58 protein-coding genes, 13 tRNA genes, 3 rRNA genes and 1 pseudogene (2 of these 75 cut by a window edge) are annotated in these 57,671 nt (G+C 44.9%); 8 read left to right on the forward strand and 67 right to left on the reverse strand.

Features of this window, described 5'->3' with window-relative positions; all coding sequences use genetic code 11:
• From glmS to rocF, 7 genes are all read right to left on the reverse strand, one after another.
• Window positions 1-348 carry the 5' end (the start) of a glutamine--fructose-6-phosphate transaminase (isomerizing) gene (gene glmS / locus AAV35_RS12445; RefSeq protein ID WP_008591117.1) on the reverse strand. Its footprint begins 1,455 nt before the window's first position, so only the first 348 of its 1,803 coding nucleotides appear in the window; it begins with the start codon at window positions 346-348; its stop codon lies beyond the left edge, outside the window.
• Window positions 349-978: 630 nt separating this feature from the next.
• Window positions 979-2,322: a phosphoglucosamine mutase gene (gene glmM / locus AAV35_RS12450; protein WP_008591113.1), complete on the reverse strand. Its 1,344-nt coding sequence runs from the start codon at window positions 2,320-2,322 to the stop codon at window positions 979-981.
• An 18-nt stretch (window positions 2,323-2,340) separates the two neighbouring features.
• Entirely contained in the window at window positions 2,341-3,300 is a 960-nt protein-coding gene (locus AAV35_RS12455) for a CdaR family protein (protein WP_008591111.1), read from the reverse strand.
• Entirely contained in the window at window positions 3,293-4,111 is an 819-nt protein-coding gene (cdaA, locus tag AAV35_RS12460) for a diadenylate cyclase CdaA (RefSeq protein ID WP_008591109.1), read from the reverse strand. The genes AAV35_RS12455 and cdaA overlap by 8 nt, the downstream gene beginning before the upstream one ends.
• Window positions 4,112-4,202: 91 nt before the next feature.
• A complete protein-coding gene (locus AAV35_RS12465) occupies window positions 4,203-4,859 on the reverse strand; it encodes a zf-HC2 domain-containing protein (RefSeq protein WP_008591107.1) in 657 nt (218 codons plus the stop codon).
• 13 nt (window positions 4,860-4,872) lie between these two features.
• A complete protein-coding gene (gene sigW / locus AAV35_RS12470; protein WP_008591105.1) occupies window positions 4,873-5,436 on the reverse strand; it encodes an RNA polymerase sigma factor SigW in 564 nt (187 codons plus the stop codon).
• A gap of 151 nt (window positions 5,437-5,587) precedes the next feature.
• Window positions 5,588-6,499, reverse strand: coding sequence for an arginase (rocF, locus tag AAV35_RS12475; RefSeq protein WP_008591103.1), 912 nt, complete (start codon window positions 6,497-6,499; stop codon window positions 5,588-5,590).
• 256 nt (window positions 6,500-6,755) lie between these two features.
• Here rocF and AAV35_RS14640 point away from each other — a divergent pair, with 256 nt between their 5' ends.
• Window positions 6,756-6,884, forward strand: a complete 129-nt coding sequence (locus tag AAV35_RS14640) for a hypothetical protein (RefSeq protein ID WP_272947619.1) — start codon at window positions 6,756-6,758, stop codon at window positions 6,882-6,884.
• Window positions 6,885-6,905: 21 nt separating this feature from the next.
• Window positions 6,906-8,276 (forward strand): response regulator, encoded by a 1,371-nt coding sequence (locus AAV35_RS12480; protein WP_008591100.1) that lies wholly within the window; start codon window positions 6,906-6,908, stop codon window positions 8,274-8,276.
• 75 nt (window positions 8,277-8,351) lie between these two features.
• On the opposite strand, the gene AAV35_RS12485 is transcribed toward AAV35_RS12480, so the two are convergent.
• From AAV35_RS12485 to AAV35_RS12590, 21 genes are all read right to left on the reverse strand, one after another.
• Window positions 8,352-8,424 (reverse strand) — tRNA-Ala (locus AAV35_RS12485).
• A 2-nt stretch (window positions 8,425-8,426) separates the two neighbouring features.
• A tRNA-Gly gene (locus AAV35_RS12490) sits at window positions 8,427-8,501 on the reverse strand.
• A gap of 10 nt (window positions 8,502-8,511) precedes the next feature.
• Window positions 8,512-8,584: transfer RNA gene (locus AAV35_RS12495), tRNA-Lys, on the reverse strand.
• Between the two features lie 40 nt (window positions 8,585-8,624).
• A tRNA-Gln gene (locus AAV35_RS12500) sits at window positions 8,625-8,696 on the reverse strand.
• Between the two features lie 45 nt (window positions 8,697-8,741).
• Window positions 8,742-8,824: transfer RNA gene (locus AAV35_RS12505), tRNA-Tyr, on the reverse strand.
• 17 nt (window positions 8,825-8,841) lie between these two features.
• Window positions 8,842-8,917: transfer RNA gene (locus tag AAV35_RS12510), tRNA-Thr, on the reverse strand.
• Between the two features lie 6 nt (window positions 8,918-8,923).
• Window positions 8,924-8,999: transfer RNA gene (locus AAV35_RS12515), tRNA-Val, on the reverse strand.
• Window positions 9,000-9,009: 10 nt separating this feature from the next.
• Window positions 9,010-9,084: transfer RNA gene (locus AAV35_RS12520), tRNA-Glu, on the reverse strand.
• Window positions 9,085-9,100: 16 nt separating this feature from the next.
• Window positions 9,101-9,172: transfer RNA gene (locus AAV35_RS12525), tRNA-Thr, on the reverse strand.
• A 4-nt stretch (window positions 9,173-9,176) separates the two neighbouring features.
• Window positions 9,177-9,251 (reverse strand) — tRNA-Asn (locus AAV35_RS12530).
• A gap of 4 nt (window positions 9,252-9,255) precedes the next feature.
• Window positions 9,256-9,332 (reverse strand) — tRNA-Met (locus AAV35_RS12535).
• 16 nt (window positions 9,333-9,348) lie between these two features.
• Window positions 9,349-9,463, reverse strand: a 5S ribosomal RNA gene (gene rrf / locus AAV35_RS12540).
• Between the two features lie 51 nt (window positions 9,464-9,514).
• Window positions 9,515-12,426 (reverse strand): 23S ribosomal RNA (locus AAV35_RS12545).
• 134 nt (window positions 12,427-12,560) lie between these two features.
• A tRNA-Ala gene (locus tag AAV35_RS12550) sits at window positions 12,561-12,636 on the reverse strand.
• Between the two features lie 22 nt (window positions 12,637-12,658).
• Window positions 12,659-12,735: transfer RNA gene (locus AAV35_RS12555), tRNA-Ile, on the reverse strand.
• A 158-nt stretch (window positions 12,736-12,893) separates the two neighbouring features.
• Window positions 12,894-14,462: ribosomal RNA gene (locus tag AAV35_RS12560) — 16S ribosomal RNA — on the reverse strand.
• The 16S, 23S and 5S rRNA genes sit together here with 13 tRNA genes alongside, the layout of an rRNA operon.
• 318 nt (window positions 14,463-14,780) lie before the next feature.
• Window positions 14,781-15,377, reverse strand: a complete 597-nt coding sequence (locus AAV35_RS12570) for a KinB-signaling pathway activation protein (protein WP_008592766.1) — start codon at window positions 15,375-15,377, stop codon at window positions 14,781-14,783.
• 163 nt (window positions 15,378-15,540) lie between these two features.
• Complete coding sequence (locus AAV35_RS12575; protein ID WP_008592764.1) at window positions 15,541-16,596, reverse strand: Mrp/NBP35 family ATP-binding protein; 1,056 nt, start codon at window positions 16,594-16,596, stop codon at window positions 15,541-15,543.
• A gap of 100 nt (window positions 16,597-16,696) precedes the next feature.
• Window positions 16,697-17,839, reverse strand: coding sequence for an MFS transporter (locus tag AAV35_RS12580; RefSeq protein WP_008592762.1), 1,143 nt, complete (start codon window positions 17,837-17,839; stop codon window positions 16,697-16,699).
• Between the two features lie 16 nt (window positions 17,840-17,855).
• Window positions 17,856-19,253, reverse strand: a complete 1,398-nt coding sequence (locus AAV35_RS12585) for a hypothetical protein (RefSeq protein ID WP_008592760.1) — start codon at window positions 19,251-19,253, stop codon at window positions 17,856-17,858.
• Between the two features lie 75 nt (window positions 19,254-19,328).
• Window positions 19,329-20,162, reverse strand: a complete 834-nt coding sequence (locus tag AAV35_RS12590; protein WP_008592758.1) for a fumarylacetoacetate hydrolase family protein — start codon at window positions 20,160-20,162, stop codon at window positions 19,329-19,331.
• A 215-nt stretch (window positions 20,163-20,377) separates the two neighbouring features.
• On the opposite strand from AAV35_RS12590, the gene AAV35_RS12595 reads away from it, so the two are divergent.
• Together AAV35_RS12595 and AAV35_RS12600 are read left to right on the forward strand one after the other, a co-directional pair.
• The gene (locus tag AAV35_RS12595; protein WP_008592756.1) at window positions 20,378-21,982 is read left to right on the forward strand and encodes an S-layer homology domain-containing protein; all 1,605 of its coding nucleotides are present in this window, start codon (window positions 20,378-20,380) and stop codon (window positions 21,980-21,982) included.
• Window positions 21,983-21,993: 11 nt separating this feature from the next.
• Entirely contained in the window at window positions 21,994-22,239 is a 246-nt protein-coding gene (locus AAV35_RS12600; RefSeq protein ID WP_008592754.1) for a DUF3006 domain-containing protein, read from the forward strand.
• A gap of 161 nt (window positions 22,240-22,400) precedes the next feature.
• Here AAV35_RS12600 and AAV35_RS12605 read toward each other — a convergent pair whose 3' ends face one another.
• From AAV35_RS12605 to AAV35_RS12640, 8 genes are all read right to left on the reverse strand, one after another.
• Window positions 22,401-23,426: an alpha/beta hydrolase gene (locus AAV35_RS12605; protein WP_008592752.1), complete on the reverse strand. Its 1,026-nt coding sequence runs from the start codon at window positions 23,424-23,426 to the stop codon at window positions 22,401-22,403.
• 688 nt (window positions 23,427-24,114) lie between these two features.
• The gene (locus tag AAV35_RS12610) at window positions 24,115-27,207 is read right to left on the reverse strand and encodes a type I restriction endonuclease subunit R (protein WP_008592750.1); all 3,093 of its coding nucleotides are present in this window, start codon (window positions 27,205-27,207) and stop codon (window positions 24,115-24,117) included.
• Window positions 27,208-27,221: 14 nt separating this feature from the next.
• Entirely contained in the window at window positions 27,222-28,373 is a 1,152-nt protein-coding gene (locus AAV35_RS12615; RefSeq protein WP_008592747.1) for a restriction endonuclease subunit S, read from the reverse strand.
• Window positions 28,373-29,833 carry an N-6 DNA methylase gene (locus AAV35_RS12620; RefSeq protein ID WP_073991990.1) on the reverse strand — a complete coding sequence of 487 codons (1,461 nt, stop codon included), beginning with the start codon at window positions 29,831-29,833 and terminating at the stop codon, window positions 28,373-28,375. Before AAV35_RS12620 ends, AAV35_RS12615 begins: the two co-directional genes overlap by 1 nt.
• Window positions 29,785-30,084, reverse strand: coding sequence for a hypothetical protein (locus tag AAV35_RS12625; protein WP_052034773.1), 300 nt, complete (start codon window positions 30,082-30,084; stop codon window positions 29,785-29,787). The genes AAV35_RS12620 and AAV35_RS12625 overlap by 49 nt, the downstream gene beginning before the upstream one ends.
• On the reverse strand, window positions 30,072-30,569 hold the full coding sequence (locus AAV35_RS12630) for an ArdC family protein (RefSeq protein ID WP_008592745.1): 498 nt from the start codon (window positions 30,567-30,569) through the stop codon (window positions 30,072-30,074). The genes AAV35_RS12625 and AAV35_RS12630 overlap by 13 nt, the downstream gene beginning before the upstream one ends.
• A 182-nt stretch (window positions 30,570-30,751) precedes the next feature.
• Window positions 30,752-30,976: a hypothetical protein gene (locus tag AAV35_RS12635; protein ID WP_008592743.1), complete on the reverse strand. Its 225-nt coding sequence runs from the start codon at window positions 30,974-30,976 to the stop codon at window positions 30,752-30,754.
• Window positions 30,977-30,981: 5 nt separating this feature from the next.
• Window positions 30,982-31,983: a type IA DNA topoisomerase gene (locus AAV35_RS12640; RefSeq protein ID WP_082409560.1), complete on the reverse strand. Its 1,002-nt coding sequence runs from the start codon at window positions 31,981-31,983 to the stop codon at window positions 30,982-30,984.
• 474 nt (window positions 31,984-32,457) lie between these two features.
• On the opposite strand from AAV35_RS12640, the gene cidR reads away from it, so the two are divergent.
• The 3 genes from cidR to AAV35_RS12655 all read left to right on the forward strand — a co-directional run bounded on the left by cidR (window position 32,458) and on the right by AAV35_RS12655 (window position 34,563).
• Window positions 32,458-33,342 (forward strand): cidABC operon transcriptional activator CidR, encoded by an 885-nt coding sequence (cidR, locus tag AAV35_RS12645; RefSeq protein ID WP_008592738.1) that lies wholly within the window; start codon window positions 32,458-32,460, stop codon window positions 33,340-33,342.
• Window positions 33,343-33,496: 154 nt separating this feature from the next.
• Window positions 33,497-33,883, forward strand: coding sequence for a CidA/LrgA family protein (locus AAV35_RS12650; RefSeq protein ID WP_008592737.1), 387 nt, complete (start codon window positions 33,497-33,499; stop codon window positions 33,881-33,883).
• Entirely contained in the window at window positions 33,880-34,563 is a 684-nt protein-coding gene (locus tag AAV35_RS12655; protein WP_008592735.1) for an LrgB family protein, read from the forward strand. The genes AAV35_RS12650 and AAV35_RS12655 overlap by 4 nt, the downstream gene beginning before the upstream one ends.
• 181 nt (window positions 34,564-34,744) lie before the next feature.
• Here the strand turns inward: AAV35_RS12655 and AAV35_RS12660 are convergent, their stop codons facing one another.
• Window positions 34,745-35,791, reverse strand: coding sequence for an IS30 family transposase (locus tag AAV35_RS12660; RefSeq protein ID WP_008592732.1), 1,047 nt, complete (start codon window positions 35,789-35,791; stop codon window positions 34,745-34,747).
• 140 nt (window positions 35,792-35,931) lie between these two features.
• Here AAV35_RS12660 and AAV35_RS12665 point away from each other — a divergent pair, with 140 nt between their 5' ends.
• Window positions 35,932-36,222, forward strand: a complete 291-nt coding sequence (locus AAV35_RS12665; RefSeq protein WP_272947635.1) for a tyrosine-type recombinase/integrase — start codon at window positions 35,932-35,934, stop codon at window positions 36,220-36,222.
• Between the two features lie 362 nt (window positions 36,223-36,584).
• On the opposite strand, the gene AAV35_RS12670 is transcribed toward AAV35_RS12665, so the two are convergent.
• The 30 genes and pseudogenes from AAV35_RS12670 to AAV35_RS12810 form a co-directional block, all read right to left on the reverse strand.
• The gene (locus AAV35_RS12670) at window positions 36,585-37,634 is read right to left on the reverse strand and encodes a 2,3-butanediol dehydrogenase (protein WP_008592727.1); all 1,050 of its coding nucleotides are present in this window, start codon (window positions 37,632-37,634) and stop codon (window positions 36,585-36,587) included.
• Between the two features lie 436 nt (window positions 37,635-38,070).
• Window positions 38,071-38,523, reverse strand: coding sequence for a YhfM domain-containing protein (locus tag AAV35_RS12675; RefSeq protein WP_156330926.1), 453 nt, complete (start codon window positions 38,521-38,523; stop codon window positions 38,071-38,073).
• A 233-nt stretch (window positions 38,524-38,756) separates the two neighbouring features.
• A pseudogene (rpsI, locus tag AAV35_RS14415) lies at window positions 38,757-38,822 on the reverse strand (30S ribosomal protein S9); the annotation flags it as partial.
• A gap of 369 nt (window positions 38,823-39,191) precedes the next feature.
• Window positions 39,192-39,641, reverse strand: a complete 450-nt coding sequence (locus tag AAV35_RS12680; RefSeq protein WP_008592724.1) for a hypothetical protein — start codon at window positions 39,639-39,641, stop codon at window positions 39,192-39,194.
• Window positions 39,638-40,051 (reverse strand): BRcat domain-containing protein, encoded by a 414-nt coding sequence (locus AAV35_RS12685; RefSeq protein ID WP_008592721.1) that lies wholly within the window; start codon window positions 40,049-40,051, stop codon window positions 39,638-39,640. The genes AAV35_RS12680 and AAV35_RS12685 overlap by 4 nt, the downstream gene beginning before the upstream one ends.
• A 27-nt stretch (window positions 40,052-40,078) precedes the next feature.
• Window positions 40,079-41,155, reverse strand: coding sequence for a hypothetical protein (locus tag AAV35_RS12690; protein ID WP_008592719.1), 1,077 nt, complete (start codon window positions 41,153-41,155; stop codon window positions 40,079-40,081).
• A 119-nt stretch (window positions 41,156-41,274) separates the two neighbouring features.
• A complete protein-coding gene (locus AAV35_RS12695) occupies window positions 41,275-41,541 on the reverse strand; it encodes a hypothetical protein (protein WP_008592717.1) in 267 nt (88 codons plus the stop codon).
• A gap of 112 nt (window positions 41,542-41,653) precedes the next feature.
• On the reverse strand, window positions 41,654-41,794 hold the full coding sequence (locus tag AAV35_RS14715; RefSeq protein WP_008592714.1) for an S-layer homology domain-containing protein: 141 nt from the start codon (window positions 41,792-41,794) through the stop codon (window positions 41,654-41,656).
• Window positions 41,769-43,157, reverse strand: coding sequence for an N-acetylmuramoyl-L-alanine amidase (locus AAV35_RS12705; protein ID WP_008592713.1), 1,389 nt, complete (start codon window positions 43,155-43,157; stop codon window positions 41,769-41,771). Before AAV35_RS12705 ends, AAV35_RS14715 begins: the two co-directional genes overlap by 26 nt.
• Window positions 43,158-43,178: 21 nt before the next feature.
• Window positions 43,179-43,472: a holin gene (locus AAV35_RS12710; protein WP_040609949.1), complete on the reverse strand. Its 294-nt coding sequence runs from the start codon at window positions 43,470-43,472 to the stop codon at window positions 43,179-43,181.
• A gap of 18 nt (window positions 43,473-43,490) precedes the next feature.
• Window positions 43,491-43,787, reverse strand: a complete 297-nt coding sequence (locus AAV35_RS12715; RefSeq protein ID WP_008592709.1) for a hypothetical protein — start codon at window positions 43,785-43,787, stop codon at window positions 43,491-43,493.
• A gap of 193 nt (window positions 43,788-43,980) precedes the next feature.
• Window positions 43,981-44,982 carry an SUMF1/EgtB/PvdO family nonheme iron enzyme gene (locus tag AAV35_RS12720; protein WP_008592707.1) on the reverse strand — a complete coding sequence of 334 codons (1,002 nt, stop codon included), beginning with the start codon at window positions 44,980-44,982 and terminating at the stop codon, window positions 43,981-43,983.
• The gene (locus AAV35_RS12725) at window positions 44,982-45,359 is read right to left on the reverse strand and encodes a hypothetical protein (RefSeq protein WP_008592706.1); all 378 of its coding nucleotides are present in this window, start codon (window positions 45,357-45,359) and stop codon (window positions 44,982-44,984) included. Before AAV35_RS12725 ends, AAV35_RS12720 begins: the two co-directional genes overlap by 1 nt.
• 15 nt (window positions 45,360-45,374) lie before the next feature.
• A complete protein-coding gene (locus AAV35_RS12730; RefSeq protein WP_008592704.1) occupies window positions 45,375-45,881 on the reverse strand; it encodes a hypothetical protein in 507 nt (168 codons plus the stop codon).
• A gap of 3 nt (window positions 45,882-45,884) precedes the next feature.
• Window positions 45,885-46,181 carry a hypothetical protein gene (locus AAV35_RS12735; RefSeq protein WP_008592702.1) on the reverse strand — a complete coding sequence of 99 codons (297 nt, stop codon included), beginning with the start codon at window positions 46,179-46,181 and terminating at the stop codon, window positions 45,885-45,887.
• Window positions 46,182-46,183: 2 nt separating this feature from the next.
• Window positions 46,184-47,008: a hypothetical protein gene (locus AAV35_RS12740; protein ID WP_008592699.1), complete on the reverse strand. Its 825-nt coding sequence runs from the start codon at window positions 47,006-47,008 to the stop codon at window positions 46,184-46,186.
• Entirely contained in the window at window positions 47,005-48,171 is a 1,167-nt protein-coding gene (locus AAV35_RS12745; RefSeq protein ID WP_008592696.1) for a baseplate J/gp47 family protein, read from the reverse strand. The genes AAV35_RS12740 and AAV35_RS12745 overlap by 4 nt, the downstream gene beginning before the upstream one ends.
• On the reverse strand, window positions 48,164-48,517 hold the full coding sequence (locus AAV35_RS12750; protein ID WP_008592694.1) for a contractile injection system sheath initiator: 354 nt from the start codon (window positions 48,515-48,517) through the stop codon (window positions 48,164-48,166). The genes AAV35_RS12745 and AAV35_RS12750 overlap by 8 nt, the downstream gene beginning before the upstream one ends.
• Window positions 48,517-48,846 (reverse strand): Gp138 family membrane-puncturing spike protein, encoded by a 330-nt coding sequence (locus AAV35_RS12755; RefSeq protein WP_169819465.1) that lies wholly within the window; start codon window positions 48,844-48,846, stop codon window positions 48,517-48,519. The genes AAV35_RS12750 and AAV35_RS12755 overlap by 1 nt, the downstream gene beginning before the upstream one ends.
• 59 nt (window positions 48,847-48,905) lie before the next feature.
• A complete protein-coding gene (locus tag AAV35_RS12760; RefSeq protein ID WP_008592690.1) occupies window positions 48,906-49,688 on the reverse strand; it encodes a phage protein in 783 nt (260 codons plus the stop codon).
• Window positions 49,685-49,999, reverse strand: coding sequence for a phage baseplate plug family protein (locus AAV35_RS12765; RefSeq protein WP_008592688.1), 315 nt, complete (start codon window positions 49,997-49,999; stop codon window positions 49,685-49,687). Before AAV35_RS12765 ends, AAV35_RS12760 begins: the two co-directional genes overlap by 4 nt.
• A 10-nt stretch (window positions 50,000-50,009) precedes the next feature.
• Window positions 50,010-50,585, reverse strand: coding sequence for a LysM peptidoglycan-binding domain-containing protein (locus tag AAV35_RS12770; protein WP_008592686.1), 576 nt, complete (start codon window positions 50,583-50,585; stop codon window positions 50,010-50,012).
• Window positions 50,586-50,587: 2 nt separating this feature from the next.
• On the reverse strand, window positions 50,588-54,067 hold the full coding sequence (locus tag AAV35_RS12775) for a peptidoglycan DD-metalloendopeptidase family protein (protein ID WP_169819466.1): 3,480 nt from the start codon (window positions 54,065-54,067) through the stop codon (window positions 50,588-50,590).
• Between the two features lie 283 nt (window positions 54,068-54,350).
• The gene (locus tag AAV35_RS12780) at window positions 54,351-54,611 is read right to left on the reverse strand and encodes a hypothetical protein (protein ID WP_040609943.1); all 261 of its coding nucleotides are present in this window, start codon (window positions 54,609-54,611) and stop codon (window positions 54,351-54,353) included.
• A 94-nt stretch (window positions 54,612-54,705) separates the two neighbouring features.
• On the reverse strand, window positions 54,706-55,107 hold the full coding sequence (locus tag AAV35_RS12785) for a phage structural protein (RefSeq protein ID WP_008592680.1): 402 nt from the start codon (window positions 55,105-55,107) through the stop codon (window positions 54,706-54,708).
• A 33-nt stretch (window positions 55,108-55,140) separates the two neighbouring features.
• Window positions 55,141-56,160, reverse strand: coding sequence for a DUF3383 family protein (locus AAV35_RS12790; protein ID WP_008592679.1), 1,020 nt, complete (start codon window positions 56,158-56,160; stop codon window positions 55,141-55,143).
• Between the two features lie 18 nt (window positions 56,161-56,178).
• The gene (locus tag AAV35_RS12795; protein ID WP_008592676.1) at window positions 56,179-56,652 is read right to left on the reverse strand and encodes a phage neck terminator protein; all 474 of its coding nucleotides are present in this window, start codon (window positions 56,650-56,652) and stop codon (window positions 56,179-56,181) included.
• The gene (locus tag AAV35_RS12800) at window positions 56,649-57,017 is read right to left on the reverse strand and encodes a hypothetical protein (RefSeq protein WP_008592673.1); all 369 of its coding nucleotides are present in this window, start codon (window positions 57,015-57,017) and stop codon (window positions 56,649-56,651) included. Before AAV35_RS12800 ends, AAV35_RS12795 begins: the two co-directional genes overlap by 4 nt.
• On the reverse strand, window positions 57,014-57,490 hold the full coding sequence (locus AAV35_RS12805) for a hypothetical protein (protein WP_008592671.1): 477 nt from the start codon (window positions 57,488-57,490) through the stop codon (window positions 57,014-57,016). The genes AAV35_RS12800 and AAV35_RS12805 overlap by 4 nt, the downstream gene beginning before the upstream one ends.
• 1 nt (window position 57,491) lies before the next feature.
• Window positions 57,492-57,671: the 3' portion of a DUF4054 domain-containing protein gene (locus AAV35_RS12810; protein WP_008592669.1), read on the reverse strand. 159 nt of this gene lie beyond the right edge of the window; the window shows 180 of its 339 coding nt (coding positions 160-339); its start codon lies beyond the right edge, outside the window; it ends in the stop codon at window positions 57,492-57,494.

The following is a 57,671-nucleotide window of genomic DNA, read 5'->3' on the forward strand; positions in this document are numbered from 1 at the left end:
AACGTCTCCGAGGTACTCTTTACGGATCTGGTTATAGTTCTCAATCACACCATTATGAACGATAGTGAAGCGTCCGGAGTCGCTCTGGTGAGGGTGGGCATTCTCTTTGCTCGGCGCTCCGTGCGTCGCCCAGCGTGTGTGGCCTATACCGAGAGACGCTTTCACGTTCGGGTCCACTTCTTCACGCAAAGCGGCAATTCTGCCCTTTACTTTAAAAACGTGCAGCTCTTCACCCGATAACGTGGCGATACCTGCCGAGTCATACCCGCGATATTCCAATTTCTGAAGACCTTCGAGCAAAATGTCCTTCGTGTCATCCTTACCAATATATCCTACAATACCACACATTGTGATGTCCTCCTCTAATAAGGAGCAGTCACCACCACCAGGGGCGAGACTGCCCCTTTCCCTGTTATTTTTGAACATTTTGTCCCTGCGCGTTGGACGAAGAGTCGCCTCTACGGTTTAGCACAGAAACAGTCGGTTGAAATGTCGGCAACCGGGAGGTATCCGCCGAATGATCTCGATGAACCTCCACCTCGTCAACTGCAGATAAAAACGTCCTGATCTGCAGTCCTGGCGCTTTACATTAATTACCCCTCACTGCTCCTTTCTCTTCTATAATGAATAGGCACCTTGTTCATTTAACCATTTTTTCCTCAATTAAACATATAAGTGCAACACTCTTATTCTACTCGAGGATAAAATGAAACGTCAATCTTTTTTACGTAAAAGCGCAGAAGTTACGACTAGGGCGTTACGTGCCGGTGAGAAACGGATGAGGGCTCCGGAGGTAACGATTCTCCCGCAATCGTTACCCCGGACCGTCACTCTTGACGCCGGATATAAAGATGAAACAGTTATACTTCCCCCTCAGGCAAGCAAAAGCAGTGCGAAAGTAATGCAACCCGGCGTTCCAGCCTAAAAAAAGCAGCGCGGACGTTGTTTCCGTCCACGCTGCTTCTCTAAATACTATCCTTACATTCCGAGCTCCTCTTCGACTACTTCGACTACTCTCTTCACGTAGGCTTCACATTCCTCTTCCGCAGGAGCCTCAGCCATAATACGGACGAGCGGCTCGGTGCCGGAAGGACGGACGAGAACACGTCCACTGTCGCCCATTTCGTTTTCCACTTCCGCAATTTTTTCCTGGATCCGGTCGTTTGTAAAGACCGCTTTTTTATCTGTCACTCTAACGTTCTTAAGGACCTGAGGGAATTTCTTCATTTCCTGGGCCAGGACCGAAAGTGGCTTGCCGGTGTCCCGGACCACGTTTACCAGCTGCAGAGCGGAAAGGATGCCGTCCCCTGTAGTATTATGGTCGAGGAAAATAATATGGCCGGACTGCTCCCCGCCTAAATTATAGTCGCCTTTGCGCATCTCTTCCATAACGTAACGGTCGCCGACGGCCGTCTTGTCACTCTTGATCCCTACTTTTTCGAGTGCCTTGTAGAACCCGAGATTGCTCATTACGGTCGAAACGACGGTGGATTTGTTGAGCATCATCTGTTCATTCATGAATTTCGCACAAATATACATGATGCGGTCGCCATCCACGAGCTGCCCTTTCTCATCTACCGCAATCAGACGATCTCCGTCTCCGTCAAAGGCGAGTCCGATATCTGCTTTCTTCTCCTTCACCAGTTCCTGAAGTGCTTCCGGACTGGTAGACCCACAGCCTTCGTTGATGTTCAGCCCGTCCGGGGTGGAACCTATAGAGGAGATCTCCGCTTCCAGGTCCGCAAACAGATGGGAAGCGATGGAGGACGTGGCCCCGTTCGCACAGTCGATAGCGATGTGCAAGCCGTCAAAGTCGTGATCCACCGTCTTCTTCATATGCTGCATATACTTCTGGACCCCTTCGAAATAGTCATTGATCTGACCGAGGTCGCTGCCGGATGGACGTGGCAGTTCATCTTCCTCCGCATCAATCAATGCTTCAATCTCTTCTTCCTGTTTATCCGAAAGTTTAAAGCCGTCCGAACCGAAAAACTTGATGCCATTATCTTCCACCGGATTATGGGAAGCCGAAATCATGATTCCCGCTTCCGCCTGCATAGCTTTCGTCAAATAAGCGACCCCAGGTGTGGAGATGACTCCGAGACGCATAACTTCTGCTCCGATGGAGAGCAGACCGGCGGCAAGAGCTCCTTCGAACATCTCTCCGGATATCCGGGTATCTCTCCCGATCAGTACTTTCGGTTTCTCCTGCCCTTTCGTAAGCGCATAACCGCCAAACCTTCCCAATTTGAATGCAAATTCCGGGGTCAATTCCTTGTTTGCGACTCCTCGCACCCCGTCTGTGCCAAAATATTTGCCCATGACTCTGTCCCTCGCTTCCTACTCGTTTGTAATTTCGATTTTTACTTCCACTGTCTCGGGTTCGATGGAGACCACGCCGTTTGGAACTTCCAATTCCACATCCTTACTGGTGGTTTCATCGAGACCCTCTGTATCAACAATACTTCCACTTACCTGATTGATATCATCAAGAACCTCTTTCGGCCCGTAAATAGTCGCCTTCTCGACAGATGAGGTGATTTTATCCACCTTCACACCGTCTTTCACCTCTCCTTCAGCCCGAAAGGCTACAGGTACTTCTTTTTTACTGCGGGATACAGGAACGTCGACAGTCACCGAAGCCGGTTCCACAATCACATTCAGTTCGTTCCCTTCCTCATCATATACTTTAACGGGTGTCTCTCTCTTCTCTATCGAAGTGTCCACACCTGCCAGGTTAACGATCGATTTCACGACCGCCACCTCCGAGAGGACAGAAGCCGCTCCCGTCACTTCCACAGTGGAAGGGTTGATATCAGCTTCCCCTACTTCGAATTCACTTCCCATCTGGCTTTCATTTATAAAATCCGCACTTATATTATGTGTCTCGCTCATCCGGCGTTCTATCGTCACTTCGACGGTTTTGGGTTCCACGTTTACCTGCACCTGATTCGAAATTCCGGAGTGCTGGATACGCACCTCATGAACGCCTGCGCCGAGACCGTTCAATTCCACGTAAAGGGAAAAATTCTGCTGACGGGCAGCCGGAGCGACCTGACTCGTAGGACCTTCAAGCATAACGTCGGCGACCTGCGGTACGCCGGTCACTACAAGTTCCTCGTCCTCAAGCTTAATATCCACCGGCACGTTTTCCGCCATTTCTTTATCCGTAGAACTTCCGTTCAGAAAATTCGGGTCTGTCCCCTCCGTGCTCTCTTCACTCACGGAAGCCCACATGAGGATGGCGAGGAACAGGGAAAGAATTCTTATAAACCACGTGCTGCGTAACCATTTATCCATTCTTCTTCCCCCTCCAGTTCCACGATTTATTTGCAGGGGTCTTCGAGGTCACATCAAGAGCGGAGTGCAGTACTTTTCTAAGAGATTCCTCATCCAGATTCCGCTGCAGTTCTCCGTTGACCGTACAGGACATATTCCCGGTTTCTTCGGACACAATAATGGTCAGGGCATCGGTCACCTCGCTGATCCCCATCGCCGCACGGTGTCTGGTACCAAGTTCCTTGGAGATAAAGGGGCTTTCCGATAGCGGCAAATAACAGGCGGCCGCCACAATTTTATTGCTCTTCAGTATGACCGCCCCGTCATGAAGCGGAGTGTTCGGTATGAAGATATTTGTAAGCAGTTCGTTCGTCAGTTCTCCGTGCACCGGGATACCGGTTTCCACGTAATCTCCCATACCTGTTTCTCTTTCAATGGTAATCAGTGCCCCGATACGACGTTTTGCCATATAGTTGCATGACTTAAGTATTGCTTCGACGGAACGTTCTGTGTTTTCCTCCTCCGCCGAGCTTCTGCTGAAGAAACTTCCTCGTCCCAACTGTTCCAGCGCCCGCCTGAGTTCAGGTTGGAACAATATGATAATAGCAAGAAAACCCCAGGCGATCGCCTGCGACATAAGCTCCCGTAATGTCGTAAGTCCAAACAGGTTACTGAGCAGCCAAATTCCAAGGATGAGAAACACACCTTTTAACAGTTGAACAGCTTTCGTTCCTTGAATAAGCATAATCAGCTTATATATGATGAACCAGACCAGGGCTATGTCGATGGCGATTACGATATAATCGAATAACGTATGAGCCTCACCAAACATGCCGACACTTCCTTCTGTATGAATATCGATCTCAGAAACTTTTTTAATTATATCATATTTGCCATTTCAAAAGAAAAGAATCACCGGGGTGTTATTCCGGTGATTCCTCTCCCATGGAAAAAACTTCTTCTGCAAAGTTTCTTACGTGGTACCACATCCATTCGAATACCTGGTTCACGTAATTCAGCTCTCCACTCACGTAAGCCTGGAGTTCTTCGCCTTCCGTGGCTTCCCTGGAAGTGTCTCCTTCTATCAGCTGGCCGTTTATCAGTGTTACATCTCCGTCGACACGTCCCTGGACCTTCAGATCTCCGTTCCGTACCACCAGATCGCCTTCCACCGTAATATCTTCCGGAACGACTACCGTTCCTTCTTCGATGACCACACCTTCCTGCTTGGAAACCGTAACCTGATCTTCCTGGTTCCAGGCAGAAAAGATTCCGCTGGCCATAAGCAGCATAAAGACGGCTGCTGCCGAAACGAGAGGATGGTGGCGGAACCACTGGATCCACGTAGTACGCTTCCGGTTACGCGGCAGCTCACTCATCACCCTGTTCGTGAAGGATGAAGAGGCAGTGACTCCCGTCTTATCTGAAGCCAGCGTATCCGCTCTTTTCAGTTCATGAAAATGTTCCTGACATTCCTCACATCGCTGCAGATGGTTCCCGAGGATCCTCTGCTCCTCTTCTGTCAGCGACTCATCCAGATATTTATGCATCAAGTATATCATGTCGTTATCACACTTCATCTATTTTCACCCCTTACACATTCCGAAGCTTTTTACGTAAAATTTCTCTGCCGCGGTGAATTCTCGTTTTCACCGTTCCAACCGGCATATCAAGTACTTCAGCTATTTCCTGAAGGGATAATTCTTCGAGAAACCGTAAAACAATAACACTTCGGTATATCGGAGGGAGAGCGGTTATTTCTCTCTGTATATATCCCCGCAGCTCAAGGTTCTCCACCTGTTCCTCCGGCAAAGCCTCATCCGTCGCCAACTGGTCATGCATACTCAGACCGTCTGTCCCTTTTATATCAGCGTCGAGGTGATAATCGGGTTTTTTCTTTCTGATCCGGTCAATCGTCAAATTCGTCGCAATCCGGTACAGCCACGTAGAGAACTTTCGTTTTTCATCAAAGCTTTCGATGTTGGTGTAGGCCCGTATAAACGCTTCCTGAGCCAAATCCTCCGCTTCCTGGCTGTTGCCGATCATACGGAAGCATACGAAATACACTTTGTTTTGATAAAACGAGACAACGTCCTCAAACGCCTGTACGTTACCTTTTTTCACTTCTTTGATTCTTTCTGCTATGAAAGTTTCCATCTCACTATACCTCCGCTTTCACTGCGGTTCTTATATGTACGAATAACTCGTCCGGAAGGTTTCATCATATTATTTTTTAAACGGGGGCAGGTGCCGCTTATTCATTATAACAGCCTGCATCCTGGGGATGCAGGCTGTTGTATCAGAAACTTTATGTCAGCTTCTCACCGAGCAGGGAACCCATAAGCCCCACCGCCATGGAAGCCGTTTTATTTTTTTCATCGAGGATCGGGTTCACTTCCACGAATTCTGCCGAAGTGATTCTTTCCGAGTCATGCAGCATCTCCATCGCCAGATGACTTTCCCGGTAACTGAAGCCGCCCATGACCGGTGTTCCTACTCCAGGTGCTTCTTCCGGATCCAGGCTGTCGAGGTCGAGGCTCAAGTGTACGCCGTCCACTTTGCGGCTTTCCAGATAATCAAGAGCATCCTGCATCACCTGCGACATACCGAGACGGTCCACTTCATGCATGCTGAACACTTTAATGCCTTTCTCCCTGATCAATTCCCGTTCCCCTTCGTCCACGGAACGTGCACCGATAACAACGATGTTTTCAGGTTTCAGTTTAGGCTGATACCCGTGGATATCTGTAAGACTTTCATTGCCTATCCCTATACTTGCAGCCAGCGGCATCCCGTGAATATTACCGGAAGGAGAAGTTTCTCCGCTGTTCAAATCCGTATGGGCATCATACCAGATCACGCCGAGGTTCCCGTAATGTTTCGAGATACCGGCAAGTGTCCCCATGGCAATGCTGTGGTCGCCTCCGAGCACAAGAGGGAACCGTCCTTCCTGAACGACGTCATCCACCTTTTGCGCGAGCGCGACGTTGCCCTCTCTGACCTCTTTAAGATTACGGAGATTCTCTTTCTCACTTGTTTCCTCCGTTTCTTCGGAAGGTTTGGAAATGACCAGGTCTCCGAGGTCTTCTATATCATATTTCAACTGTTCCAGTCTTTCAATTACTCCCGCATAGCGGATGGCACTCGGGCCCATGTCCACACCCCGGCGATTTTGACCGAGATCCATAGGTACACCAATGATCGACAACTTCCTGTTCATAGTACAATTCCTCCTTCATAGGGCTGCTTTCTATTGTAGCTAAAATTCACACAATGACTCAACTGCACATTTTTGTGCATAAACATGCGTTTCCTTCCGGTTTCAAAATAACGTTCCGTCTATTATAATGGTAGGTATAACCAATAGAACGAACAGCTACTTGCAGGAAAGGTCGTGCCCTATGAAAACAGCCTCACAGTTACTATAGGAAGGGATTGAAAATAAGATAACAGACTGGCAGGCCCGCCCCTTTGTCGTGGAATACGACCTGGCCGACTTTCTGAAGCAGACGAGAGAGCAGCTTCAAGTCATGGAATTTACGGAGGCGGAACAGCTTACGGAGAAGTTTCTTCTCTTCCTTGACCGAACCGGCACGAAGAGATAGGAAAAATCAGAATGGAGACCGTTGCTGCGACAGATACAGACGGAATTCCCTCTGCTCACTTCACCACTCCGTACAACGGGGGACCGGTCTCCCGACACGAAGTTACCGCTGCTGCTTATCATTGACGATGATATAGAGTTCATCACTTTTATGAAAGATTTCCTGGAGCAGCATGGATACCAGGTTCTTGCATCGCTTACCGGAAAAAAAGGTCTCGAATTATTTTATGATTTTCACCCTGACCTTGTGCTGATTGATTACATACTGCCGGGTACAGACGGGGTGGCTCTGCTGAATCAAATCGTTGAGAAGGCCCATAATGAATCCACCCCTGTCATCATGGTCAGTGCGCACAATTCAAATGAACACAGGGCCCTCTCCTTTAATCTGGGGGCGACTGATTTCATCGGAAAGCCGGTCAGAACCGATGTATTGCTTCCATTTCTGAAAAATCGTCTTGCCTCGCGGGAACAGATTCTTGCCCATATTCTGCAGGACGAACTGACCGGCGCTTTCAATCGAAAGTTTTTAGAGAAAAAACTGAAGGAGCAGTCGGCTCTCTTCCATAAGGAAAACGGGTACACCTTTTCTGCGGCCATGGTGGATCTCGATCATTTTAAAAAAGTCAATGACACATACGGCCACCACACGGGGGATCAGGTTCTGGAGACGTTTGTGAAAGTATTTGAGCAGATGAAAACATCAGGAGAGACGATCAGCCGTTATGGAGGGGAAGAATTTGTTGTGATCTTCCCGGGTGCTTCTGCGCAGGAGGCGGATGCAAGAGTGGAAGAATGGAGAAATCGCTTTTCCTCCATTACATTCACTTCAGGGGACGAACAGTTTCACGTCCATTTTTCGGCAGGAATCGCGCAGTTTTCGGATGCCCCCGGAGGAGAAAGCATCCTCGAACGGGCAGATAAAGCTTTGTATTATGCCAAAAGGACCGGCAGAAACCGTACTGTTTCCCATACTCACATGCCGGTTTCTGCCTTTGATGCAGAGACGATCACACTACTCATCGTCGAAAATGATCCGAGCGTGCGACAGCAGCTGGAAGACTTTTTCTCCACTCGCTCTTTTATCAGCGATAAACCGGTACGGGTCATCACTTTCCATACCCGACAACAATTTCTCGAGGAAGACTGGTATCATCCGGAAGAGGATTATGTACTGCTGCTGGCAAGTTCTATCGGTATCGATACACTGCCTTTTCTCAAAACGAAATACGATTTCCGGAATGTAGCGGTTATGATTATGACCGGAGAAGAGGAAACGGAAAGAGTGGAAGAAGCACTGAGAGAGGAAGCCGAAGATTATCTGTTGAAACCTTTCCGACTGGAAGATCTCGGCGAATGGCTCGACGGAGTAGCCGATAGAATGTTCATATAGCTCATACAAAAAAGGAGTTTCTCCGCGAGAAACTCCTTTTATTTATCTATTCTTTTATAAAAAGTGAAAATGTAATGGAGCCTAGCGGGATCGAACCGCTGACCTCCTGCGTGCAAAGCAGGCGCTCTCCCAGCTGAGCTAAGGCCCCGATGGAGCGGGAGACGGGATTCGAACCCGCGACCCCCACCTTGGCAAGGTGGTGTTCTACCGCTGAACTACTCCCGCAATGAAGCAGTGAGCCATGGAGGGCTCGAACCTCCGACCCTCTGATTAAAAGTCAGATGCTCTACCAGCTGAGCTAATGGCTCGTAACAATAGAAAATTCGTTAATGAAAAAATAAAAAAAGGCTGGGCTAGCTGGATTCGAACCAGCGCATGACGGTACCAAAAACCGTTGCCTTACCGCTTGGCCATAGCCCAACAATTCTGTAATCATAAAGCTTCACAAATGGAAACATAAAAAAGTGGAGGGAGCAGGACTCGAACCTGCGAACCCGATGGGAGCGGATTTACAGTCCGCCGCGTTTGGCCAACTTCGCTATCCCTCCGTAATAAAGGACTCTGCTGGTGCCGGCCAGAGGACTTGAACCCCCAACCTACTGATTACAAATCAGTTGCTCTACCAATTGAGCTAGGCCGGCCGACTATGGTGGAGGATGCAGGGCTCGAACCTGCGACCCCTTGCTTGTAAGGCAAGTGCTCTCCCAGCTGAGCTAATCCTCCAGTGAAATAGTGGTGACCCGTACGGGATTCGAACCCGTGTTACCGCCGTGAAAGGGCGGTGTCTTAACCACTTGACCAACGGGCCTGGTTTCGTTTGCGAGAGCTTCCAGCCGGATTTGAACCGGCGACCCCTTCCTTACCATGGAAGTGCTCTACCACTGAGCTATGGAAGCAATTTGGCTCCACCGGTAGGATTCGAACCTACGACAAATCGGTTAACAGCCGATTGCTCTACCACTGAGCTACGGTGGAATATTGGTTGCGGGGGCAGGATTTGAACCTGCGACCTCCGGGTTATGAGCCCGACGAGCTGCCAGACTGCTCCACCCCGCGCTGATTAAAAAAAACGATGTGGCAGCGCCCTACTCTTGCGGGGGGTAACCCCGACTACCATCGGCGCGGAAGAACTTAACTTCTGTGTTCGGCATGGGAACAGGTGTGACCTCTTCGCTAGTGCCACCACATCTAGGAAGGAATGAACCTTCAAAACTGGATAAGAAACATACGACCAACGTATAGAGAAGATCTCGATGGATTAGTATCCGTCTGCTGCACGTGTCGCCACGCTTCCACACCGGACCTATCAACCTCTTCGTCTCAGAGGCATCTCTACAAAGGGAAATCTCATCTCAAGGGGGGCTTCATGCTTAGATGCTTTCAGCACTTATCCCGTCCACACGTAGCTACCCAGCAATGCTCCTGGCGGAACAACTGGTACACCAGCGGTGTGTCCATCCCGGTCCTCTCGTACTAAGGACAGCTCCTTTCAAATTTCCAACGCCCACGACGGATAGGGACCGAACTGTCTCACGACGTTCTGAACCCAGCTCGCGTACCGCTTTAATGGGCGAACAGCCCAACCCTTGGGACCGACTACAGCCCCAGGATGCGATGAGCCGACATCGAGGTGCCAAACCTCCCCGTCGATGTGGACTCTTGGGGGAGATAAGCCTGTTATCCCCGGGGTAGCTTTTATCCGTTGAGCGACGGCCCTTCCATGCGGTACCGCCGGATCACTAAGTCCGACTTTCGTCCCTGCTCGACTTGTAGGTCTCGCAGTCAAGCTCCCTTGTGCCTTTACACGCTGCGAATGATTTCCAACCATTCTGAGGGAACCTTTGAGCGCCTCCGTTACTTTTTGGGAGGCGACCGCCCCAGTCAAACTGCCCACCTGACACTGTCTCCGGACCGGATCACGGTCCTGGGTTAGAATGTCCGTACCGCCAGGGTGGTATCCCACGGGCGCCTCCACCGAAGCTTGCGCTCCGGTTTCGATGGCTCCCACCTATCCTGTACAAGCGATACCAACATTCAATATCAGGCTACAGTAAAGCTCCACGGGGTCTTTCCGTCCTGTCGCGGGTAATGCGCATCTTCACGCATCGTATAATTTCACCGGGTCTCTCGTTGAGACAGTGCCCAAGTCGTTGCACCTTTCGTGCGGGTCGGAACTTACCCGACAAGGAATTTCGCTACCTTAGGACCGTTATAGTTACGGCCGCCGTTTACTGGGGCTTCGGTTCAACGCTTCGCTTACGCTAACGCATCCCCTTAACCTTCCAGCACCGGGCAGGTGTCAGCCCCTATACTTCACCTTACGGTTTCGCAGAGACCTGTGTTTTTGGTAAACAGTCGCTTGGGCCTCTTCACTGCGGCTCCTCGGCAGAGGAGCACCCCTTCTCCCGAAGTTACGGGGTCATTTTGCCGAGTTCCTTAACGAGAGTTCTCCCGATCACCTTAGGATACTCTCCTCGCCTACCTGTGTTGGTTTGCGGTACGGGCACCCGCCATCCTCGCTAGAGGCTTTTCTTGGCAGTGTGAAATCAGGAGCTTCGATACTCATGTTCTCTCCCCATCACTGCTTGCACTTGCCGGACGGATTTGCCTATCCGACGCGCTCACAGCTTGGACGCACACATCCAATGGTGCGCTCTCCCTATCCTCCTGCGTCCCCCCGTTCGCTCGAACGGAGGCGGGTGGTACAGGAATCTCCACCTGTTGTCCATCGCCTACGCCTTTCGGCCTCGGCTTAGGTCCCGACTAACCCTGAGTGGACGAGCCTTCCTCAGGAACCCTTAGGCTTACGGTGAAAGAGATTCTCACTCTTTTTTCGCTACTTATACCGGCATTCTCACTTCCAGTCGCTCCACCAGTCCTCACGGTCTGACTTCACAGCTCCTGGAACGCTCTCCTACCACTTGCATCATCGATGCAAATCCGTAGCTTCGGTGGTGTGTTTAGCCCCGGTACATTTTCGGCGCAGCGTCACTCGACCAGTGAGCTATTACGCACTCTTTCAATGATAGCTGCTTCTAAGCTAACATCCTGGTTGTCTAAGCAACGCCACATCCTTTTCCACTTAACACACACTTAGGGACCTTAGCTGACGGTCTGGGCTGTTCCCCTCTTGACCATGAACCTTCTCACCCATGGTCTGACTCCTCGACGCGAGTCGCTGGCATTCGGAGTTTGACTGAACTCGGTAACCCGGTAGGGGCCCCTCATCCAATCAGTGCTCTACCTCCAGGACTCCTGGCCGAAGGCTAGCCCTAAAGCTATTTCGGAGAGAACCAGCTATCTCCGTGTTCGATTGGCATTTCACCCCTACCCACCCCTCATCCCCGTAATTTTCAACTTACGTGGGTTCGGGCCTCCAGTCAGTATTACCTGACCTTCACCCTGGAGATGGGTAGATCACACGGTTTCGGGTCTACGACCGTCTACTCGAGACGCCCTGTTCAGACTCGCTTTCGCTGCGGCTCCACACCTACGGTGCTTAACCTTGCAGCCGATCGTAACTCGCCGGTCCATTCTACAAAAGGTACGCCGTCACCCATTAACGGGCTCCGACTACTTGTAGGCACACGGTTTCAGGTTCTCTTTCACTCCCCTTCCGGGGTGCTTTTCACCTTTCCCTCACGGTACTGGTTCACTATCGGTTACCAGGGAGTATTTAGCCTTGGGAGATGGTCCTCCCGGATTCCGACGAAATTTCTCGTGTTTCGCCGTACTCAGGATCCACTCCGGAGGAGGGAGGATGTCGGCTACAGGGCTGTTACCTGCTATGGCTGGACGTTCCAGTCCGATTCGCCTATCCTCCCTCTTGGTAACTCCAAGGGAGTGTCCTACAACCCCAGAGAGCAAGCTCTCTGGTTTGGGCTGGTTCCGTTTCGCTCGCCGCTACTCGGGAAATCGCATTTGCTTTCCTCTCCTCCGGGTACTGAGATGTTTCAGTTCCCCGGGTCTACCTCCGATCACCTATGTATTCAGTGATCGGTACTGTCCCATAACGGACAGTGGGTTCCCCCATTCGGACATCTTCGGATCAACGCCTACTTACGGCTCCCCGAAGCATTTCGGTGTTTGTCCCGTCCTTCATCGGCTCCTGGTACCAAGGCATCCACCGTGCGCCCTTCATTTCTTCACTATACTAGTGAAAAGACGCTTCATTCTAAAATAAAGATCGATGTTGGTCTAGATAGAAATACCCTCGATTTAAACAATCGAAGTTAAATCATCTATTGTTTCTTATCCAGTTTTCAAGGTTCAATAGAAAATATTTGGTGGAGCCTAGCGGGATCGAACCGCTGACCTCCTGCGTGCAAAGCAGGCGCTCTCCCAGCTGAGCTAAGGCCCCGCATTGTGGGTTATATAAGGAATGGTGGGCCTGAGTGGACTTGAACCACCGACCTCACGCTTATCAGGCGTGCGCTCTGACCGACTGAGCTACAGGCCCATACCTTAGATTTTACAAAAAGAAAAAGATCATTTCAATAAGAAAGTATCAATCCTTCAAAACTGAACATGTTTTAGCCATACGCCGGAGCGCTCCCTGAGAGCGCCCGGTTCGTGCGGATCCTTCCCGTAAGGGGAAAGATCCGTTCCTATCCTTAGAAAGGAGGTGATCCAGCCGCACCTTCCGATACGGCTACCTTGTTACGACTTCACCCCAATCATTGGCCCCACCTTCGACGGCTGGCTCCTGTAAAGGTTACCTCACCGGCTTCGGGTGTTGCCAACTCTCGTGGTGTGACGGGCGGTGTGTACAAGGCCCGGGAACGTATTCACCGCAGCATGCTGATCTGCGATTACTAGCGATTCCGGCTTCATGCAGGCGAGTTGCAGCCTGCAATCCGAACTGAGAATGGGTTTCTCGGATTGGCTACCCCTCGCGGGTTCGCTTCCGTTTGTCCCATCCATTGTAGCACGTGTGTAGCCCAGGTCATAAGGGGCATGATGATTTGACGTCATCCCCGCCTTCCTCCGGTTTGTCACCGGCAGTCACCTTAGAGTGCCCAACTGAATGCTGGCAACTAAGATTAGGGGTTGCGCTCGTTGCGGGACTTAACCCAACATCTCACGACACGAGCTGACGACAACCATGCACCACCTGTCACTTGGTCCCCGAAGGGAACCTTCCATCTCTGGAAGTAGCCAAGGATGTCAAGACCTGGTAAGGTTCTTCGCGTTGCTTCGAATTAAACCACATGCTCCACCGCTTGTGCGGGCCCCCGTCAATTCCTTTGAGTTTCAGCCTTGCGGCCGTACTCCCCAGGCGGAGTGCTTAATGCGTTAACTTCAGCACTAAGGGGTGGAAGCCCCCTAACACCTAGCACTCAGCGTTTACGGCGTGGACTACCAGGGTATCTAATCCTGTTTGCTACCCACGCTTTCGCACCTCAGCGTCAGAAACCGACCAGAGAGTCGCCTTCGCCACTGGTGTTCCTCCACATATCTACGCATTTCACCGCTACACGTGGAATTCCACTCTCCTCTTCAGTTCTCAAGTTCCCCAGTTTCCAATGGCCATCCGTGGTTGAGCCACGGGCTTTCACATCAGACTTAAGGAACCGCCTGCGTGCCCTTTACGCCCAATAATTCCGGACAACGCTTGCCCCCTACGTATTACCGCGGCTGCTGGCACGTAGTTAGCCGGGGCTTCCTCGTGAGGTACCGTCAAGGGACCGTTCTGTTCGCACGGTCCTTGTTCTTCCCTCACAACAGAATTTTACGATCCGAAGACCTTCATCATTCACGCGGCGTTGCTCCGTCAGACTTTCGTCCATTGCGGAAGATTCCCTACTGCTGCCTCCCGTAGGAGTCTGGGCCGTGTCTCAGTCCCAGTGTGGCCGATCACCCTCTCAGGTCGGCTACGCATCGTCGCCTTGGTGAGCCGTTACCTCACCAACCAGCTAATGCGCCGCGGGCCCATCTGTAAGCGATAGCAAGAAGCCATCCTTTTACCATCGGTTCAGGAGAACCGTTGGGTTATCCGGCATTAGCCCCGGTTTCCCGGGGTTATTCCGGTCTTACAGGCAGGTTGCCCACGTGTTACTCACCCGTCCGCCGCTCGTTCCACGAGCGTCCGCCCCGAAGGGATTCAGCTCGCTTCCCGCGCTCGACTTGCATGTATTAGGCACGCCGCCAGCGTTCGTCCTGAGCCAGGATCAAACTCTCCATAAAAGAGATTGATTAGCTCAATCATAATTCGTTCAAAAAATTGACGTATGGCATAAAACATTGTTCAGTTTTCAAAGATCGATGTCTTTTTTGCGACAAAACCTAATATATCAGCCTGACTTGATGAAGTCAACACTTTTTTTAGATTCAGTCGTTTTTCTATTGTGTTGTCTTCTTCTTTCCCGACAACGTTTAATAATATAGCACAGTTCCATTTCAAAACGCAATACCTTTGTAATATTTTTTGTTGATTTCTTCTCACCAGCCTTCGATGGAAGGCTTCCCTCCCGGCAAGGATGAGAAAAAACCGCAAAAGAGACGTTACGCCTCTTTTGCGGTTCCGACCAAGCGATGCAGCAACAGAAGCTGATAAGAGTTACATATAAAAAGCCCGATAATCATCAGCCATGTATAGGCACTGTCATCAAGATAAAGTCCCGGCAGCCACTCCACCGTCGTAATGACTGTCATAAAAAACATTGCCGGAAGGAAAGCAGTTTTATTCGTTTCATATACTTTCCTTTTTGCTACCAGATAGGACGCCACGAGGAGGCCGATCGCCGTAGCGAGATATCCCCAGATACTCCCGTCATCCGAAGCCAGGTAACGAAAATATACAAGGTCGAACAGAGTGAAAATAATTAAAAATGCCTGCAGCGGCCGCCAGAACCCGCGAAACATACCGGTAGCAAACTGATTGATCATTAAGTATGCGAAAAAACCCATTTGACTGATTACACTGAATATCAGACCGTACCCGAGGAAAAAGATGAGCACACCGAACAGTTCCCCTATTTGAAGTGGATCCAGTGCTTCCATATAAGCATCCGCCCGAAAAAAGAAGCTGGCTATAAGGACTACTGTACCTCCGAGTGCCAGCGTTGTCATAAACATCCGAACCCATTTGCGAGAATTCACATTGCTGCCCCCTAAACTGTTGTTTCATACCTTCAAGTATTCTATCACGAAGCGGAAGATTTTTGGTTACTGGCACAAAATGTTCAAAATTACGATCCTTCCTTCATAAAAAGAAAGCGTAAAGCCGGGAATGTCTTCCGGCTTTACGCTTTGAACTGTATCTTTAATCTTCGTAGCTGTCTATAACTTTAGCAGCAATATTCCGGTAGATGAGCCCGGTCGGATGATCTTCCTGATAAACGGAAGGTGCAAAAACATCCTCTTCTTCGTACGGCTGCTGCAGCGGAATATGGCCGAGAACGCCTGTCTTAAGCTGCTCGGCAAGCTTCACGCCGCCGCCACGCCCAAAGACGAACTCTTTATTCCCGGTCTCTTTACTTTCGAAATAAGCCATATTTTCGATAATTCCCAGGATTTCATGCTCGGTCTGAATAGCCATCTGACCGGCACGGGCTGCGACGAAAGCAGCTGTCGGGTGAGGCGTCGTTACAATTATTTCTTTTGAAGTAGGCAGCATGGAGTGCACATCCAGTGCCACGTCTCCTGTTCCCGGCGGCAGGTCGAGAAGGAGATAGTCGAGATCGCCCCACTCCACTTCCTTGAAGAAACTTGTAAGCATTTTACCGAGCATCGGGCCACGCCAGATAATAGGAGAGTTATCTTCCACGAAGAAGCCCATGGATACGAGTTTCACATCAAAGCGTTCCACCGGAATGATCTTCTCTCCACGTACGACCGGGCGTTTTTCCACGCCCATCATGTCCGGTACACTGAAGCCATAGATGTCTGCATCGATGATACCGACTTTTTTACCGAGACGGGCCAGTGCAATCGCCAGGTTCACTGTTACCGTGGATTTACCTACGCCGCCTTTCCCGCTTGCGATCGTAAGAAACTTAGTCCCTGTCTGACCAAGAAGGTTCGCTTCCTTTTCCTGCTCTGCTGCAGGCTGGAACTTCTCAAGCGTCTCTTCCGGGAGCTGATCGAAACGAAGACCGACTGTCGCGGCTCCCTCACCCTTGATTTTATTGACGATACTTTGCTGCAGTTCCATCTGCTCAGCGGTATTCGTCTTGGCGATAAGAAGTTTTACACTGACGTGTTCCTTCTCTTCCTTCACCTTGATTTCCTGTATTCCTTCTGTTTCCTTGAACGTTTTATGTAAAAACGGATCCTCGATGGATTCCAGAATTTCTCTTATTCTTTCCTCTGTTACCAAGTCGTTCACCATCCTTTTATAATCACTAGTCGTAGTATAACATATGTGAAACGCTTTCTAAGTAATTTGCTTATATCTTCCGGGGCTTTCTTTCAAAAAATCAGAAAGAGCGGCGGGGAGCCTTCCCGCTGACTACCAGCGCCACTCCGACTGCAATCATGAAACTGCCGCTTATCAGAAATGGTACTCCGGTCCATTTCTCCAATATCCCTGCTCCGGAAGACCCCGCCACTACTCCGAGCGAGAAGAAGGCGTAAAAGATACCGTACGCTTTTCCTCTTTCCGAATCTTCGGAAGAACGGGCGATCATCTCGTTCATCGACGGAAAAAGAAAAGCGAAGCCGATACCGTACATAACCATCAGCACGACGGTCCAGACGGCACTGCGGGTAAACGAAAGAACGACCAGCGCCACTCCGATGATGCCGAGACCTCCCGCTGCCAGAAGAAGCGGGGAATATACCCGGTATACCCGGTTCAGAGGAGTTATAAAAATAACGAGAGCCGTAATTCCGAAAACACTTAAGAACACCCCGGCGAGAGAGGAAGGAAAACCGAAACTCTCCACTTGAAACGGAAGCGCAAAAGCGAGTGTCCCGTTACTTACCATAAGAGCGAAGGCGGCGCCTGACGCCTGCCATAACGTTTTATTTTTCAGAAGTGCTCCGAATCCTTCCCGGGCACTGCTTTCTTTTTTCTCTTCGGGCAGGGTTACGGGAACAAACTTCCAGCCGAGGAAAAAAGCGATCAGAAAAAGTGCCGCCACAAAAAGAAACACGTAGTAGATTTCCGAACGGGCTGCTACAATCCCTCCGATCGCCGGGCCTGCAATGGCGGCAATTCCGATAGCTGCCCCCGTGTAAGCCATCGAAGCCTCTCCGTTCCTCCGCCGGGTAAGGTCCCCCACTATGGCAAAAGATGCCGGGATGAGAATCCCTCCGAACAGGCCGTGGACGAAGCGAAGGGCAAGCAGCTGCCCGTCTGTCGTCACGAGCGGATAGCCGAGAAGAAGGAAGAACACGAAAAACATCGCAAACAGAAGTACCCTCTTCCGACCGAGGCGATCCACACCGTATCCTCCAATAATATTCCCGAACATGTTGGAGAAGGAGTAGATTCCTACAATTAGACCGGCCATTACTTCCCCGGCTCCAAGCTCCACAGCAAAAGGAGAGATGATCGGCAGCTGTACGAATGTATCCATGAATGTAACGATAATGATAAAATACAGGATTTTTGTCATGATGTTTCCTCCAGAACTATGTTACGAAATAGGCGGCACTCTGCACGTAAACTTGAGCCGCGGCATAAAAGACGAGAGAGAATTTCCAGTTGTATACGATACTGTTCCGGAATGAATTGATGCCGTTCGATCCGCTCAAAGCAATAGCCGGCAGGATGATTGGAGACAAGATAATGGAAATCACACTCCCTGTAGTGACAGAGAGCACAATCAGCTCAGGCGGATAAGGCAGGTCGATACTGGTCAGAATACCGGCTACCAGTACCATTACCGTCAAAGGGCCGAGCCCCGTAAACCCGAGGAACACTACAATGAACGGTAATAGACTCAGGAAGTTCATAACCGGCACCTGCCCCTCCACCACTTCAAGCAGAGCTACGGCATTTTCGGCAAAACCCGTCTGATTCAAAGAATAAATGAGGGTACCGACGCTGAGCATAATGCTGAGCTGATACCCTTTTCCGGGGGTATCCTCCACGACGAACCTTTTCACTTCCTGCCAGAGCTTTCCACTTTTTCGTTTCACTATATAATAAAGCAGACTCCATATTATGATGACCAGTGGGATGGTAACCATCAGATCGGTTGCGAATATAGCATGAAGAAGGAAAATCGGTCCAAAGAGAGAAGCGAAAAGAACAAGGAACTCGAAAGTCCTCTCCCTGCTTCCTTCCATCTTTTGATGAAGAACTTCGCTCAACTCCTCCTGCACCCCTGCTGTCATCGAAATTCCGGATTTCTTTTCTTCACGTTTCGAAAAGAGAAAGGCGATGCCGGTACCGACCATGGCAATAAAGAAACCCTGCAGCATCGCAAGCCATAAATTAGCCTCCATCGTCTCCACAGCAAAAATAAAGCTCGGAATGCTGATCACCCACAGGGTGGAAAGCCCGAAGCCGCGCAGCAGAGCGGTACTCTTAAACCGCTCCCAGCCCTCACCGCTTCTGTTTTTCAGGAAATCACTTACGAATTCATAAAGCATCGGGATGACGCCGAACAGGAGGAAATGGGCAATCACCTGTGTAAAAAACGTCAGACCGGTATACAGTTTCCCGGCGGAATCGATCATTCGCGGGACGGACTGGAGGATTGCGGATAAATAATCCTCTTCCCTGAGGACGATACTTATGAAAGGTATGATGATCAGGAGACCGATGATTCCGCGCATCGTCAGAAACCCCTCTTCCATGCTTTCCATGATCGTATGGTCGGAAGCGACAGTGATGACGAGCGAAGTGATGAACAGAAGCAGCGGGAGTTTGAAGCGCCCGATGCCGTACTGGAGGAATGCGAATAAAAACAGTCCGCCTCCCGTAACGGCTAATAGCGGCAGCAGGAAGGACTGCGGGTTAAAATAAGTATAAAAATGTAAAACAGCATATAAAATGACGGTAAGACGTAACCCCCAGGCCATCGCCCTCTCCTCCTTTCCTTTGATCCGGTTCATACATAACAAAAAGAAAAGCTGACGACTGTAGCACCCGTCAACTTATCCTCTCTTCATCGTATTTACCAGCGTGCCGAGTCCTTCGATCGATACTTCAACCTCATCCCCGTCCTCAAGCCATCGTTTATCATCCAGTTCCATAATGACTCCCTCAGGCGTACCGGTCAGAATAACATCCCCCGGCTGGAGCGTCATATAGGTGGAAATGTAGCTGATCAGCGTAGCACAGTCAAAAATGAGATCGGAAGTGTTCGAATCCTGACGAAGTTCCCCGTTCATCCGACACTGAATCTGAAGATGATCGGGATCTCCCGCTTCATCGGCGGTAGTGAGATATGGACCGATCGGGCAGAAGCCGTCCGGTGATTTACCGACAAGCCACTGCTTCGTCCGGAACTGCAGGTCACGGGCGGACAAGTCGTTCGCCGGGGCGTAGCCCGCTACGTAATCGAACGCCTCCTCTTTGCTGACGTGTTTCGCCTGCTTCCCGATAACGATAGCGAGTTCCGCTTCGTAATCCATTTCTTTTGCGTCGGCAGGAATCACCACAGAGGTGTGGGAACCTGTCAGGGCATTCGCGAACTTATTGAACAAAAGCGGATAGGCGGGTGCTTCCATCCCGGAGCGTTCCGCATGTCTCTCGTAGTTCAGCCCGCTGCAGATGATCTTCTCCGGACGGTCCACGCAGGGGCCCAGTGTCGTTTCGTTGATAAGAGGAGCCTCTGCAATATATGTATGTACGGCTTCTTTATCCCGGTCAAGCCAGATGAGAAGTTCGGGTACGGTACTCACTTTATCCGAGAAGTCACGTACTCCTTCATCGGTGTACACTCCCGGTGACCATGTATCTCTGTTCCAGAAAGTTACGATTTTCAACGGTTGCCCCTCCTTTTGCATTCTCCACCCTATCTTACCATAAAAGAGAAACATGGGCGGAACAGGACGCTCCCCGCTTTGCAAGTAGAAATTGATTTTTGACGTGTCATATACATCAGAAATTAAAAAATACGCAGTGAATTATATCTATTTCTAACAAATTTCTCCTATTTTATCTTATAATCGAGATAATCAAAAAGGAGGGTATTAAGCAAATGAAAAAAATCTCACCTGTGCTTTTTTTACTTGCTCTGCTATTTTCACTTAACGCCCCCGCCGTCAGCGCCGGTTCGTTCAGTGACATCGAAGAGGTCAGCTGGGCCAAAAAAGAAATCCAGTACCTTTCTGGGGAAGGGGTCATCAACGGCTATCCCGGAAACGTATTTAAACCGGGGGAAAAGATAACGAGAGCCGACGTCGCCGTCATGCTTGTACGCGAGCTTTATCCGGAGGCGACTCCCGAGTCCGATCCTCCCTTCACAGATTTAAACAACCATAGATACTATTACGATGAAGTGGCGATAGCTTACGAAAAGAACATTTTAGAAGGGTACAATAACAAAGTTCGCCCTGAGGACAACATAAGCAGGGCGGAAGCCTCCGTCATGGTCGATCGCGCTTACAGCATCGACAGGAATGGGAAAAGAGGCGGCATAAGCGACGCCAAAGAAGTCTCCTGGGCCACGGAGAGCATACTGGACTTGTACACCCAAAATATTATAAACGGGTTTCCGGACGGTACTTTTAAACCCCGTAGCGATATTACTCGGGCACAATTCGCGAAAGTTCTTTCCGCTACCATAAATCCTGACTTCCGTGCCCTTGATGATTTCCAAGCACATTTCATCGACGTGGGGCAGGGAGACAGTATCCTGCTGGAATCCCCCTCCGGGAAAAACATCTTAATTGACGGCGGGAGAAAATCAGCCGGCGAAGAAGTGGTGGATTACTTAGCTAAAAAAGACGTCGGCACCATAGACTTGCTTGTCGCTACACATCCGGACGCCGATCATATTGGCGGTCTGATCGACGTTCTGAAACAGGTGAACGTGAAGAAAGTTCTGGACAGCGGGAAGACCCACACGACAGATACGTACATGGAATATTTGAGTATTATCGACCGGAAAGACATACCGTTTCAGGAAGCGAAAGAAGGCGAAATACTGAATTTCGATGACGTACTCGATATTCAGGTACTGAATGCCAAAGACGGGTCTGGCGACAATAACGAATCTTCTATAGTCCTGAAAGTGTCCCACGGGAGTATCGATTATATGCTCACCGGGGATGCTTCCACGGAGATAGAACAGGAAATGATCGATCAATACGACGTAGAAGCAGAGATTTTAAAGCTCGGCCACCACGGGGCATCCACTTCCACGTCCCGGGCGTGGGCTCAGCAGGTTGATGCAGAGGTCGGCATTCTGTCATACGGCCCGAACCACTACGGCCATCCGGATGAAACCGTCGTGAATCGTATGCGTAATTTCGGAGCTGAACTTTACTCCACATGTGATACCGGAACGATTACAGTGACGACGGACGGTCAGAGTTTCGATGTGAACGGCTCCCCTTTCGACGGGACGGACAATTGTAGAACGGACGGAAACCAGAACGACGGTAGCACGGACACGGTCAACGTTAATACCGCCGATGCTGAAACACTTCAGTCGATTGACGGAGTCGGCCCTTCCATTGCCGGATATATCATCGACTACCGCAACGCCAACGGTCCTTTTCAAAGTATTGAGGAACTGGACAACGTAAAATATATAGGAGCGGCCACGCTTAATAAAATGAAGCCTTACATCACTTTATAGGAGCTGACATAATGAACAAGTACACCATCGACCGCTTCGAAGGAAACATAGCCGTCCTGTTGAAGAAAGGTAAGGAAACGTTGGAAAAAGATGTGCCCGTAAGCTCCTTCACCGGAGAAGTAAATGAGGGGGACATCGTTGAGGAAATTACCTCAGGAAACAAAAACACCTACCGGCCTTTGAGGGAAGAAACAAAAAGTCGCCGGCAGGAAGCAGAAGATTTATTGACCAGGATTAAAAATAAGAATGATCAATGAATAAAGGGGAAGCCCCTCTTTTCAAATCATTTTATATTCCGGATACACAATACCCCTTTTCCGACACTCTTCGGAAAAGGGGTATTGTTTGTTATACATCCTGGTTCTATTTGACATGAATCTCAGCCGGAGTTGTGTCTGTTCATTTAAAAAATCGTGAGTCAGGGACCATCATATTGTTCAAGCCACCCGGCAATCGTTTTGTGTGCAGCCTTTCTTGTCACAACACCAAAATGGGAAGTGTCCTCCAAGAGGCTCACCTTTGTTTCCGGTGAATACTCGTTGAATAACGGTTTGAATGCCTCCGGTTTAGACACATGATCATCGGTTCCAATCATGACAAAGGATGGTTTCTCCAAACTTGCAATATCTTTTCCGTAATCATTGCGGGCGTGCATAGAAATTTGCAAAGCATAGTTATAGCGTAACGTTTCCGTGCCATCCCTGACGGCCTCCGGCATATTGAATGAAATCACATCTTTGTGATTTAACACCGTAATTCCAAACGTGTTTAAGATGCTCAAGCCGATCATACGCGGCATATTAACGTTGCTCCACTCACTGTCGGAGCGATAGGTCGGTGCTGTGTGATGAATGAAAGGGGATAACATCAGATAGCCATCGACCGGCTCATTCTCACCTCCGGCATACCGGATGACTGTTCCTCCACCGCTTGAATGCCCACCTAATAGAAGCGGACCTTCCTGCTGGCTCCGGATATACTTTACGAAATCATTGATATCGTCTTCAAGCTGACCGATATAGTCTGCCTCCCCCCTGTTTTCCGTCTGTGGCCCGTGCCCACGGAAGTCGGGAGTATAGACGTTTGCAACATCGTTTTCGGATAAGTGACTGGCCAGTGGTTGAAGATAGCTGCTGTGGTAGGCGGATCCGTGCAAGAGAATCAATGTTTTATCGGCTTCTCCCTCATAATAACGGTAGGACAATTTTTCCCCGTCTCGTGCGGTGTGTTGATGCAGTGGTGGCAGTTTGCTCTCCTCCGTTTGAAGCGTATCAAAACTTAAACCACCGTCTTTTCCCTCCGGAGCTTCCGTCTCGCTGAACAGCACCATACTAAATACCACACCAAGGAAAACGACTGCCGAAATGCCGAAGGAAAAACCGATTCGTCTGAAAATTTTTTTGCGTTGGGACTTGGAGCCTTTCGATACAGGTTGCGAAGTCATTAGTATTCTCCTAATGTTCATTTTATCGTTCGTCGCTGACAACCTTGTCCAAAATATCGTTCCACAATCCGACACAATCGTTGACTAATGCCATTTACCTACAGTATACCAACCATAGCGTAAAATTGTTAGTGGCTCTCAGTTGGATCCCCGATCAAATGCCGATAACTATCTACATCGGCTTGATGTATGAAGCGAAGAGGAAAAACAGATGAAATGTCTCAGGAGCAGATAAATTTTCAGCGAAAGGTAACGTGTTATATATTTAAACGCAAAAAAGCCCTCCCAGCTCAATAAGAGCAAGAAGGGCAATTTTTGGTGTACAAAACTTATTCGCTTCGAGAACTGAGGGAGGTAGTAAAATCAAGGCTTGCAGGCACTTTTGTATGCTACTTGTATGTTACGTGGAATTATCCACTGGTTTTATAAAACGGTTAAATGGATAACTAATTATTGGATTCTCTCATTTATCATACATAACATCATTGGCCGGTGTCTTGTGTTGTTTTTTGTGCTTTTCTAAATTGCGAAATGGTGTTAATTCAATGGTGTTGTGGGTTCCTAATGGATTGTATATTTGTTAATTATTGTTACTTTCCTTAAATAGAATCTCTACATCTTCCTGAACCTCTCACCTAACCCTAGAGGGATAAAATACATATGCTTAACAAGCAGCTTAAATAAAAGTTTAAATTTTTTTATATTTCTTTTTCAATTTAGAAACAATTTCTGGTAATTCTTTCGATAAGGCTATGTTGTGTTCGAGTAAGTTACTAGTCTTAGGATCCTCAATCGATGCAAAGTCGATACTATTTGTTAAATCATCAATATACGGAATCTCATCTGGTTTTGCAACAGAATATGCCTCAACTGCTTTTTCCAGTATGACATCATTAATACCCCACTCAGATGAAACTTGATAAATCTCATTGTGCAATTGTTTCTTTTTCCAGTTTTCAAAAGCCTCATCAAAGTTAATATTACTGGGCACATTTCCTGGTTCTAATTCTTCTGAAACAAATCGTTTTAATAATTCAGCTTGTTCATAATCACCCAGATTACTCAATTCTTCAATGTTTTGATAGATTAAACGCAATGTTTCTGCATCTACTGTCTGTACCCCTTCAGTAGATGTTGCTTTTTCCCCCATTAATTGAATAATATAATATGCATCAATGGTTTGAGAGCCTGCTAGTTTTGCTTTTCCAAGCGGTAAAATAGGGATATCGTCTTCAGGATTATCTTTATCGTCTCGTGTTAAGTTACGATATGCCCCGACATACTGCATCCACTCATGTTCCGTAACACCAAACGCTTCATCCACCCAGCTAAACTCATAATATTGCTGGATTTTATTTAATTGGCCATTTGCTTTTTTAAATACTTTCTCAAATGCCTTTTTAGCTTCTTCATTGGTTTCAAGTGCTTGCCAGTCAGTTGGATCATTCAATATTTCCATTACTTCCCTGGAGTAATCAACGAATTCACTGACTGCCTCAGGGTACGGCTTCACAATTGCTTGACTACTTTCTCCGCCACTACCATACAAAATCAGTGCTTCATTAACGGTTTCTTCGGTAATTCGTGGGTACTGGAAATTCACAATGGAACCAAATTCCTTTTCCTTCCCGTAAATCCGGTTCGTTCGTGAATAAGCTTGAATTAATCCTTGTAATGCCAAAGAACGATCAACATATAACGTATTAATAAATTTAGAATCATACCCTGTGAGTAGCTGATCCGCAACAATCACAAGGTCAATATTTTTAGGGTTTCGCCCACTGCCACCACGAGTTGCTCTTTCCACAACATCGTCATAATAAGCATCTTCCCCTCGACGTTTATCGCCGTAAGCATATTCAATCCCTGTAAATGATGCATAATCTTTAAACATTGCTTGAATGATTTCTGGGTCTGTTGGATTTGTATCGGCATCTGTTCCAAAACTAAAGGTCATAGCTACATTAATTTCGATATCATCTCTTGTAGCTAACTGTTTTTGAAACTCTTCATAGTATTCTATTACACGATGTTTAAAAGCGACGGTTAAAATCGCATTGAATACCTTTTGTTGCGATTGCTCTTCCCAATTATTTAAGATTTCTTCAACTACTCTTGGGATGTGTGTTTCATCCTGATAAAAGAGCAATTTACTTTTCTTAGCTTCTTTTTCCACTTCTAAATCAGACATTTCCATGACTTGACGTTCGATTTTCCTTTTTGGTATATCAGGTTGTTCTTCTAATTTATAATCCGTAATGTTTTCTCTTAGTGCGTCATAGCTTTCAAATTCTCCTGTATTGATATAATCAACGTGGAAACCTAGGACGTTTTTATCTGCAATGGCTTCATCGATTGTGTATTGATGTAATAATGGCCCAAACAGTTTCTCCGTTGTGTTAATCAGTTCACTTTTTTCATTGACCATACCTGAGATATTATTCTCATCGAATAGCGGGGTTCCTGTAAAACCATAAAACAACCCATTTTTGCGGAAATAGTCTCTAATTATGACCATCATCTCACCCATTGTTGTCCGGTGTGCTTCATCGATAATAAAGACAAACTTCTTATCAGCTAAGCTATCGTCTTTCCCGTCTTTTAAATCTTTGACAAGGTTATTTAATTTGAAAGTGGTTGTCACAACAATATTAGACATGGCAGATGTTAATAATTTACGCAGCTGATAAGTATGTGCCGTATCATCGACTTCTACCGATTCATATTCTGCGTAGGCTTTGAAATTATCACTTGTCCTACTATCTAACTCTTTACGGTCAACTAAAAATACGACTTTATCAAAACCTGCTCTTGTTGATAGAAATAATGCCGTTTTAAAACTGGTAATGGTTTTCCCTGACCCTGTCGTATGCCAGACAAATCCTCCATGTGGAAATTTATCTTCATTATCCCAACCTAGTGCAGCTCCTTCAATCGCTTGAAGTGCATGCACTTGATAAGGACGCAAAAGCATGTGTTTCTGATTTTCTGCATCTTTTGCTTCCTCAATCACTAAGTAATCACCGACTATTTGATGTGCCATGGGAATCATTAAGAATTGTCCAATGACATCTTCCCAGTGATTAATCGGTTTATTATTTTTATTTGCCCAATGGAATACAAAACTCGGATTAAAAGCTTGAATCGACTTTGGCGTTGCAAAATAACGTGTTGCGACTTCAGATGTCATCACCATCATTTGTGAAAATGCCATAAAATTATTTACATACTCGCCATCTGCGTAATATCGTTTAAACTGATTAAACGCTTCTTCTAGCGATTTATCTGTGCGTTTTTGTTCAATATTAATCAGCGGTAAACCATTAATAAGCAAAACAAGATCAAAACGATTGCCATTGGCGGACACGACTTCACGTGCAACCTTATAACTTGAGTCTCCACCACGAACCTGTGCTTTTTTGAAAATCGTTAGCGTTATTTGTTCACGGGTGATATCTGTATGGCTATCTCGATAAATACCATCAATCTTTCCAGTGGACTGTTCCATTGCTAACAGCTTTGCAGCTTCATAGCTATTATCAATTTGCGAAACCTTTGCCATCACTTGAGCAAATTCATTATCTGTCAGTGGCACGCCTTCTAAGACATCCGCGTTCATACGATTGAGTTCTTCACGCCAATGTTGAACCAAACCTTGCACTGTCACCTTTTGTTTATTCCCATCTAAAAAGGTTGGTGCTTTCCATTTATACTTTTGTAGTTCTTTTACAAAATTGTCTTGGAACGTTTTCTCCGCTACACTTTTAGCATGATTACTCATGAGTATCCTCCTTCCTACACAAACATTTCTTCCAAATAAGCCTCTTTCATCTTTTGAAGCTTGTCTAATTTCTTTTCTTCCATTTCAATTTGGTCATCGATATTTTTGAAAAAAAGTGATAGCTTTTCTAATTCTTGCGTATCCTTTGGAATTAGTATTTCTATTCTTGCCATTACATTACTCATAAGCTTCGGGTTTCCAACCTTAGAGACGTGTTTCCAAGCTTCTAAGTTAAGTAACTCAGCTACAGCTTTACAGGCGTAACCATCATTTGAAACAAGCACTCCATTAACATTAGTACTATAAAATTTCCCTTCCCTATACTTAACAGTTCCAGCGTTAGCTCCATCAGTAGTCCAAGTGATAGCAGTATCATATAAAAAGTCTGAATAATATCCTAAGAGCCCATTATTACGAGTTTGTGATGAATAAACTGGATAACATGCTATTTTACTTCTTTTCTTCTTAATCTTTGTGGTAGAAAGTACATTTCCTCTTGTTATTCGGAATACCTCCCCAATCTCTTTTTTAATCCATTCCCCTTCAAACCCTTTAAATCGTCTTTTCGGGACAGTTTCGCCTTCTTGCGGAAATAGTTCGGTTAAATAAGCAGCTTTTAAGGCTTTGACTTTAGCAACCTTCCGTTCTTGATTGGCAATGCGTTCATCTAAAACCTTGAAAAACTCACCTATTTTTTGTTGTTCCTTTTCGCTAGGTAATGTTAATGCAACTTCTTTAATATCATTTGAATTAACTGAGTCAAATGTTGAACCTGTACTTAGCTTAGTCCAATATCCCTCCATCTTCATTTTTATTAAGTGTTGAAAAATAAATTCATTCCCTTTTAATCCAGCGACCCCACGTCCTAAAACAACATCATATTCTGTTTTCCCAATTTCACCCACTGGCGCTCTTACAGTCATAATCAAATCATTTTTATTAGCAGTTTTTGTTACTTGATTTGTCCAAACTCTAGGAATTACTCTATCTTTTTTCAGATCAGCGTTACCTTGAACGAGTATATAATCAGAAGGATTATTTGTATATGATGATGATTTGGGTGAGTGTCCCATAGTGACTTCTAATGTCTCTCCTAATTTAGAACTACTCCACTTGTCTTCAAACCCTTTGAACCTTCTTTTCGGCACTAACTTCTTTTCTTCCATCACTCTGTCACCACCAGTTCTGAAAGCATCTTTTCAAATTGCGCTTCGAGTGATTGACCTTCTTTTTCAATCGTTTCCAACGTAGCCGCATATCTTGCTTGTAACTCTTTCAAGGTGTCTAATTCATTTTTAAGTGGAATCTCTATAAGTTGTGTTATATTGTTCGTTAAATCACCAAACCATTTTTGATACATTAGTTGATCAATTTCGTCATCTGTTAAATTTTCGATTTTATCTTCTACTTGTTCGTTTAATGCTTTTTCTTTTGCCTTAATATCTTTGGTTAACACTGATTTCTCTTCAAGTAACTTTTTCACTTGATTCAACAGCTCATATTCACTTGATTCTATTGCAACATTTTTCATTTCTGCTTTAACTGCTGTAAGAGTGAAATCATCTTCTCTTGCATTTAAAGCATCACCTAATGTCGCCTCTTCATCGCTTTCTTCTACTTTTGCCGCTTCGACCAGTTCGTTGATTTCATCGGTAATAGATGTTAAAGATTCTTCCTTCCCTTCCACTTCCGCTAGTTCCTCCGCATAAAGTTCTTTTAAAATAAGTTCATTCGGTACAATCGCGCCAATCCACCCATCTTGTTCTGTCCGCTTTGTTTTACCCGAACCTTTTATCACCATATTGGCTTCACGTGTTCTACCTACGGTGTAAAAATCGCTGATAGCAATTTTCTCCGTATCTTCTGCAAGCATATCTTCCCATAACTCTGCAATAATCTGATACCCAGCATATGTGCTTACGTGTTTGAATTGTTTTAACAACTGTTTTATTTCCGTTAACATTTCATCTTTCAGTGGCTCGATGTCATTAACATCATGTACTGTTTTTAATTTCTCCCAGTACGTATTCATGTAAATGTGTAAAGCTTCTTTTAAGGCTTGCGTTTGTTTCTGCACTGTTTTATCAGCCAGAACATCTTCAGTCAAAGTATCTATGGAAGCTGTTAATTCTACATAACCTGGACGTACTTCCTGGAGAGCATCATAAAGCACATCTTTTGTCATATTATGCAACACCGTTAATTGTTCAATTTGGTGTAGAGGTATACCGCCATATAAATGAGCATCGACATCTTGTGCAATTTCTTCATCTATAGCCTCAATATAACGCGGAATATTTAAATTATATTCGTTTTCTTTAATTTCTTTTTGTGATGCCTTGTGACTGTAGCCTTTTTCATTCGTACGCTCGATATAGGTATCAACGATTTTAGCAATGTCTTTTTCTTGAAGCACATGTTGCTTTCCTTCTTTGACAAACGATTTTGAGGCATCAATCATCAAGACAGGTTCATTTAAGGCACGGTTTTTCTTTAAAATAATGACTGTGACAGGAATTCCTGTATTCGTGAATAGCTTATCAGGTAAACCAATCACCGCATCAATATGGTTTTTATCTAATAAACGTTTACGAATTTCACCTTCAGCACCACCACGGAATAACACCCCATGTGGAAGAACTCGAGTTCAAATGTACCTTCACGAATATCCTTTAACCATGTTTGATATAAGTGTTGCGGCAGAACGTAATAGCCAAGCACATTTTGAATCATTTTTATTAAACTATCGCCATAACTTTCATAAGCTTCTTCATAGGCTTGGACAACCTCTGCTTCCGTTCCTTTCGCACCACTCGTATTTACAAATGTCTCCAGTGTTTTATCGCTTAGGAATTTGTAGAACATTAATCCAAGCATGTAACCTCCAGCCATCTATTCGGAAAAATATCTGGAAGATCACTAGCTTTTGCATCAGTTTGCGAAACATCGAAAACGCTGCCCTTTCCAAAATACAACCCACTTCCCTTTTTCTCTAATTCCCCTTTGTTGATTAATTCTTTTTCCTGCTCTGTCGCCTTTTTGATACTTTTCCATCTGCCGCTTTCATCTTTAAATTTCGGCTGCGTCTTATTTGGCACTAAAATTTGAATGGCTTTTTCTCCTTTTTGCACTTGAAAGCCTTTTTCCTGCCAAAACTTATAACTTCCTACTGCTTGCGCTCCCTTAAATTGACTCTGAATTAAGGCTGTATTTCGTAATGAATATTGATAAAACTGCATCATGAAAGCTAGATGTTCGGCCATTTGTTCAGGTGTTTCAAAATAGGATTCAATGGACTGATTCATCGTTTCTGTTAATTGCTTCACTTCTTCCTGTTTTTGTTCGAATGTTTTTCTTTTCATGAAATATCATCCTCCCATAAAATAAAAGGAACTCCCATCAGGAAGTCCCTTAGATATATCAGCAATTTATTCTCCCAGCCTATTAATCTTTCATATACAAAATAAAAAAAGACCGCTACATCAGCGATCAACATCATTTTTTACATGTACTTTTCACGAAACGGCTTCCCCTTAGTCATATCTCAAGCTTGTTCACCACCCAAGATGACTGCTTCCTCCTTCACATCCAATGGAATTAACGCTTCTTCATCTGCTTGATTTATCACTACTATAACATCCTTGGTGACGGCATCTACTTCAACTTCTATTTCCCCTGCATCGACAATAAAAACAATAGTGGCTTCTTTAATTTCCTTTACGTACCCTAAATCAACCATCTTATATGCCCCATTTACATACATATCCATCACGATCATCCTTTCGGGAATTCAAATGTCATTTTTTGCTCGGTTTGATCATAGCGTAAATACGCATCAAACTTTTTTCCTTTTTTACTTGTAAATCCTTTGATTAAATTGGTTTTTTCACCGTTCAATAACTTTTTAATGTTTGTCTGACTTATGGGTTTGCCAAGGAATTTCTTCGGTAACGTAAATGTACACCCTTCCCGATAACGGCTGCATCCATAAAATTTCCCTTTATCTTGAATTTTTCCATCTTCATGATTACAACAAGAACAATCACCAATAAAAGATTTTTCATTCACCTGTTGTAATGCCTGTTCCATGTTACCAATTTTCCTAGGTGCTTCTTGCATTAAAGACTCAATCATTTGTTTGATTCTATCGAGAAACACTTCTTGCGATCCTTTATTTTCCCCAATTTTATTTAGATACGTTTCCCATTTCGCTGTCATCTCCGGACTAGCAAGTAACGTTCCTTCTACGGCCTGACAAAGTATTTTCCCTTTGTCTAATACAGTTACTTGATTCTTTCTAATCTCAATATACAATTGGTGTTTTAAAGTTTCTATGATACTTGCTCTCGTTGCCTCTGTTCCAATACCTTCACTTTCTTTTAATGTATGCTGCAATGCTTCACCATCTACTTCTTTCCCAGCATGTTTCATGACATTAATAAGTTGCCCCTCGGTATAATACTTGGGTGGTTTTGTCTGTCCTTCCGCTATTTCCACATTTACTTGACAGGCTTGACCTTTTTCCATTGCTGACAATACCGTTTCTTTTTTCTTAGTCTGTTGTTGATTTTTAAATAATAATTTCCAGCCTAATTGTTTCTCAACCTTTCCAGTCGCTTCAAAGTTAATCCCTTTCACATCAACCTCTACCTTCGTTTCCTCATATTCATAATCTGGAGCAAACATAGCCAAGGTAGTTGCAACCACTTCTTGATAAATATTCTTTTCTTTCTCGTTTAAGGCACCAAAATTTGGCGTTTGTTTCGTTGGAACAATGGCATAGTGTTCTTCTTATCAATACCTATATATTAAAAAGTATGAATTAGTCAATGTTATTTCATTGTATCCATGTATTCAATGAATAAATGTAGACCCCCCGTTTCTGCTTATTTAGGGCGATTGTAATTTCATCATATTACAATCGACTGTTTATGGAATTATGAGTATTACTTGGCAAACAAGTTACGTCCACAAATTATTTCATCAGTTGAAGCCAAAGTTGCCTCATAGATCATTTTGTTACGCTTATTCATCAAGGACTTCCCCAATAACATCGGTTGAATACTCTAATTGTAACCCAAGGCTTCACTAATCGCTAAATCACTATCGTATCACCAGAGTGTAAAATTGGAAGTCTCCTAGCGCCACTAATTTAGATGACCTAAATTATAGGGATTTACCATGCCATTCATAACCTGTTTACTTTATGATAATATCTTCATTAAGCATCTGAAACACAGGAGGAATAATATGGATATACAACACATGGTCTATTTTGTTGAAGTTGTAAAACAAGGAAGTATGACTAAAGCATCGGAAAAACTATTTATCGCCCAACCTACTATCAGTAAAACGATTAAAAACTTAGAGGATGAATTGCAATTAATTTTATTTGATCGAAGCAAAAAAAGTTTAAAACTAACAGATGCAGGTAAAATCTTTTTTGAACAATGTAATGAAATTGTAAATTTATACAAAGACTTACCAGTTATGATGGATAATTTACTTGGGGTTAAAACTGGACATCTCAAAATTGGTCTTTCTCCAATTATGAATGTTAAGAAACTCATAAAAATTTTAGCCGATTTTCATAATTGCTATCCCAATATCACTTATGAGCTTATCGAAAATGGTGGAAAAACAATAGAGCAAAGTATTCAAATTGATGAACTCGATGTTGGAATTACTGCTTTACCTGTTGATAATCGTCTTTTTCAATCCTTTCCATTTTACGAAGAAGAATTAAAACTTGTTGTAAATAAAAATCACCCTTTAGCAGATAAAGAAAAAGTGTCTTTAATACAACTAGAAAATGAAGGCTTTATATTATTTAACGAAAATTTTTATCTGAACGACATAATAACTGACTCTTGTAAACGCGCGGGCTTTATACCTCATATTGTTTCGAAAATTTCTCAGTGGAATTCTATTGAAGAAATGATTATTGCACAAATTGGTATTGGTATCCTTCCTAAAAGTATTATTGAAATGCTAAGTGACGATGTTCGAAGCGTTAGTATCGAGTCGCCATCTATTGTATGGCAACTTGGTGTGATATGGAAAAACAATAAATACATGAATTTTGTCACTAAAGAATGGCTTCACTTTATGCAAAAACAGCTGGATTCAAAATAGAAGATATCGCTTACATAGATAAACGTAATATCTATTATGACAAACCACTATTTTTGTAATAACATGTTCCGTCTTATAATGAGTATGTAAACAAAATGAGGGAGGAAGAATTAAGGATTTTTTAGAAGCAAAAGACAATAAGGAATGAAGCCGAATGTTATTTAAGTTTTTTAGAATTCTGTCACAGATTTCCATAATATTTTTAATCACCGCGTTAAGTAATAAGATACAAAGTGTGTTACACATACCAATTGCCGGAAGTATTGTAGGGTTAGCGACTTTCTTTTTATTACTTCAATTCAAAGTGATACCTGAAAGATGGGTTCAAGAAGGGGCTAATATATTATTAGGTACAATGGCTCTCTTTTTCATTCCCTCTATAGTTGGAGGTATGAACATCATTGAACAAATCAACCTTAATTACTTAATATTTATCGCTTTAATCATATTAGGTACATGTATTGTTGCGTTAGCATCTGGTTATTTGGCCGAAAAAATGGTGCAAAAATGGACACCTAACGAAAAGCATGATTCACCATGATTTTAACGGGCTTTATGATGGTTATTTTAACAATATGTATGTATGTCATTGCACGCTATATCCAGAACAAATTCAACTATTCCATACTGAACCCGGCACTGATTGCATCACTGGCAATCATCTTCATTTTAATTATATGCGGCCTTGATTATAAAGATTATATGATTGGCGGCCAATGGATTTCCAAATTTTTAGACTGTACCGTTGTATGTCTAGCTTACCCATTATATAAATATCGACATATGATAATGCGTAATCTTAAAGTCATAATGACCAGTGTGGTATTTGGTATTTTACTTAATTTTATCATTATCTATTTCGTTATGAATTTATTTGGATTTTCAAAACAAATGATTGTTACATTGCTGCCGCGTTCCATTACGACAGCAGTTGGAATTCAAGTATCCCACCAAATGGGAGGATTAGAAACACTTAGCATTATCTTTATTATAGCAACCGGATTAATAGGGAGCATATTAGGTTCTTCTTTAATAAAGATAGGTAACTTCCAAAGCTCAATTGCCAAAGGATTAACTTATGGTAATGCATCCCACGCCTTTGGTACCGCAAAAGCACTTGAACTGGATTTAGAGTCTGGTGCTTTTAGTTCAATTGGTATGATACTCACTGCCGTTTTAAGCTCAATATTTTTGCCTTTTATCATCACATTATTCTATTAATTCCTTGTTGAAGTAATTTTAAATAACGGTAGTGCACGTTAATCCCTTGATGCATAATTGAATACGCAAATTGGCACACTAAATCAAGAAAAATAAAGGAGTAAATGTATGTATGCCTAAAAAAATCAAAGCCTTGAATTGCAATAGTAAATGCAACAAAACTTCCTAGGGTACACATAGATTATGATAAAGCTTGTTTCTGTACTTCTTCCTGGAAGCGTTCCTCCGGCGTCTGATAGCCCAGGATTTTCCGGGGAAGGGTGTTACACCAGGTTTCCACGTGTTGGATCACCTCCCGGGGGATATCTTCCATGGACTGTCCCTTCGGGATGAAACGGCGGATGAGTCCATTGTGTCGTTCGTTGGTTCCTCGCTCACTGGAGGTATAGGGATAGGTGTAATAGACCTCCGTCTCTGAATTTTTCAGCGAGTTTGAGAGGTCGGCGAATTCCGAACCATTATCCGATGTGATGGTTTTGAAGATGGTGGAGAAGGTTTCTCCGAACGTTTCCTGAATCGAGGTGAGGGCCTGTCGGACTTCCGGAGCGTCTTTCCCTCCGATTTTATAAATGATTTCCCGGCGGGTCTGACGTTCAGTGAGGGTCAACAGGGCCGCCTCTTTCGCCCGTTTGCCGAGCACGGTATCGATTTCCCAGTGACCGAATTCTGTACGATCGTCCACCACGGACGGGCGTTCTTCGATGCTTTTTCCCAGGACTTTCCGGTGCTGACGATGACGTTTCGTCTTCGTCGATCGCTTTACTTTCAGAGGAAGATCGATGTTCCGTACAGAAAGCAGACCTATATCAATGTAGTGGTATAGGGTTCTTGTGCATATGAGGGCTTTATCGAACCAGCCCTTCTTCTTCGCGACACCCACAGCGACGTCCGGGGACCAGTGCCGATCTTCGATGCATGCGGTGGCGAATGCCAGAAACGGCTGGATCGACATGAATTTGTAGGTTACCCCGCAATGGGAACGGTTCGTATCGTAGATACGCTGCCCGGCATCCGGGAAGTACACCTCGTATTCGGTCCAATCGGTGTTCCGCTGCGTGACGGCACCTCGTTTCAACTCGCGGGAGACGGTGGATTTATGCACCCCGATGGCTCCGGCAATGTACTGCATGGTACGCCCTTCCTCCCGGAGCGCTCTGATCTGCCCTCGTTGGTCGAGAGTCAGGTGTGAAAAGATGGGTGTGCGTGTGTTAGAATTAGAATCAGCCATTGGTACATCCTCCCGTTATGTGTGGTTTTGGTCGACTCAATCATAACGGATGTACCATGGCTTTTTCTATACCCAAAATGGGGATAGATCGTTGTTGCATTTCATTTTACAATTAAGCTCATAAAAAAATCCATAAATTAATTGAAAATCGTATGGATCCTAATAATGAATATCTGATTACAAACTTTGAGGGTAGTAAGTTGAGTTATTATGTTTATTATCACGAGAAGTTTAAAAAGATTATGCAGCAACTAGAATTAAATCATAGACCACACGATTGCAGACATACCTTCGCAACCCTTATGGATAATGCTGATGCAAATAAACTATCAATCAAACGGATCATGGGTCACGCAGCTAAAGATATCACTGATAAAGTTTATACGCATAAAGATATCAAGCAGCTTCTTATGGCAATTGACAGGCTATAAGAAAGCTGCTTTTTGTAGCTTTGAAACAAAGTTTGATCAGAAAGGCATGACAAGCCTGGATAATACCCTAATCAAGACGAATCCATTTTGAAAAAAGGATTGTTCAAAATGGATTCTCTCTTTGTGAAATGATATACATTTTTTATAAAAAGGTTTGACCATTTTCCTCCTTTTGGTGTTAAACAAACGCGCCCGTTAATGGAATTATCCACTTCTACTATTAGCTGGTATTGCAGAATATCGTCAATATTCTTCTTAAAGAAGAGTTCAATATCACTTCGCTAATTTATCTACCTGGACCTAGCTGACAGTCATAACAAAACCCCAAGTAACAGCTGCTACTCAGGGTTAAATAATACATTTTATTTCTCACCACTTAATTCCACTAATATTTTTGCTTGTGATTTATCGTTTGTCAATGCTTCGAATCCATTTTCAACAATATCATCCAATTGAATTTGGTCTGTAATAATTCCCTGTGGTTTTAATTGTCCTGTTCCCATTAAATCTACAGTTTGTTGGAATGTAGTAGGTGTATATGCGATTGTTGATGTAACTTTTACACCTGTATTTGTAAGCTGTATTGGATTCCATTCAATCTCCCTAGCAAATATAGAAACAATAACCATTGTTCCACGTGCCCTTGTTGCATCAATTGCTTGTTTAAATGTTGGTGCTACTCCGGCAACTTCAAAGGAAACATCTACTCCATCTGGAACAATTTCCTTGATTGCTGTAACAGCATCTTGTTCGCTAGAGTTAACGACATGGGTTGCTCCTAATTCTTTTGCTTTTTCAATTCTAGTTTCCGACAAATCTAAAACAATAATCTTGCTGGCACCAGCAGCTTTAGCTGCAATAATTGTCACTAAACCAATTGGACCTGCACCAAATACAGCTACCGTATCACCAAACTGCAGTTTCCCTTCTTTTACAGCTTGTACGGCAACCGCAGTTGGTTCTACTAAAGCTCCATCCTGTAGTGTTAAAGATTCTGGAAGTAGATAAACGTTATCTTCTGGTACATTTGCATATTTAGTAAAACCACCGTCACCGTGAAGGCCGATAAAGCTGAAACCATCATAAGGATCAAGGTCTTCCGACTTATTTCCATAAGTGATTGTTGGATTAATTACTACTCTATCGCCAACTTTATATTTTGTCACCTTTGGACCTACTTCTTCAATAACACCCGCAAATTCATGCCCCATGGTTAGCGGAGCGATTTCTCCAGTTAACGGATCCTCTTTTTCATTTGGTACAAACACCGGTCCCTCTTCATACTCATGTAAATCACTGCCACAAATACCTGCCCAAGCTACCCTTACTTTAACATCGGTATCTTTCGTTTGTTTTAGTTCTATTTCCTCTACCCGTAAGTCTTTTTTTCCATACCAGACTGCAGCTTTCATTGGATATTACCTCCTGCTTAATTAGTAGAAAATAGTTATAAGAATACTATATTGAAGGAATAATCAATATTAATTCCTATGATTTTATTATACTATTGATTTTTCCAACTTTCTATTAAATAGACTTTAATTTCTAACCAAATACACATATCTCATTAACAGTTTTGCGATTGTTTATTTTAATTCGGTTGCATGGTTTATTCTCGGGTCTTTGTTCATATAATTTTACCATTCCTCGATATTTACCTTTTTACTTATCCAATTTATTCAGTGAACTTTTATTTAACCGTACAAATATTCATAAGAAGAATTCCCCCTCATCTGAATCTCTTTTTATTTTCATCGTATATGGATTATTTTATTCAATAAAATGACCCTTATATATGATGCTCACGCTAATCCTTATTCAAGAATGGCGCCCAATTGCGGTACACATTTAATGATTATTCAAGACACCCCTTAATCCCTTTGTACCTTCAGGTGATATGTCAAAACCATTGTTTTCGTGACCAACATACATTACTCTGCTTTTTTCTCCTGTATTCCCAAGTACAAGATGTAATCCGTGGGTTTCCCCATTTTCGTAACGAATTAAAATATCATAATCAGGCTTTTCAGTATCGACATCAACTTTCTGTTTCCTGCCCTCTGCATCTTTAAAAGCCTCTTCAAATCTTGATATGATTGTATCCTTATCGATTGTTGTAACAAAGTTTTCATTTATTCCACCATAGCCATCAGATTCAAAAATAGAAATCGATGAAATATCATCTAACATCGTCATTTGCTTGTCTTGAGATTGACAAGCAAATAAAAGTAAAGCGCAAAAAGACAAGTAAGTAATAAAATAATTTTCTTCAAAAATATCCCTCCCAATCAAATTTACCAAATAATTTTATGCGACAATCTGGCCCGTTTGTTGCACTATCCCAATCCATCTTATCAATGTAATTGTATCAAACCTAATTTCAAAACCACAGTTTCTTTTTCTCTAAATTATTTGTCTGCTACTTGTATGTTACGTGTATGCTACGTGTGAATTTCCCCCTGTTTTTAAAGCACCGCATATACAGTAAAATCCCCCAACCATAGGTGGTTGAGGGATTTGCAAGTGTTGATTTATTAACGCTTGGAGAACTGTGGAGCACGACGTGCTTTCTTAAGACCGTATTTCTTACGCTCTTTCATTGTGCACATATAATGGTAGATAACCGGATATATAAACCTTAAGCTCTCGGCATTTATCTCTGTTTTATACCGAACGAAAGCAAATGAGCAATAGTGAGAAATGAATCAAATGTGGTATCTATGTGGTACATTCCATAAAAAAGGGATGAAACGACGACCTCATGTCTGCCAGACACGAGACCCATTTAGGAACTAACCTGATTAAATCGGCTAAACACTGTTATGACAAGGTTTTTTGCATCTCTCTTTTGATTGAATCAGATTAAATATGGTGGTTGTTGTCCAATTCTGCCAACAACTCGCCAACAAGTTGGCAACAAAAAAGCGCCACACTAGGCGCTCTAATCTAAATTAATTTAAAGTTGTTATTTACCAGAATCCTAGGGTGGTACCGATAGTCATTACTGAAGCTACCTCACCTACCCCTTTTAAGATCCACGTTAAATATTTTTTCGCTTCTTGCTTATTATCTTTATTAAGCGAATCTTTGAATCGTTCGTAAAACTCTTCATTTTGTTCTTTTTCCATCTCATTCTGTGAATATCTATCTATATCCTCTTTCAAGGCAATCAAATTTTTTTCAGAAAGTTCATATTTTTCTAATACATCGCTTTGAATATTCACGTTATTCATAGCAGAGTTATTAAAACTATCATTAATCTCCCTTTTATTCATAACATTTTCCACCTTAAGTGTTTCACAAATAATTTGGTAAACTGGTGCTCCTGACTGTTGTTTTAAGGACTTTAACGCAGGAAATGACAACCCCATAAGCATTTGACTAGTTAATGCCATAGGCGTTCCAGTATCTGGTTTCACCTTAGAACCTCCGTCAGGTTTTTTAGCTTTTTTTTTTCATGTTCTTCCTGATGTTCAGCTAAGACGTAATCTTTATACTCTTGGTTAATAACAAAAACAGGGATGAAGTCTGTTGAGTCAAGCTCGAATTCAAATCCACACCTAGGACATTCCACTTCTCCTCCAGCGTGTTTTTCTTCGGATAAACTTATGGTTTTGATGCAGTCTAAGTTGGGGCACTGAAGTTCCCACATTAGACTCACTTCATTTCCTGGACCTGATTTCTGTTCTAATAAATAATTGAAAGCTTCCGAAGGAGTAACAGATGCATGCCTAGAGACGGCTGTGGGATAAAAGCGTGTCGCCTTGCTAAAGGCTAACAATTCGATATAATCGTCAATTTGTTTTCTCGCTTTAAAACCCAACGACATTGTACTTACCTCCCTTAAGCCTAATAGTTAAATAATAACATTCTCTCGAACATAGTCAATCAAACTTTCCGTTACATGAGAAACAAACACTACACTTTTCGTCGTCATACCTACTCTGATCGTGTACTCATCCTCCACGTTTCTCTCTCGAAAAGGGAACTTGATAAAACCATTCTGGTGGCTAAGGTAAGGGTCTAAGTAAGAGTATAAAGGAAGTGACCTGATTTCACTGTTACCCTGCATACCCACAGTTTCCATCCCAGATAATACCAAAGCTGCGAAAGGGACTATTCCATTTTTGTATCCAAATGAATCGCTGATTTGCTGAAGGCTCGTTTCTAAAACATCAGAGTCCTTCGTCTCGATATATCTATCCAAAGCTGAAAGAACATCAATAACTGATTGAGTTTCTTCATCAGTGTATTCTTCAAGGTAGTGTTGTGGTTTGGACTTTGCTTCAACCAATTCTCCAGATAAATTATCAGCAATATCTCCAATTTCTCGCTCAAACACATCAGTAACGGGTTCGAGGTTAACTGTCTGATTTAATAACCCTGCGACCTTGATCGCTATATCTCTGGCTTTACGAGTGTCTCCCCTTACTTCTATAATGCCCTTATTTTGATCATAATAAACTGTAGCAATTGAAGTCTTTGACACAGCTCGCACTGACGTCGCACTCGGCTCATACCTCACACTATCTTTATATATTAATCGTACTATTACATCTGTATCTTTATGACCTTGGCATAGACCTAATAGTTGTGGTTCAGTTGTCACTTCATCTTCAGCTATTTCTAATAATCCCGTGCTTGCATCAAATCCTGCGTTTTGATTAATTAGCCTTATGAAATCTTCCTGTGAAATACTGTCATCAATTCTGTACCAAGTAACTGATGTTTTAGTAGCGAACACTTTGCTCTCAAAACTCATCAAAGTTCCTTGAGGTATTTCTTGCTCACGAATTTCCTCAAAAACATCTAGAGCTAGTTCATTCTTATTTTTGGAACTATCTACATTTAACTCTGTAGCAATTTCACTCAAAACAGCCTTGGGTAACTTGAAGAAATCTTGCGGGAAAACTAAATCTTTAATTTGGTTCATTATACTCCCCTCCTTTCGTACCACTATACCAGCAATTGTACTAATTAATCAAAATATTCCATATAAAACGAGATTTCGATAATAACTTTAATGTAAAAAAGCGCCAAAGTGGGCGCTTCTCAGTCATCATATGTTCCATCTTCAATTAAGTGCTTGTGCCTGATGAAGAGATCTTGAATATCGAGGTCATCTGTATAGGGGATTTCCGAGTAGAGATAAGTGTAGGGGAGTTTTTCTGTGGTGGTGTGATCTACTACCGTTACTAGGCGATCTCCGTCAGGCATTAATAAACATGCGATAATTTCAAAGCGACTCTGGCCAGCTAATTCCAGGATGATTTTCTTGTTCTCCTTATCAATAAACTCTCGAACTTTTTCATTATCCATTCCATCACTCCTATTCAATTTTACATGCTTCTCCATTATATAACAAGATTGTGAATAATAGTTCATTTATTGCAAATAAAAAAAGCCCCACTCCTGAGAGTGAGGCTTGTGATTACTTCTTGGCCGCTTTATAGGCACGAGCCGCAAATGCTGCAGCTTCTGCTCTAGTTACAGGCTCGTCTGGTTCAAAATCACCGCTTGGCTCACCTTTGGCAATACCTGCTTTTTTAAACAACCTGAACGTAATTTTCATTGGAAGTAACGTAATACACTTCCCCGTTTGAATTTTTCGCTTTATACTGCTTTCCACCACCAACGTTTACTTTTTCAACAATTTCAGGGAATCCTTGTCCTTTAGTAAGGGAACCAACGTGGTGTTCATCTTCCCAAGAAGGGGCGTTATAGAATCTAACCCGTCCGTTATAGTGAGATTCTACCCTTCTTCCTACATAGGAAGGCGTGGTATCTGTTTCTTTCAGCGTTACAAATTTTTCTGCGGCGGTAATATAAAAATGATCTCCATTGGAATTTACTACTTCATACTGTCTTCCCCTACCTACTTTTACAAGGCGTTCAACTTTAGGGAAGCCAATTCCTGCGTCTACTGTTCCATACTTATCTTCATCTGACCAACTAGGGTTTCCGTAGAAACGTAGGTCATTAACTTTTGATTCCAAGCGGTAGTTATCGTTAAACGTTTTAAGCTGCTTCACTTCTTCACTATCGTCGGAACTATCGTTCTTAGCTTTCAAAACTTCTTTCATTTTCGCTTCTGTTTTCGGTCCAACCATGCCGTCTACAGCTAGTCCGTGTTTTTTCTGGAACGCTTTTACCGCTTCTACGGTTGCCGGACCAAAACTTCCATCAGCGCCATATCCGTCCATGTCATAGTCTAGTTTTAATAATAGGTTTTGCCGACGTTTTACCCCTGGACCGCGATCACCTTCTCCGTACACGCCAGTAATTTCCGGATCGGCTGAGGAGGAATAAGCGCCGTCTCCAAGTTTATTGGTGGATAATCCTAAGGACCGACAAGCGACGCGTGCATGGATATGACCGATCTTTTTAAGATCCTTCCCGTCTTGCAGATATTCGCGCAATTCTTTCGGGTTTGTGAAGAAAAAGTTTTCTGTCAGCAGTACCGGCATAGCTGTTTTTCTCACAACAAAAAAATTACTCCATCCATCATCAGGATTACATCCGTAAGTGCCATTGCTCCATAGAGGATAACCAGCGTCCTGCATTTCGTCTCTATAAATGTTGGCCATGCGTTTCCCTTCCCCGCTTGTGTAGTAATAAAAAGCGCACGCCCCATGAGCCGATCGTGCGGAAGACGCGTTCGAGTGGATAAATAGCACCATGTCAGCACCATTTCGATTACAGTAATCGACGCGGGCGCGCAAACTTCGATAATCAGCGCCGTTCTTTTGTGGGAACAGAACCCGAAGGCCGTCCACGTCGCTTAATTCTTCAACGGTATGGCGTGCGATGACAATATTACTATCGTATTCTTCATACTGGCCATCCGCTTCTGTGTCAGTGTAGATGCCTTTCGACCCTTCCTCATCAAATAAATCTTCATAGTGACCAGCGAAAACTACTAATGTTTTACTCATTGTTAAACAGCTCCTTTTGTTTTACTGATTGTTAAAAACGTCTTTATCTTTACTGTTATCTTTCGTACTGCCGTACCGCTTCTTCATCACTTCAAATAAACCGGTCGCGGATAGTCCCGCGCCTGCGCCTGCCCACAAACGTAACGCTAAGCCCATATCCGTAAATGGATAAGCAACAGCCCCTAGCGCAATACCTATGACAATTGCCGCGAGCGGAAGCGTGTTTTTCGGAACAGCCACCGTCTTTTTCAATGCCTCGAGTAACCCGGTAACAAACGGACCGATCACCGTCGCAAACAATAGCACCTGTGTCATTACTTCGTTTTCCATTATTTAACCCCCTTGAATCAGTTGTGTAATCGCATATATTAACCCTGTGACTATACTTCCGGCCCCCGTAAGGTTCAGGATGACCTGCCAAAACTTCGATATCCGCATCTTCTTCGTCGATAAGTGATGGTCGATAAGGTTGTTCAGGAGCTTTTCTTGTTTATCTCCCTGATCTTTGATCGTTTTCTCGACGCCGTCGACCTTGGACGAAAAAGTCGTGAATGTGTTTTCTAGTGTTGTTATTCGCCTCTCATGGTCTTGCCATATAGGCATCTCCTCCATCTCCTTTTCATCTAACATGTTCAACCCCCTTATTTCACGACTTCTTGGCGCCGCATGATAAAAACCCCCTGCCATGATGACAGGAGGAAAAATAGTAGCGTATCTTTTTTGTTCAGCATTCCATCTAATGTCGGCGTCACCCCCCTTATTAATCGAATACAAAAACAAGAGCCCGTTATCGCGGACTCTTACAGATCAACAGATTTACAGATTACAGAACAAACGCGGAACGGAAACCGATGTGGCTGTCCGAGCCCGAACGCTCATAGCGCAGGCTCAACGTAAAGACACCACGCTCGGAACCGTAAGCCCAATGGCCACCGCTCCGCGCAAGGCGCTCACCGTAGTTACGCACCGACACGTTATCTCCGCCGTGGTCCGCATCATAAGGAGCGATGCCCAAGTGCTTCAGCAGATCCGGAATCGTGAAACCTGTCGCCGCTGTCAAATTCTCCATCAGACGGTCTTTGTGTTCATCCGTCGTGTCGTCCATCGGATTGACGACAGAGCCATTGATAACGAGATTCCCGGATTCAACATCGAATGCCGCTCCCGTATCTACCCACTGATCGACGACACCTTCGCCGCCCGGTGTGTTGTAGTCGTTGTCGTTATGCACATAAATCTTTCCGTCGACGAGCTTCAAGCCGTCCGTCCACTCCCAAACGTTGCCGTTGAGATCATAGATACCATCTGTCGTGCCGTCATGACTCCAAGACGCCGGGCCGGTGCCGGTGAGAACACGGTCAGCTCCGGCCATCACGCCGCGCTCGTATGGCGCCGAATGATCTCTTCCGTAATCATTGTTCCCGCGTGGCATTGTCCCGTTTTTCTTCGACCACAGAGCAATAGCCGCCCATTCAGCATTCGTCATCAGGTGCCATCCTTGCCCTTTGGCAGCACTGTATTGCTTCGCCTGATCGAAATCGACATGCGTTTTCGGGTCCTGACCGGGAATCGAATACGCGCGACCATCATGAACAATATTCTGGAACTTACTGATCCATATCTCTGATTTCACGACTCCGTTCACAATAAAAGCCGGATGCGGTGTATCCGGTGCTCCGTCAATCACGTCGCTCAGATTAAAGCGAGGCACTCGCACCATGATGCTCGGATTCCCTTTGTCGTCGTACATGACAGTGTTTTTTCCTCCGCTTTTCGCTTCAACGGCCTGGCGATAGGCGTCTTTCGTAGATAAAATAAATGACATTATGCTTCAGCCCCTTCTTCAGTGGTTTTATTATGCTTCTCAAAGTAATTGGCAGGTAACGTCCAGAGTCGTAGCTCCACGTCACTCATGTTCAACGGTGCTTCTCGTTCTTTACAAATAGGATAACCTTCTTCATCCACTTCTCCGGAATCGTAAAGTTCTGTTCTTATAGCCGGAATCACAATAGTCGCTACGTACCAGGCGCCTACACCTTCCTGCATCGTTTCTAGTTTGTTGTCAAGACTGATATTGATGACTTGTTCCGTATCTCCCTGTCTTTTGTTAAGATCCACAGATATCTCTTTACCGATCATCACTGTCGTACCACGCAAAGCATAATCTGCTTTTTTACCTCTGTTTACATGGGTTACAATCATGGTAATTCCTCCTTTTTATACGTTTGGATTGAGTAACGTCCATAAAAAAGTGACCGACTCTGCGGAGCCCGTCGTCTTAACCTTAAAGCCGTTCTGTGTTTTTTCATAAGGGAGTAATTCACCGACCGCTCCTTCGTGCACCGCATTAACGACGGTCAGCTGTACATCATAGTCAGGAGCGTTTATCTGCGGGTATCCCTCTAACGCAATCTCCACAAATGGTTCACTGGTCCGGAAATAACCGTTGTTATTCTGGTCATTACTTATTGTCGCTTTCCCTTGTAGCAGACGCTGGTGTTGAGACTTTTTCAATTCCAAGTCTAATTGTCGGATCTGCTGCGCGTTGAAAGTAGCAAGCATACCGACATCCAGCTGCCCGATAAGAATTCCTGTTTCCATGTTATTCAGGTTTGTCTCATTGACCGGAGTACCTTCAACTAATACATTGCCATTTTCATCAAGGACTCTGTCGTCCCACTCGGTCGGGCGATATTCTTGTTTTCGCAAGTGTTCATTGGACATGTCTTACCCCTCCTCTACGGTATATTTAAATTCGAGCAAAAGTCCTTTGTTTTCTTCGTGGTACTGATGATCATGACGTTCGTCTAACACATTGCCTTCCACGTCTAACAAACGGACATTCGTGATAGACCCCACAGGGTCTTTCTGTGTGAGATACACCTGCTTACGAATAGTCGATCCAGTGACTATGGACCTCCGTATGGGCATTGTGTAACGAGTCCCATTGACGACAACATCCGCTCTCGATGCTTTTTCATCAATGTACTTCGCGATATCATTTTTAAAAAAGCTACTCAACATCGTTATCCCTCCTCTCCTGCCCGGAAGTCGCCGGAGAATTGATAAGGTTTACTCCCAGGATACTTGTAAGTGGCACGCCCTTCGTCGTGATCGACCCTCATATTCAATGACTCCTGACTACTACCTAATGTAGAATTTGTTATCGTTCCACTATGAGCAGGGAGTGTAGGGTATTTGTGTTCGCCTGTCGCATCCTTCGCATGAGCCACAATATTTTTATTGTGTATACTCCCTCTTGTATTACGGTCATAAACAGGGCCGGCGTATAATTGTCCGGCGTGGACGAATAGCGCCGATTCCCCTGTGTTTGGCGCGGTCGTTATCGGAATGTTCACGGCATCCATGATGATGTGCCAGTAGATAGTTACACCGCCTGCTGTCACCCTTCCAATAACGCCGGCCGGGAAAGGGTTTTGCACTCTGGTCGTAATGAGAATGCCTGCGGGTTCGGGAGGGATGATTGGGTCATCCAGTGACCACATTTCTGATACCCCTATAAACTTATCGCCCAGGAATGTCGTAAGCACATCGTTTATCGTTTCAACATCCCCCTTCGATATATTGGCGATAATCTTTGTTTTAATACGGAGACGATACTGTTCATCTGTCTGCCCGTTCCGAAATTCCTGTACAATTTCCCCGCCGAGCTTATCCAGCTGGACCCCTTGCGCCTGATCAATGTCGCGCCACTCTTCCATCGTCTCAAGTGTCTGTTTCATATCTTCCAGCTGACGGGAAACGACGTTGAAAAGTTTTGCTATATTGCTGTCATCATCTTTTTGAAAAAGGTCTGTCAGTTTGGAAATCATGTTTTTGTAAAAGTTCATGAAATCACGACCTTATCAAAAGATGTGACGGCGACTTGCCTAGTGGTAATCGGTATATTTTCCTCTTCAAAAAATTCACCGTTGGTGCTCAACCCGACTTCCACATCGTCCACTCCGTCCACAGCAAATGTTTTTGCTATGATTTTACTGTGCTTCACATCTTCATTCAGCTCTGTGCCGTCATACACTGTTCCGTCCTGATCAGCACCGCCGATATATTTCACAATGCTGGTCCGCACTCTCTCATGCCCATCGGATGGAAAATATTCGTTTGTTGTCAGCGTAACGTTCACATGCACGTCTATATGCAACGGTCGGGTGAAACCGATGAAGTGTTTCTTCCCTTGAGAGTCGATGACTGTATGAATTGTGTCGCCATAAGACTGGATGCCCCCTGGTTTAACGGAGAAAATCGCTTCCGCTACCTGATCGTCTGTGCCACCGAACACAAAAGGAATCAATGACTTGGGCGGCGCACCATCTGCTGTCGCGTCCATCATTGTGTTCTCCTCTACAATGGCACTTCTTACGGCCGGTATTTCGATGAGGGTGGATTCGATGCTTTCCGCCGAAGAAGATCCCGACTCTGTGAAAGCTTGAAACCTTGCGAGCAGACTGGCATCCGTTTCTCGGTCTCTACCTCCCGTTGTGGGTTCTGCATTTGACACGGCGGTGACGTGTTCGACAGGTTCTACGATTTCCGTTATTGCTCCGGCCTTTACGTTGCTTCTCGTACCTTTTTTCACCGCCCTTATTTCAGCGGTCGTCTTGCCGGTGTCGTCCAGCTGCACATCTTCCATCGTCACAAACGATATATCGGACGACGTAGACACCGGAAATCCTGCATCTACAAACGTTCCAGGTGTGCCTGTTATATCAATTACACCGAATGATTCTCGTTCCAGCATTCGTGACATTCCCTTGAATTTAACTAAACGATCCAAAGATGTGCCGGTAGAGGTCGAGGGGAAAGAACTGTGATACACCTTCTCTATCATTTCCCACAGGACAATGATCGTCGAGGAAAAGATACGGAGAATAATACCAATGACACTCTTCTGTCCGGTGTTCACCTGCTCCCCATACTGACTTTTCGCATCACTCTCTATTTCGTCCCATATCTCACTGCCCGTTTTACGTCGAAATCCTTTCTCATTAAGCAATAGATAACCTCCTTTCTTCCAGTACCTCACCTTCTATGGTGCGCACCTTAAAGGATACATAAACCTTCCTATCTTTCGGGTCTGTGTCAATGGATAACGATTCAATCGTCGCTACTCTTGTTTCTCGCCCTATTGATTCAATGACGGCGGATCGGACCTGTGGCTCTGTTACTTTACCGAGCAGCTTGGACCTTTCGACACCTAACTCCTCGTCCTGATACCATTCACCTTTAAACGTAGCCAGGGCGATGTAAAGTGATTGTGCGATTTCTTGAGTCCCCTCAATCAGTGTGATGTCTCCATCCTTCATGACGAGATCTCCGCTTTCGATTTCCATCGTTTTCATTATGCAATCACCCCCATGATGACCGCTCCGTTCAATGGAAAGAGACGGTTCGGACTCGGATATACCGCTTGACCGCTTAACACGTTATCTAATTCCCTCTGCGAAAAGGACAAAAGAACAACGTCTCCCGCCTTGACTACAGGGATGTACTCTTTTTCTATGCCGTCTACTTCGTAACGCTGAAAGAGAACCGGCACACCTTCCAATACAGGCAGAACCACAGGGTCTCTATCAACTTCCTTTTTCTTATACAACGGTTGAACTTTCGCTTCCCGTTCTGTTTTATCGTAACTAATCACTCTTGCTGGCATGGAGGTATTGACCGACAACAGAGTATCCCTTTTTAGATTGCGATAAAACCTCATGTCTTCGCTGATACGATCACATCCTAATAAATCAAATCGAGCTCCGTGACGAATTCGTCACCGCTCCACTTATGTTTTCCTTGATACACGTAAAACTTTCCGCTTCCTTGCCGTGATTCCATTCGTATTGCGCTCGAAGTGGCCAGTCGATATTGCAGCAATGAGGTAACAGAGAACCCTGTTAATTTCCCGTCCTCAAAAGGAGCAGGCGTTCCAATCAGACCGCCCTCCTCATTCAACGTGAACCTATTCTTCTGCCCACTGTGAACACCGCTGACATAGGCCTTACCTTTACTCACAAAGAACGTGACGCCACACTCTTTAGCCAACCCGGCGAGTTCTTCGACAATCTCTCCGTCTACCGTGTATCCTTTCGCATACGTATGATCCCAATAAAGATCTACGTAAGCGTCCAGTTTCAACCGAGACAGTAAGTCATCGACAATTTGTGATGCTTTGATATTCTTTTTGTAGGTCTTGGTCAACGTTTTTTCCACATCCAGAGGTTGAGAGTCCAGAACATGAATCGTGGTTATTTTATCTACATCTGCTCTCACTGTTTTCACTTTGGAAATATAGCCGGACAGGATGACGCCAACATCACCTTTATACCCTGCATTTACAACTAGATTTTTATTATTCTTAAACCGATGAATGGTATCGTCAGTAAGATTGTACATCTTGATTTCAGATTCGTTTGGTGTAGTGTCGCTATCAAAAGGCACCGTAAATTCAATATCCAGGTCATCACTGGTAATCTTCATCCCTGCGCAGTGCACCTCGGTATATCTATCGAAGAGTTTCATTGGTTATCGACCACCAGGAACACAGAGTCACCGAGATTGTCATACGTTACGGTGTTTTCTTCCCCTGATTCGTCGAGTGGCACGATGGTCGGAGCAGGAAAGGCTTGGGTGTACATATCAGCAAACAGCGGTACACCGTAAACAAGCTTTTCTCCAAGCACCAACGCTTCCTCCTCTCGATAAAGCGACACAGAGAAAAAGTCCCCTACGTCGTTATAAAGGACTTCGATTCTAAAAAGTTCCACCCCGATCTGGATAGAGAATTCATAAGGACATAACTCTTTGTCGATAGGGATATATTCATTCTTCACGTCATCCCTCCTAACGGATACGCATCTTCACGCCTATAGGAATCACTCGCGGGGGCCACGGATTCAGTTCTTTCAATCGCTTTACCGTTGTGCCATATTTCCTGGCCGAGTCCCAGTACGTGTCACCCTTCTTCACGTGATGATACACCTTGCCTTCATTCTGATTCTCCGTCTGTTTCTGACCGGAGTTCGTCACCGGTTTTGTTTCCGGAGCGTACTGAACCTCTGCAAATCGCACTTGTTTCAACGTCATACTGAAATTAAAACCGTTCGCTATTTTCTTGTTCGCCGTATAATTGAACTTCTCAATCAGGACGTTCGGGATAATCTGACGGCCTTCGTATTGCAACTTCACCCCGTTATCTTTCCAGCTTAACAACTTATCTATCAATGTCTGGACCCGCTCCTCGGTAGGGCGGGTCAGCACGCCGGAAATCGAAACGACTTGCGCTTCACTGCTTGCGTGATCAGTGAGTGACAACCCGGCTTCCGTTTTATGACTGGTCACAGAGCCACCGTGATTATAATCTTCATCTGCTACGTGTAGCTGATAGCCTTGCAACATAGCTTTTCCATTCAGTTCCATGCTTATCCCTCCCTAGCGAAAGAAGCGCGCCTGTTCCAACTGGCGAACATATCCTGCATTTTTTCTTCGACAGTTTCTGCTACTCTGTTTGCAGTATCTTCGCCTGCGTTACCTTCTACTGTAACGTTGATCTCAGGGCTAAAATTGGTAGTGCCTTTTCCGGACGCGGAAGTAGCACCAGACACTTTCGAGGCCATCGACTTGCTCTCTCTGTTACTGAACACTTCTGCTCCTCGATTGAGCCTCATAAGCTCCGGTCCGCTCTCTCCGACCACAGCCCACTCTGGTTGTTTCAGAGGGCCGTTTGTGCCGTTTTCATAACCAGCAATCGGTGGAATGGCTACGCCGTTTTTGCGAACCTCATAGTGCAAGTGCGGACCAGTGGAGTTACCAGTCGTACCTAATCGACCGACGATGTCTCCACGTTTGACAGACTGACCTGTCCGGACGCCGATGCTGTTGAGGTGAGCGTATAAATGCTCATAGATACCACTCGCCACTTTAACGAGATTACCGAAACCTCCGGCCCATCCCGCATAGCTGACGCGACCGCTTGTCTGAGCGGGGATTGGCGTACCCATCGGGCCACCGTAGTCATCCCCACCGTGGAGCTTCCAGCGTTTATCGATCGGATGAAAACGTCTGCCGAAGCTGCTTGTTTTGACCAGTCCGGCATTCATGCTTCCGCTTCCAGCGGCATTGCCGTGGTCTTCCGTTTTTCCTCCGACAAAGGAAGCCAGTTTATCTTTTACAAAGTTGAAAGAGCCGCGTACAAGACCTCCGAATAGGTCATCGCCCGTCGGTAAGTCTATGCCGAGACCCTCCATCACTTTACTGACAATCGCCTTGCCGCCTTTAGCGACCCAGTCAAACACTTTGCTGCCCTGGTCCTTAATCCAACCGGCCCCATCTTTAATGTTGCCCCAAGCTGAACTTAATGCACTTCCTATTCCATTTTCATAGTGAGGGAAGGCTTTCATCATTTCTTTCGTATCCGGTCCGGACATCACCTGCGAGCCTTTCGGCAAGTCTATAAGGGTATCTGTCGCCGGAGAAAGAAAGGAGTCTCCACGTGGTGTCTGAACAAATTCCTGCATGCCACCATCGCCGACGACAGCAGGTCCTCCTGGGTGGCTACCCGTACCTGTGGCGTACTTCGGTATCTCGGAAATTCTTACTTCACCGATCAGACTACCGTCGCCTATACCGAGCTTCCCGAGCAGTCCATTTAAACCGCCGATCACGGTATTGATACCCTTTTCTAAAGCTCCACCGATTTTGTTGACCAATCCAACCGCACCATTAATCGCGTATTTACCCATTTTCTTCAGACCGTCACCGATGCGCCCTGGTAGATTTTTGGCCATTTCGACTACATCGTCGAACTTCTCGGAGATCGTGTCCTTAATATTTGAAAAAATGTCGCTCGTTTTTGAACTCACTGTGTTCCAGGTGTCCTTGATCCAGTTCCAGACGCTTTTTACGGAATTGGAAATATTAGTAACTATATTATCCCACGTCTCCCGTAAAAAATCGCGGACGGCGCGGAATGACTGGCGTGTGAACATTTTAATTCTCACGAAATTTGTCTGGATATTCGCCCAGAGATTTGCTATCACACCGACAATGGAATTATAGATTTTCGACCAGATCGACTTGAGAAATTCCCATATACCGGAAAATATTGCGCTTGTTTTAGAACTTACCGAATTCCAAGTGTCGCCGATCCACGTACGTAATTTTTCTACAAATCCAGAGACACTGGTGACAATGGAGCTCCAAATATTTTGGAGAAAATCACGGATTGCGCGAAACGATTGTCTCGTGAACATTTCGATCCGCTTAAACCGAATTTTGATTCCTGTCCACAAATCAGTGACAAATCCCATCACGAAGCCGTAGACTTTGGACCAAATCGACTTCAAGAAATTAGAAATTCCTGTAAAAATTCCAGTCGTTGCCGAAGAAATGGCGGACCAGGCTGATTTCACTGCCGATACTAAGCCGGAGACACTGCCAGTGAAGAGCGATTTCAACCCCGACCACAAGGCAGCGAATGCGCTCTTGAAAGAAAGAATAAATGCCTTCGCGCCTTTCAGTATCTTTCCGTAGAATGTGAGCTGGATAAAGTTCCAAATGAATTTTACTGCTCCGGAAAACATCTGTTTTATCCCTTCCCACATTTTGGAAAAATCTCCGGTGAAAAGACCTGAAAATGTCTTGACCAGCCCCATAATAATATCTAGGGCCCCGGAGATTACACCTTCTATATTTTTCCATACCATCTTTATAATGCCGAGCACTAACGGCATCACAAATTCTATGGTGGACTGGATAAACGAGAAAGCGTTCTTTACGGCCTGCATTATCTGAGTGCCGTTTTCATCCCAAAATTTCTGGATGACACCGAGTTTTTCCTGGATGAAAGGCACGGCTTTGTTAAGTACTTCTTGAATAATGGTCCATGCTGCGTTAAAAACCGTCATCACAGTTCCTCGGATAGAACCGAAAATCTCCTGTGCATTCGTCATGATCGATTGGCCGTTTTCCTGCCAGAAGGATTGGATTTTCGACCAGGATTCCTGTAGGAAAGAGACTACCTGACCGAACCTCGTCTGGATCGTCTGCCAGATACCAGACATCGTTTCTTCGTTGCTGGACTTCCACTCACGAAAACGGGAAATTAAGGACTGCACCCATTGTGTTACCGTGCTGAAAGCGCCACCGATGACATCAAAAGACTTTTGAACAATTGCCTGAATCTGCGGCATTTTTTCTATAAACCAGTCCATCAACAATTGAACGGCCGGCATCAATGAAACACCCAATGTCGTAGCGGCACTACTGAATGTGTTCTTGAGTTTATTCCAACTGTCCTTGAATGTAGCCGCTTTACTCAAGTTATCCTCGCTTATGACATTGGCATTGCCTTTCATCTTTTTCAGCTCTTCATTCGACATGTTCAACACCGGGGCAAGTTCTTCGCCAGTCGTTCCCAGCATTGCTGTTGCGATAGCGTTTCTTTTCGTGGTATCTTCCATGCCCTGCAGCGCCGTTATCGTTTCGCCGAACAATTGCTCCTGTGATTTCAAACCACCGCTAGCCTTATTGACTTCGATGCCTAACATTTTAAACTGCTCGGCACCTTCACCAGTTCCTGCCGCAGCATCCATCGCTCTCTCGGATAGCATGGCCATGTCGCCTGCTGCAGCTTCCATGCTGAATCCGAAGTTTTGAGCCACGTAATCCCATTCCTGAAACGATTTCGTACTCATTCCCGTGACTTGCGAATACTTATTGATTTCATTGGCAGCACTACTGGCCTTCGAGACAAGACCGCCCAGGGCCGTGGCTCCTGCCGCTGCTCCGGATGCAAGTCCTGCCGCTCCGACAGCTGCACCTTTGGCCATTTTGCTGAACTTCCTCGTTTTGCTTTCCATGTTGCGCATTTCTTTGTTAGCGCCGCTTGTCTTGCCAGTCATCGTGTCCATCTGCTTATTGAGTTCACGTAACTGTGAGGTATCGGTAGCAACGGAAATAGCTAAGTCGCGCAAAGACATAATCTCCCTCCTTTCTTTTACGAATCGTTACTTATTCGCATCATCCTCGCGTTGGATCTGTTCATCAATAGCGGCATTGACTTCCAAAAGCTGATGATCACTTAATTCAATCGCTTCGGAGTACGACAATACACGCTCGGTAATCGGTCGCCAGAAGTGCCAATCCCGCCTGACTCTTATCCGGTAAGAGGTTGAATCCTCTCCGTTATTTTCCAGACCTAAGAAACGACATCGCTTCTGTGATTACCTCTTCATACCCATCGTGTTCATCGAAATAATCAAAGTCCACTTTCGGTTCCACGATTACATGTTTGAACAATTCTTCGGACATACGTTCACTGGACATCTTTCCGCCCTCTACTTGTATGCGGTCCTGGATTTGCGCAAACGCCCGCGTTCCTGGATGTTGAAATGTATACGTAACTCCTTCTACCTCTACTTCTTTTTTAGCACCTAGTTTAGCCATTCGATCTACCTCCGATTTTTGTTTTAAGTAAGAAAGAGCAGCCTTATTCGACTGCTCTGTGGATTTGCTATGCTTTTTCTTATTCGCCATATGATCACTCTTCCGAGTAGTCAAATATAACGATGCTGAATTCGCGGTTCTGCGCTTCTTTCCCATAACTCTTGTTCGATGGACGCTGAATGCGGGCCATCGTGCCGCCGACCTTTTCCTTTGGTTCGTTATTATTCATGCAATAGACCGGCACCATACGCTTTTCTTTCGCGATGTTATCCAGAAATTTCACGTAAGGGCTCGTCTGTTGTAGGATGATAGTCGCTGTACGTGTTTCGTCATTCGTTTCGGAAACTACCACGTCTCCTGGATTCGCCCCTACGGCATGAGTAAATCCGTCCTCTGCAGCTTCAAACGAAATGAAGGTGTCTGCCGCGAGACCTGTGATGTGTGTATCATCAACGGTCAAATTAACTTTACTAGAATCATATACTCCTACTGTCATTGATAATTTCCTCCTTTATTACTGATTGATGGATTAATAACTGATAGATCCTTGAATCTCTGCCGAATGGATAGCGCCTGCCAGTTCAAAACTGAAGCTTCCTCCATTATATCGACGCAATGCTCTGTCCTCTTTCGACGTTTCCGCACGACTCAGGAAAGATGTGCTAGAGATAGGATTGCCACCTTCATCACTGGCGATAATTCCTTGGTTAAACCCAGTTTTCAGCACAGCAAGAACCCCTGTTTCCAATGTAGAAATTCCTCCGTCGGTGTACGGGATCTTCCCTGCCTGATTCTTGATTTTTTGAACACGTTGTTCAATGTTTGCCTCGATCCAGTCCTTCCCGTGCATTACATCAATATACTCACCGGAGAGCACCTTTCCTTCGGACGTCACAGGTTCGCCTGCTTTCTTCACGTAAGCGTACGCATTCGCATCTTCAATCTGAGCAAGGTCGTTCGCTTTCAGCTTCTGCGGTGTAATACCAGTAAGTTGCAGCCCTTGCCATGTAATGGAACCGACTTCTTGAGCTCCTCCTTCACCGACGATAGCCGCATCAATATGCTCGTCCGCTGGATGTACTGCTACAAACGTACGGTCTAATGACCCGATGCTCGTTGCATCTGTTGCTGTTGTTACTTGTGCAGAGTACAGTTTCGGTGGTTTGTTTGTATCCGCTGTTTCAATCGCATTTGCAACATCTGTGATATCGAGAGGGTCTGTAACTGTCGTGACGAGGAAGTACCAGTCCTCGGAAATAAGACTGTCTACCAGGTCTGCCGCTGTCGTAGGAGCGTCCGGTTCTACAGATGCGGAATCAAAAGCAGCTACAGCCACACGTGCTGGTCTATGCTCCTGACTAAAGATTGCTTTCGCTTTGGCGTGAATGTCTGTCGTATCGTCAAAGTCCTTCGTGAGTGCCTCTAAGCTTACATATTCGGTATAAGGATGAGCCCCTGTCTTTTCACCGACAATCAACGGCTTCCCGAACCCGACAGTGCCGCCTGGATTGTTTACATTAATGTTTACGGTCACATCTTTTAATGGCATGTGTTTGTCCCTCCTGTTTTATAAATTAAATTCATCTATCGTTTCTACCGTGTGCTCGGAGCGGTCTACGTAGCGGAGTCGCACATCAAACCCGTGCCGCCGCTCGTAGTAATCTCCCAACATGATGCTTCGATTCTGTGTAGGCATTACCTCAATAACAGCAATACCTTCCCTTGAAAGTGTTTCTACACCTACACGCTCGAAAAACTCAATCAATCGGTAACACATTTCTAAAGCTTCATCTCTACTATCCGAGTGAGCGTTAAAGGAGTAAGATACCTCCTTCTGATTGGTGTACGTCTTAGTGAAACTGTCAGACGCTTCCGCGTAGGAAATCGTGTCACTTCCGTTCTTGACATTGTCGGTCGTAACCGAGTACACCACGTAAGGACTCGGGGGTACCCCAGTATCCTCGTCATCCGGAATGATAGGGATTTGGAGATAATCGTACAGCGCTTTGACTAAACGATTACGTACATCAAGCGTGATCATGCACTCTCACCTCCCGCATCCGACCGTTTGAGCAGATACACGTTAAATCCTCCGTATTGTTGCCACGCTTTATCCCCTGTGACATGGAAGTCGTCACCGTCCACCCTCACCAGATCATCTTTATCCAGTGTCTCCGGTTCCTGTAAAAACAGCTTCCGGTCTTCCACGGTGTAGGTGCCGGACGTATCAAACGTCAGGTCGTCATTGCCTAGGGGCATGATGATGCCCTGCGATTCTATCGGAGGATTCTCCCCACCTTCGACCCATTGACCGCCGTTGCCGTAATCACGGTAGCCCTCCGCAAAAGTGATGCGCTGGAAAGGACGGTTATACGTGGCGAACACGCCGCTGAAATCAAACTTCATCCTATCGCCCTCACTTTCCAGGTGATTCTGCTTAACAGACCGCCTGCTGCGCCTTTATCAATCAGTGGGTTCGAAGACCCTTTCTGTTTGATTGTGCTTGCGGCGTTCGGTGGAGAGTCAATGGCTCTGATTTTATCCTGGATATCGCTTACGATTTTTGCGCCCAGCTGTTCATACATCTGTTCAACACTCATCTTGAATGCAAAGACACGATTCATACGATCTTCCATGAACTTCACCCACTCTGACTCTTTCTCGTCAAAGGTAGAGCGCATGAATGACCGTTCCGGAATATTCAATCGTTTGAACCCAAACTCATGAACGTTTGCAATCATTACGTAAGAATCTCCTCCGCTATCATCCTCACCGAAAATACCGACATGTAGCTCATACTTGCTCATATCCTCGATTGCTCGTTGTAACTTTGGGAAGTTATCCTGGACGATGCTGACTTGCATGTTCTTTTGCGCCATATCACAACACCGTCAGATTCAGGGAAGGTCGAGCTTTGAACTTACTAAGAATACGCTTATACTCTTCACCGTAGGGAGTGGCGCTTATCCCGCCGCCTGCTGCACCGGAAAACGTCTGTGATACTTCTCCTACCTTTTGAGTAGACGCCTGCCTTACGTTCAAAGACGCCATGTGAGCCGC

This window comes from Salimicrobium jeotgali (assembly GCF_001685435.2).
GTDB lineage: Bacteria > Bacillota > Bacilli > Bacillales > Halobacillaceae > Salimicrobium > Salimicrobium album.

Excerpts from the sequence above, each read along its gene's own strand:
- glmM (WP_008591113.1), bottom strand. The coding sequence starts at position 2,322 with ATGGGCAAATATTTTGGCACAGACGGGGTGCGAGGAGTCGCAAACAAG.
- AAV35_RS12455 (WP_008591111.1), bottom strand. The coding sequence starts at position 3,300 with ATGGATAAATGGTTACGCAGCACGTGGTTTATAAGAATTCTTTCCCTG.
- cdaA (WP_008591109.1), bottom strand. The coding sequence starts at position 4,111 with ATGTTTGGTGAGGCTCATACGTTATTCGATTATATCGTAATCGCCATC.
- AAV35_RS12465 (WP_008591107.1), bottom strand. The coding sequence starts at position 4,859 with ATGAAGTGTGATAACGACATGATATACTTGATGCATAAATATCTGGAT.
- sigW (WP_008591105.1), bottom strand. The coding sequence starts at position 5,436 with ATGGAAACTTTCATAGCAGAAAGAATCAAAGAAGTGAAAAAAGGTAAC.
- rocF (WP_008591103.1), bottom strand. The coding sequence starts at position 6,499 with ATGAACAGGAAGTTGTCGATCATTGGTGTACCTATGGATCTCGGTCAA.
- AAV35_RS12580 (WP_008592762.1), bottom strand. The coding sequence starts at position 17,839 with ATGACAAAAATCCTGTATTTTATCATTATCGTTACATTCATGGATACA.
- AAV35_RS12585 (WP_008592760.1), bottom strand. The coding sequence starts at position 19,253 with ATGGCCTGGGGGTTACGTCTTACCGTCATTTTATATGCTGTTTTACAT.
- AAV35_RS12595 (WP_008592756.1), top strand. The coding sequence starts at position 20,378 with ATGAAAAAAATCTCACCTGTGCTTTTTTTACTTGCTCTGCTATTTTCA.
- AAV35_RS12600 (WP_008592754.1), top strand. The coding sequence starts at position 21,994 with ATGAACAAGTACACCATCGACCGCTTCGAAGGAAACATAGCCGTCCTG.
- AAV35_RS12605 (WP_008592752.1), bottom strand. The coding sequence starts at position 23,426 with ATGACTTCGCAACCTGTATCGAAAGGCTCCAAGTCCCAACGCAAAAAA.
- AAV35_RS12610 (WP_008592750.1), bottom strand. The coding sequence starts at position 27,207 with ATGAGTAATCATGCTAAAAGTGTAGCGGAGAAAACGTTCCAAGACAAT.
- AAV35_RS12615 (WP_008592747.1), bottom strand. The coding sequence starts at position 28,373 with ATGGAAGAAAAGAAGTTAGTGCCGAAAAGAAGGTTCAAAGGGTTTGAA.
- AAV35_RS12625 (WP_052034773.1), bottom strand. The coding sequence starts at position 30,084 with ATGCTTGGATTAATGTTCTACAAATTCCTAAGCGATAAAACACTGGAG.
- AAV35_RS12630 (WP_008592745.1), bottom strand. The coding sequence starts at position 30,569 with ATGAAAAGAAAAACATTCGAACAAAAACAGGAAGAAGTGAAGCAATTA.
- AAV35_RS12635 (WP_008592743.1), bottom strand. The coding sequence starts at position 30,976 with ATGGATATGTATGTAAATGGGGCATATAAGATGGTTGATTTAGGGTAC.
- cidR (WP_008592738.1), top strand. The coding sequence starts at position 32,458 with ATGGATATACAACACATGGTCTATTTTGTTGAAGTTGTAAAACAAGGA.
- AAV35_RS12650 (WP_008592737.1), top strand. The coding sequence starts at position 33,497 with ATGTTATTTAAGTTTTTTAGAATTCTGTCACAGATTTCCATAATATTT.
- AAV35_RS12655 (WP_008592735.1), top strand. The coding sequence starts at position 33,880 with ATGATTTTAACGGGCTTTATGATGGTTATTTTAACAATATGTATGTAT.
- AAV35_RS12660 (WP_008592732.1), bottom strand. The coding sequence starts at position 35,791 with ATGGCTGATTCTAATTCTAACACACGCACACCCATCTTTTCACACCTG.
- AAV35_RS12670 (WP_008592727.1), bottom strand. The coding sequence starts at position 37,634 with ATGAAAGCTGCAGTCTGGTATGGAAAAAAAGACTTACGGGTAGAGGAA.
- AAV35_RS12685 (WP_008592721.1), bottom strand. The coding sequence starts at position 40,051 with ATGTCGTTGGGTTTTAAAGCGAGAAAACAAATTGACGATTATATCGAA.
- AAV35_RS12690 (WP_008592719.1), bottom strand. The coding sequence starts at position 41,155 with ATGAACCAAATTAAAGATTTAGTTTTCCCGCAAGATTTCTTCAAGTTA.
- AAV35_RS12695 (WP_008592717.1), bottom strand. The coding sequence starts at position 41,541 with ATGGATAATGAAAAAGTTCGAGAGTTTATTGATAAGGAGAACAAGAAA.
- AAV35_RS14715 (WP_008592714.1), bottom strand. The coding sequence starts at position 41,794 with ATGAAAATTACGTTCAGGTTGTTTAAAAAAGCAGGTATTGCCAAAGGT.
- AAV35_RS12705 (WP_008592713.1), bottom strand. The coding sequence starts at position 43,157 with ATGAGTAAAACATTAGTAGTTTTCGCTGGTCACTATGAAGATTTATTT.
- AAV35_RS12710 (WP_040609949.1), bottom strand. The coding sequence starts at position 43,472 with ATGACACAGGTGCTATTGTTTGCGACGGTGATCGGTCCGTTTGTTACC.
- AAV35_RS12715 (WP_008592709.1), bottom strand. The coding sequence starts at position 43,787 with ATGTTAGATGAAAAGGAGATGGAGGAGATGCCTATATGGCAAGACCAT.
- AAV35_RS12720 (WP_008592707.1), bottom strand. The coding sequence starts at position 44,982 with ATGTCATTTATTTTATCTACGAAAGACGCCTATCGCCAGGCCGTTGAA.
- AAV35_RS12725 (WP_008592706.1), bottom strand. The coding sequence starts at position 45,359 with ATGATTGTAACCCATGTAAACAGAGGTAAAAAAGCAGATTATGCTTTG.
- AAV35_RS12730 (WP_008592704.1), bottom strand. The coding sequence starts at position 45,881 with ATGTCCAATGAACACTTGCGAAAACAAGAATATCGCCCGACCGAGTGG.
- AAV35_RS12735 (WP_008592702.1), bottom strand. The coding sequence starts at position 46,181 with ATGTTGAGTAGCTTTTTTAAAAATGATATCGCGAAGTACATTGATGAA.
- AAV35_RS12740 (WP_008592699.1), bottom strand. The coding sequence starts at position 47,008 with ATGAACTTTTACAAAAACATGATTTCCAAACTGACAGACCTTTTTCAA.
- AAV35_RS12750 (WP_008592694.1), bottom strand. The coding sequence starts at position 48,517 with ATGAAAACGATGGAAATCGAAAGCGGAGATCTCGTCATGAAGGATGGA.
- AAV35_RS12760 (WP_008592690.1), bottom strand. The coding sequence starts at position 49,688 with ATGAAACTCTTCGATAGATATACCGAGGTGCACTGCGCAGGGATGAAG.
- AAV35_RS12770 (WP_008592686.1), bottom strand. The coding sequence starts at position 50,585 with ATGGAACTGAATGGAAAAGCTATGTTGCAAGGCTATCAGCTACACGTA.
- AAV35_RS12775 (WP_169819466.1), bottom strand. The coding sequence starts at position 54,067 with ATGACTGGCAAGACAAGCGGCGCTAACAAAGAAATGCGCAACATGGAA.
- AAV35_RS12780 (WP_040609943.1), bottom strand. The coding sequence starts at position 54,611 with ATGGCTAAACTAGGTGCTAAAAAAGAAGTAGAGGTAGAAGGAGTTACG.
- AAV35_RS12785 (WP_008592680.1), bottom strand. The coding sequence starts at position 55,107 with ATGACAGTAGGAGTATATGATTCTAGTAAAGTTAATTTGACCGTTGAT.
- AAV35_RS12790 (WP_008592679.1), bottom strand. The coding sequence starts at position 56,160 with ATGCCATTAAAAGATGTGACCGTAAACATTAATGTAAACAATCCAGGC.
- AAV35_RS12795 (WP_008592676.1), bottom strand. The coding sequence starts at position 56,652 with ATGATCACGCTTGATGTACGTAATCGTTTAGTCAAAGCGCTGTACGAT.
- AAV35_RS12800 (WP_008592673.1), bottom strand. The coding sequence starts at position 57,017 with ATGAAGTTTGATTTCAGCGGCGTGTTCGCCACGTATAACCGTCCTTTC.
- AAV35_RS12805 (WP_008592671.1), bottom strand. The coding sequence starts at position 57,490 with ATGGCGCAAAAGAACATGCAAGTCAGCATCGTCCAGGATAACTTCCCA.